Below are 57200 nucleotides of genomic sequence, written 5' to 3'. Positions count from 1 at the left end.
GTGCCGGACCGACCGTCACCGGGCGCCGCGCGGGCAGCACGCCGACCCGCTCCCCCGGCTCGAGGCGGTGCCCCGACGCGTGCTGGACGGTGACCTCCTCGCCCGTCGACAGCCGGACGGTCGAGCGCCGCACCGGCCCCAGGAAGCTCGAGGCGAGGACGACTCCGGGCAGGGAGTCGGGAGCGCCGTCGGCCACGACGGCGAGGTCCTCGGGGCGGAGGAACACCGACACGGGACCGTCGGCCGCCGCCGCGTCGACGAGCGGCAGGCGCACGCCGAGCGCGAGGACCGATCCCGACGAGACCGTCCCCGCGACCACCGTCGAGAGGCCGACGAAGCGGGCCGTGAAGGCGGTCGCCGGGCGCGCGTAGAGGTCCTCCGGTGCACCCAGCTGCTCGATCCGCCCGGCGTTCATCACCGCGACGCGGTCGGCGACGGCGAGCGCCTCCTCCTGATCGTGCGTGACGAAGAACGTGGTGATGCCGATCTCGGACTGCAGGCGCTTGATCTCGTCGCGCAGCTGGACGCGGACCTTCGCGTCCAGTGCCGACAGAGGCTCGTCCAGCAGCAGCACCCGCGGCCGCGTGACGAGGGCGCGCGCGAGCGCCACCCGCTGCTGCTGGCCGCCGGAGAGCTCGTGCGCGTAGCGGTCGCCGAGGGCGCCGAGGCCCACGACCTCCAGCGCCTCCCCCGCGGCCGCCCGGCGTTCGCGCGCCCCGACTCCCCGGGTGCGCAGCCCGAACTCGACGTTCTCGCGCGCCCGCAGGTGCGGGAAGAGCGAGTACGACTGGAAGACCATGCCCATGTCGCGCTTCGCGACGGGGACGTGGGCGACGTCCTCCTCGTCGACGAGGATCCGCCCCGCGTCGATCCGCTCGAGACCGCTGAGGGCGCGCAGGGCTGTGGTCTTGCCGCAGCCGGAGGGGCCGAGCAGCGCGATGAACTCACCCGGGGCCACGTCGAACGAGACGCCGTCGAGCGCTCGCGCGGAGCCGTAGTGCCGCTCCACGTCGACGAAGCGCACGCGGGCGCCGGGGAGGGTAAGAGCGGTCACGAGGAGCCTTTCGAGGAACGCGCCCGGCCCGTCGGCAGGCCGATCCGCGCGAGGCGGCCGATCCCGATCAGGAGGGCGAAGGCGAAGAGGAGGGAGAGCAGCGAGAAGATCACGGCGACGTAGGCGTCGGACTTCGACACCTGCACCAGGCCGGTCTGGAGGGTGGTGCGGCTGAGGAGCGAGGCGATCGTGTACTCGCCGAGAACGACTGCGACGGTGATCAGCGCGGCCGCGACCAGGCCCCGGCGCAGGTTCGGCAGGAGGACCCTCCCGAGCACCGCGAGCGGGCCCGCGCCGAGCGAGCGGGCCGCTTCCGAGAGCGTCACGGCGTCGAGACCGGCGAGGTCCGCCGCCACGGCGCGGTAGGCGTAGGGCAGGACCAGCACCCCGTAGGCGAGAGCGAGCGTCCACGGCGCGGAGCCGGCGAGCCGGGTGACCACGGAGTAGACCGGCGCGAGGCCGACGACGAGGACGATGGCGGGCACGGTCAGCGGGAGCAGGCAGACCAGCTCCAGAGCCCGGCGCAGGCGCGGGAGCCGGATCTCGACGAGCAGCATCGTCGGCACCAGCAGGACCAGGACGATGAGGGCGGTGACGACGGCGAGGACCAGCGAGTTTCCGATCCCCTGGAACAGCGAGCGGTAGGCGCGCTCGTTCTCCGGGTCGAGGATCGCCGTCCAGTGCGAGAGGTAGTGGCCGCCGGCGCCGCGGAGCGTGAACTCCGCCATCGCGACGATCGGAACGGCGAACACCAGCCCGGTGATCACGAGCACCGCCCCGGACAGGAGCCGCGCGGGCCTCATCGCTGCCACCGCCGGGCCCGGCGCTGCAGCAGCGCGTACCCGGACATCAGGACCACCATCACCGCGAGCATCCCGAGCGCGAGGGCGCCCGCGAAGTTCTCGCGGCCCAGCACCGTCTCGCTGACCAGCGCGGCGCGGATCTGCAGCGGGACGATCTGCGCGCCCTGGCTGATCAGCGCCGCCGCGGTGGCGAAGGAGGAGAACGCGTTCGCGAACAGCAGCAGCACGCAGCCGAGGAACGACGGCGCCAGCACCGGGAGGGCGACGTGCAGCCAGTAGCCGAGCCGGCCCCCGCCGAGCACCGCGTTCGCCTCGGCCCACTCCGGGCGCAGACCCTCGAGCGCGGGCAGGAACGTGAGCACCATCAGGGGCACCTGGAAGTAGAGGTAGGGCAGGACGAGCCCGGGAAGCTGGTAGAGCCACACGCCGTCGGCGTAGAGGTCGACGCCCGCTCCCGCGAGGAGGGTGGTCACCAGCCCCTGCACGCCGATCGTCGCGATGAAGGCGAACGCGAGCATCACACCGCCGAACTGCGCAAGGACGCTCGCCGCCGCATCGACGACGGTCCGGAGCGCCCCGCGCGGATCGGAGCCGAGCAGGGCCAGGCACACGACCGCGCCCAGCACCGCGCCGACGACGGCGGTGACGGCCGAGAGCCCGAGCGACGCGCCGAAGGCGGACAGCACGACGGGATCCCCGAGCGCCAGCACGTTCGCCGTGGTGAAGCGGCCGTCTCCGTCCGTGAATCCGGTCGCCACTGCGAGGACCGTGGGGACGGCCAGGAACAGCAGGACGTAGAGCGCGAAGGGGGCGACGCCCAGCACGGCCGGGGTGCCGCGCCGTCCCCGGAGCGCGGACGCCCCGGAGACGGCCTCGGCGGGAGCGGTGGTCACTGGATCGCCGCGGCCCACTTCTCGGCGAGGAGCGACGAGGCCGCCTCGGTCTGCTCCTCCGTGAACTGGACGAGGTCGGAGGGAGCGGCGCCGACGGCGTCGAGCGCGTCCTGGTCGACCGTGCCGGCCTCGGTCATCGCGGCCAGGCGCACCGGGTAGGCGCCGGCGGCGAGGTAGAGGTTCTGTGCGGCGTCGGAGTAGAGGTACTCCTGCCAGAGCCGCGCGGCCGCCGGGTGCGGAGCGTCGGCGTTGACCGCCTGGTTGTAGTAGCTGCCGACTGCGGAGCCCGGGAGGACGGTCGTCGTCCACTCGCGGGTGCCCTCGTTCGCCTTCCCGGCGGCGAGGTTGTTGTAGCTCCAGTCGAAGACGACCGGGGTCTCGCCCGAGGCGATGGTGGCGTCGGTCGGGTCCAGCGGCAGGAAGTTGCCGGCGTCGTTCAGCTTCTCGAAGAAGTCGATCCCCGCCTGGACGTCGGCGGCGGAGCCGCCGGACTGGAGACCCGCGAGCTGCACCGCGGCCGCGGCGGCTCCCGCCTGGGTCGGGTCGCCGTTGATCGCGACCGAGCCGCGGTAGTCGGCGCCGAGGAGGTCCTCGAGCGACGTGGGCGCAGGCACCGCGGCCGCGTCGAACCCGATCGACATCAGGCCGGTGTAGTCGTTCACCCAGAGGCCCGACTCCTCCTTGTTCCCCTCGGGGATGTCGTCCCAGGACTCGACCTTGTACGGCGCGAACATGTCCGTGTTCGCCAGAGCGACGGCCGGCCCGAGGTCGAACACGTCGGGAGCGGTGTCCTGCCCGGCGAGGTTCTCCGCCGTGCTGATCTCCTCCGCGGAGGAGACGTCGGGGTCGGCGGAGTTCACGGTGATGCCGTACTCGTCCTCGAAGCCGCTGATCAGCTCGCCGTAGTTCGCCCAGGTGTCGGGCAGGGCGATGACGTTGAGCTCGCCCTCGGCCTTCGCGGCCTCGACCAGGGCGTCCAGCCCGCCGAGGTCCGCGGCGGATGTGGCGGACGCCGCGTCCGCGCCGCCGCCGTCGGACGAGGCGGTGGCGCCGCCGGAGCAGGCCGAGAGCGTGAAGACGAGGGCGGTGCCGGCGGCGGCGACCGCGGCGGTGCGCGACAGGCGCTGAATGGTCAAGGGTCCTCCAGGAGTCGGGTGGGCCGCCCCGGTGGGACGGCCTCGGGAACGGTAGGAGCGCCGCGAGACGGCGAGGGAGCGCGGCGGTGAATGCCGGGCGAACGCCGGGGGCCGAATCGGGGACGGCGATGTCGGGGGCGTTCGCTAGCGTGGGCGGACCATGACCGAGCAGCTCACCCCCGCGCTGGCGCGCCGCATCGCCCTGGCGGCGCAGGGGTTCGGCGTCCCCCATCCCTCCCGGGTCGACGCGCGCCGGGTGCGCGCCGCCGTGGACCGGATCCGCCCGCTCCAGCTCGACTCGGTGAACGTCTTCGAGCGGAGCCACTACCTGCCGCTGCTCGCGCGGCTCGGCCCGTACGATCGCTCCCTCCTCGACGCCGAGGCCTTCTCCCCCGACGGCCCCTACCTCGAGTACTGGGCCCACGAGGCCGCCCTCGTCCGCCGCGAGGACCTCTTGCTCTACCGCTGGCGGATGGAGCACTACCGCCGGGTCCGCCTGCCCGAGCACGAGGGCTGGGCCCACGAGAACCGCGCCACCCTCGACTGGCTCCGCGCCGCGCTCGCCGACGGTCCCCTCCGCGCCTCCGAGATCGAGCACGAGGCCAACGTCCGCACGGGGCCCTGGTGGGGCTGGTCCGACATCAAGCGCGGCCTCGAGGTCCTGTTCCGCTGGGGCGAGGTGGTGACGGCGGGGCGCACGCGCTTCGAGCGCTCCTACGGTCTCGCCGAGCGGCTCCTCCCGAGCGCGGTGCTCGATGCCGACGTGCCCCTCCCCGACGCCGTCCGCGAGCTCGTGCGCCGGGCGGCCCGGGCCCATGGGATCGGCACCCTCGGCGACCTGGCCGATTACCACCGGCTGCTCCAGTCCCCCACGCGCGTCGCGATCGACGAGCTGGTCGAGGCGGGCGAGCTCGAGCGCGTCGAGGTGCGCGGCTGGGAGCGGGGCGGGCGACCCGTGCCGCTCTGGCGGCACGTCGATGCCCGACGCCCCCGCACGCTCCGGGCGGACGCGCTCCTCTCGCCGTTCGACCCCGTGGTCTGGCACCGGCCGAGAGCCGAGCTGTTCTTCGGCTTCCACTACCGGATCGAGATCTACACCCCGGCCGAGCAGCGGGTCCACGGCTACTACGTCCTCCCCGTGCTCCTCGACGACGTGATCGCTGCACGGGTCGACCTCAAGAGCGAGCGCAAGCGCCGGGTCCTCCTCGTGCAGGCCGCCTGGCTCGAGCCGGGGGCCCCGGCCGACACGCCGGAGCGGCTCGCCGCACTGCTGGTCGAGGCGGCGGCCTGGCAGGGCCTCGACGCCGTCGAGGTCGTCGGTCGCGGCGACCTCGCGGCCGCCCTCGCCGCAGCACTGAGGAGGATCGCGTGAGCGCGCCCGGCGGCGTCCTGGCGCTGGCGCTCTCGGAGCGCTGCGTCGCCCGTCTGCTCGAGCGCGGGAGCGTCGTCGGGGTCGGCACGGGCGAGCTCGCCCACGCAGCCGGCGTCTCCCTCCGGACCTTCCACCGGTACCTCGGCGGGAAGGAGGACTGCGTGCGCCCGGTGCTCGCCGCCGCGATCGCCGCGATGGGACGCGCCCTCCTCGAGCGACCGGCCGCCGAGCCGCTGAACGCGGCGCTCGGTCACGCCTTCGCCGCGGCGGCCTCCGGTCGCCAGCTCGACCGCACCCTCCGGCTGATCCCCCTGCTCACCGAGACCTCGGCGATGCGCGCCGTCTGGGCGCAGTCGCTGCACGACGGTGAGGAGGCGCTGACGCCGTTCCTCGCGGAGCGGATGGGACTCGGCCGCACGTCCCCGCACCGGGCGGCCGTCCTGGCCACCGTCGTCCTCGCCCTGGTCCGGCGGGCGCTGGTTGACGCGGCCGCGAGCGGCATCGACCCGGCGCCGGTCTTCGCCGAGTACCTGACGACCGTCGACGGCGGTCCGCTGGCGGCTCCGACCGGATGACGTCCCGTCCGGCGCGGTGGCGCGTGCCCCGCTGCCCGGGGTGAGATCCGGGCGGGCGGCGATCGGCGACGGGGCGGCCGCCGGATCGGCCTGCTAGAAGCGCGAACCCATCTCGGAGAGGCGGGCGACGCGATCCGCGATCGGCGGGTGGGTCGCGAAGAGGCGCGCGACCACTCCCGGCTTCGACGGGTCGTCGATCCAGAGGTGCGCCATCGAGCTGTTCTGCCGCTGCATCGGCCGGCCCGCGGACTCGAGCTTCAGCAGGGCGCGGGCGAGGGCGTCGGGGTGACGGGTCGTCAGTGCGCTGGTCGCATCGGCGAGGTACTCGCGCTGACGGGAGATCGAGAGCTGCACGACCGAGGCGACGATCGGCGCGAGGACCATCGACACCAGCCCGACCACCAGGAGTGCCGGGTTGCCCCCGCCGTTGCCGTTGCCGCCCCGCCCGAAGAAGGCCAGGCGGAGGAAGGCGTCCGAGAGGAAGCCCACCGCGACGACGAGACCGAAGACGATCATCGAGACGCGGATGTCGTAGTTGCGGACGTGGCCCAGCTCGTGGGCCATCACGCCCTCCAGCTCGGCGTCGTCCATGATCGCGAGCAGGCCCGTCGTCGCAGCCACGACGGCGTGCTCGGGGTCACGGCCGGTCGCGAACGCGTTCGGCGCCGGGTCGTCGATCAGGTACACCTTCGGCATCGGCGTGCCCGTCGCGATCGAGAGGTTCTCGACGATGCGGTAGAGCCTCGGCTCGTCCGCCTTCTCCACCGCCACGCCGCCGCTGAGCGCGACCGCCTGGCGAGCGGCGAAGAAGTACTGGAAGAACGCGTAAGCGGCGGCGATCACGAGCACAACCACGACGATCGCCGTGCTGCGGTAGACCGCTGCCGCCAGGGCGCCCAGGCCGCCGATGATCACCAGGAACAGGACGAGGATCAGGACCGTGTTGCGCTTGTTGCGGGCGATCGCGCTGTACACGGCGGCTGCCTAGAACTGGACGCGCGGGGGCTCCGAGATCGCGGCGAGATCGCCGACCTCGAAGAACTCGCGCTCCGAGAAGCCGAGCCGGCGCGAGAAGAGCGTGTTCGGGAAGACCTTCACCTTGGTGTTCATCTCGCGCACGCCGCCGTTGTAGAAGCGCCGTGCCGACTGGATCTTGTCCTCGGTGTCGACCAGCTCGCCCTGCAGGTGGAGGAAGTTCTGGCTCGCCTGCAGCTGGGGGTACGCCTCCGCGACCGCGAAGATCGACTTCAGCGCGCTCTGCATGTGGTCCTCGGCGACCGACGCCTCCGCCGGGCCCTGGGCCTGGAGCGTCTCGGCGCGAGCCTGCGTCACCGACTCGAAGACCTGGCGCTCGTGCGAGGCGTAGCCCTTCACGGAGTCGATCACATTGGGGATCAGATCCGCACGGCGCTTCAGCTGGACGGTGATGTCGCTCCACGCCTCGTCCACGCGGACGTTGAGGGTGACCAGCGAGTTGTACGTCGCCCAGAGGTAGACCCCGAGGATGACGACGAGCGCGACGACGACGATGAGCGGGACGAGCCATTCCATGCCGTCCAGTGTAGGGACGGCGCGCTCCCCGGCACCTGTCGATGAGGCGCATTCGCAGGGGCGGGTCGGCCCTACTTGAGGGTCTTCTGCAGCAGGACGGTGCTGAGCCAGCGCTCGAACTTGAAGCCGACGCGGCCCATCCGGCCGACCTCGACGAATCCGAACTGCGCGTGCATCGCCAACGACGCCTCCGCGCCCTTGTCGGCGATGACGGCCATGATCTGACGGATCCCCACGGCCTTCGCGCGCTCGAGGAGCTCGGCCATCAGCGCCCGGCCGAGGCCCTTGCCGGTGGAGGCCGCCCGCAGGTAGATCGAGTTCTCCACGGTGAAGCGGTACGCCCGCTTGGAGGACCACGGCGACACCATCGCGTAGCCGAGGATCTGGCCCGACGGCGAGACGGCCACGATGAAGGGCAGCCCGAGCTTCTGGTTGCGGGAGAACTTCGTGCGCCACTCCTTCAGCGTCGAGTCGTCCTCGTCGAAGGTCACCACCGTGTTGCGCACGTAGTGGTTGTAGATCTCGCGGATGTCCGGGAGGTCGGCGTCGCGGGCGTCGCGGATCTCGAACGAGAAGCCGGGCTCGGGAGGCGGCGCCTTCCGCAGGTGCGGCGGCAGGACGCGCCGGCTCTCGTACTCTTCCTCAAGCATCCGGCTCCCCTTCGGCTCCGCCCATCGATCCGGGCCAGCGTAGCCGCCCCGCGGGCGAGCGCCCGGTCACGCGAGAGCACTCCAGTCGACCGGCTCCGCGCCGCGCTCCTCCAGGAGGGCGTTGGCGCGGCTGAACGGCCGGGAGCCGAAGAAGCCGCGCGAGGCCGACAGCGGGCTGGGGTGCGCGCTCTCGATCACTCCGGCCTCCCCCAGCATCGGGCGGAGCGACGCGGCGTCGCGGCCCCAGAGGATCGCGACGAGAGGCGCGTCCCGAGCGGCCAGCGTGCGGATCGCGTGCTCGGTGACCGCCTCCCAGCCCTTCCCGCGGTGCGAGGCGGGAGAGCCGGGGGCGACGGTGAGGACCCGGTTGAGCAGCATCACGCCGCTCGAGGTCCAGCCGCTGAGGTCGCCGTGCTCGGGCGGCTCGACGCCGAGGTCGTCCCGGAGCTCGCGGTGGATGTTCTGCAGGCTCCTCGGCAGCGGGCGCACGTGGCGCTCGACCGCGAAGGACAGCCCGATCGGGTGCCCGGGCGTCGGGTACGGGTCCTGTCCGACGATGAGGACGCGCACGTCCGCGAGCGGTGCGGCGAAGGCGCGGAGCACGTCGCGGCCCGCGGGGAGGTAGGGCCGGCCGGCCGCGACCTCGCCGCGGAGGAAGTCGCCCATCGCGGCGATGTCCCCGGCGACGGGGGTGAGCGCCTCCGCCCAGCCCCTGTCGATCAGTCCCGAGGCCGCGAGCTCAGCGAGGTCCACCGGGTCAGCCCGCCGCGAGCGTCGCGACGACGACTCCGGCGTCGCTGCCGCTGACGCGCCACACCGAGCCGGCGCCGCCGACGCGGAGCGCGCCGGTGCCGACGATCAGCACGGTGGACTCGTCGAGCGCGACGCCGCCGTCGACCAGGCCCGCCTCGACGGCCGCGACCAGGCGGCCGAGGGTCCCCCACTGCGCCGCGTGCACGTCGACCGTCACGTCGATGAGGCCGATGCCCTCGAGCACCGTGACCTCGTCGAGCTCCTCCGCCGCGCCCTCCGGGACGACGGCGACGCCGCCGATCCGGTGGCCGCCGACGAGGGCGCGGTCGGCCGCGACGGCGGCTCCCGCCGAGTAGCCGGCGTACGGCACTCCGGAGGAGACGAGATCGCGCAGCCGCGGGAAGCAGGCCTCGAGCGCGTCGCGGTAGGCCGGGGTCAGCCCCCCGCCGACGAAGATCCCGTCGACGTCGTCGAAGACCGCGGGATCGATCCGGCCGCCCTCCGGCTTCATCACGGCGAACGCGTCGAGCGGGCCGACCGTCGCGAGCAGTGCCGCGTAGCCGGCGTAGGCCTCCGGGCCGAGCCCGTCGTGGACGACGACGATCGCGATGCGCGGGCCCTCGATCCGGCCGGCGTCGACCGCGTGGGCGCGCGCCTCCGCGAGGAACGCCCCGTACAGCTGCTGGTCGTGCTCGACGCCGCCTCCGCCGCCGATGAGGTGGACGCTCACTCGTCGTCCTCGGCGAGGGCTCCGTCCACCGGGGGCAGAGCCGACCAGGGGAAGACGATCCAGCGCGGGGTGCGGCGCCAGAAGAAATCGGGCTCGAGCACCGTGCGCGGCTTCGTGTACAGGGTCACGGTGCGCACCTCGGCACCCATCGCGCGGATGAGCTTCACCGAGAGGGCGAGGGTGTGGCCGGAGTCGGAGACGTCGTCGACCAGGAGGATGCGCTTGCCGCGCACGGACGCCTCGTCGAGCAGCGGCGGCAGCACCACCGGCTCCGCCAGGCGCGCCTCGACGCCGGTGTAGAACTCGACGTTCAGCGCGCCGCAGCTCTTGATGCCGAGCGCGTAGGCCACGGCGCCCGCGAGGAGCAGACCGCCGCGCGCGATGGCGACGACCAGCTCCGGCCGGTAGCCCGACGCGACCACGTCGTCGGCCAGGTGCCGAGCGGCGTCGCCGAACTCGAGCCAGCCGAGCACCTCCTTCTCCGTGGCGGCGAGGAGGGCGGCGGAGTCGTCGGCGTCGGAAACCATGAGGGACAGGCTAGGCCGTCGCGGGCCTCCGCGTCACATCGGTCAGGCGCGCGGGGCCAGGGGTCCCTTCGCGACCTTGTGCGGGGCCGCCTGCGCGACCGGCTTGATGGTCACCAGGTCGAGGTTGACGTGGGCGGGGAGCTCCACCGAGGAGACGATCGCAGCGGCGACGTCCTCCGCGACCAGCGGGTCGGGGACCTCGGCGTAGACCGCGTCGGCGCGCTTCCGGTCGCCGCGGAAGCGGACCAGCGAGAACTCGTCCGTGTGCACCATCCCCGGCGCGATCTCGATCACGCGGATCGGCTCGCCGGCCAGCTCGAGCCGCAGCACGGCGACCAGCGCGTGCGCGGCGTGCTTGGCGGCGTTGTACCCGCCTCCGCCCTCGTAGGCGACGTGGCCGGCGATCGAGGTGACCGTCACGATGTCCGCGGAGGTGCCGCTCCCCCGGATCCCGGCCCGCAGCAGCGGGAGCAGCGCGCTGGTCACGAGCTTCACCGAGAGCACGTTGATCTCGAACATGCGGCGCCAGTCCTCGGGGTCGGACCTCTCGACCGAGTCGAGTCCGAGCGCGCCGCCCGCGTTGTTCACGAGGGCGTGCACGGGCCCGGAGGAGGAGAGGTGGTCGCGCAGAGCGTCGACCTGGGCGGCGTCGGTGAGGTCGGCGGCGAAGTACCCGGCGCCGGTCTCGGCGGCGAGCGCCTCCAGCCGGTCGCGCCGGCGCGCGACGGCGACGACCTTCCAGCCGTGCTCGCGGAACAGGCGGACCGCGGCCGCCCCGATCCCTGAACTCGCTCCTGTCACGACAACGCGTCGATCCACGCCCGTCCCCTTCCGTCAAGCCTCGGACACCCTCGACTCCGTCGTCGCAACCCAACGCTAGTCTGGCCGCGTGCCGCCCGCCGACCCGGTTCCCGCGACCGCCGGGACAGCCGTCACCCCGAAGCGCCGCGTTCCCCTCTGGGACAACGCGCGCTTCGTCTGCGTGACCCTCGTCGTGATCGGGCACGGCGTCCAGAGGCTGACGGCCAACTCCGACACCTCGCTCATCGTCTACCTGACGATCTACGCCTTCCACATGCCGGCGTTCGCGATCATCTCGGGCTACTTCTCCAAGAGCGGCGCACCGAGCGGGCGCGCGATGCGGCGGGTGCTGACCGACATCCTCCTGCCCTACCTGATCATGGAGACGATCTGGACCCTGGTGCAGTTCCTGGTCGAGGGGAAGCAGGAGTTCAACCCGACGAAGCCGAGCTGGACGCTGTGGTTCCTGCTCGCGCTGGGCATCTTCCGCCTCGTCCTCCCCTACCTGGCGCTGCTGCGCTGGCCGCTGCTGATCAGCGTGGTGCTCGCGGTCGGGGTCAGCTACTACGACAACATCGACTCGACCTTCTCGCTCGCACGCGCGATCGGGATCCTGCCGTTCTTCGTGTTCGGCTGGCGCCTGCGCGGCTTCGCCCTCGGCGGCCGCTCCGCCGTCGACCGCTGGCTCGATCAGCCGCCGTCGCGGGTGCTCCTCGCCCGGATCCTCGCCGTCGTCCTCTTCGCGGTCACGGCGGTCGTCATGACCGTCAACATCGAGGCGTTCCGCGCGGCGGACCTGCGCTACTGGTTCTTCTACGACCGTCCCTACGACGCCCTCGGCGAGACCCAGTGGTGGGCCGGGCTGGTGCGGCTGGCCCTGATGGCCGGAGCGGTCGTGCTCTCGCTCGCGCTCTTCGCGATGGTGCCCCGCCGCCGCACCCCGCTCACCGCCTGGGGGCAGTCGACGATGTACGTCTACCTCCTCCACAGCTTCGTCCTCTATCCGCTGCGGGAGTCCGGGATCCTCTCGCAGACGGAGAGCACGCTCGCCCTCGCGCTGATGATCGTGTTCTGCGTCGCGGTCTCGGTCGCGCTCTCGCTGGGCTGGACCCGCACCGTCTTCCACCGGCTGGTCGAGCCCCGCGCGGCCTGGCTCTTCGCCCCGGTGGCCGACGAGAGGCCCCGGCGCCCGGACCGCGCCGACCCCACGGGCGCCAAGCGCGACCGGCAGCCCGAGCGGCGCTGACGGCCGTTACCCCGTGTGTCGGCGGTCCTGGCCGCCCGGCGGGCCCCCGCGTACGCTCGTCGCGACGGAGAACGGCCCCGTCCCCGACCCCGACGATCCGATGGGAAGCACCATGACCGACTCCGAGAAGTGGCAGTTCGAGACCAAGCAGATCCACTCGGGCGCCGCGCCGGACCCGGTGACCAAGGCCCGCGCGACGCCGATCTACCAGACCACCTCCTACGTCTTCGACAACGCGGAGCACGCCCAGAACCTGTTCGCGCTGGCCGAGTTCGGGAACATCTACACCCGCATCCAGAACCCGACCCAGGCGGTCGTGGAGGAGCGGCTCACCGCCCTCGAGGGCGGCTCCGGCGCCCTGCTGCTCGCCTCGGGCCAGGCCGCCGAGACCGCGGCAGTGCTGAACATCGCCCAGGCCGGCGACCACATCGTCTCGTCGTCCTCGATCTACGGCGGCACCTACAACCTCTTCAAGTACACCCTCGCCAAGCTCGGCATCGAGACGACCTTCGTCGAGAACCAGGACGACCGCGAGGAGTGGCGCCGCGCCGTCCGCCCGAACACGAAGCTGTTCTTCGCCGAGACCGTCGGCAACCCCAAGATCAACATCCTCGACATCCGCACCGTGGCCGATGTCGCGCACGACGCCGGCGTGCCCCTGATCGTCGACAACACCATCGCGACGCCCTACCTGATCCGCCCCTTCGAGCACGGCGCGGACATCATCGTGCACTCGGCGACGAAGTTCCTCGGCGGCCACGGCACGGTCATCGGCGGAGCGATCGTCGACGGCGGCCGCTTCTCGTGGACCGCGAACGCCGAGCGCTTCCCCGGCCTCACCACGCCGGACGAGTCGTACCACGGCGCCGTCTACACCGCCGCGGTCGGCGACTCCCTCGCCTACATCATCAAGGCCCGCGTGCAGCTGCTGCGCGACCTCGGCGCCTCGATCGCCCCGGCGAGCGCCTGGCAGCTCATCCAGGGCATCGAGACCCTCTCGCTCCGGATCGAGCGCCACGTGCAGAACGCGCAGGAGATCGCGGAGTACCTCGAGAACCACTCCGACATCGCCTCGGTGAACTACTCGGGCCTGCCGACCTCGCCCTGGTACGCCGCGGCCAACCGCTACGCGCCGAAGGGCGTGGGCGCGGTGCTCTCGTTCGAGCTCAAGGGCGGAGTGGACGCCGGCCGGGCCTTCGTCGACTCGCTGGAGCTGTTCTCGCACCTGGCCAACATCGGCGACGTCCGCTCGCTCGTCATCCACCCCGCGTCGACCACGCACTCGCAGCTCTCGCCCGAGCAGCAGCTGACCGCCGGCGTCACTCCGGGCCTGGTGCGCCTGTCGGTGGGACTCGAGAACGTCGACGACCTCCGCGCCGACCTCGACCAGGCCCTCCGCGCCGCGCGCGCCGTCGTCGAGGCCTCCCGCGCGAACGCCTGAGGCCCCTCGGCGCCCTGACGGGGTCCCCGTCCGCGGGGATCGCGTCGGGGCGCTCCGCGCGCGGGCGGAGGAGCGCGGGAGCAGGGCGTAACAAACGGCTCCGCCCCGCGGCGCTCTGACACGATGGACAGCGCTATGGACTGGCAGCAGACACTCGAGGACACGGTCCCGTCGGCGTTCGTCACCGAGCGCCAGCTCCTCTCGGTCATCGGCAAGCCGCCCGCCACCGGAGCCTGGCGCGACGGCGACCACCCGGGCGGACGCCGCTTCGTCGACCTCGGCCCGTTCGACTTCGAGGCGGGCGGCCGCCTCCCCCACGCCCGCATCGCCTACGAGAGCTGGGGCGCTCTGAACGAGCGCCGCGACAACGCCGTCCTCGTCCTGCACGCGCTGACCGGCGACTCCCACCTGCTCGGCCGCGGCGATCCCGGCCACGCGACGGACGGCTGGTGGTCGGGACTCGTCGGCCCCGGACTCGTGATCGACACCGACCGCTTCTTCGTGGTCGCCCCGAACATGCTCGGCGGCTGCCAGGGCTCCACCGGTCCCGCGTCCCTCGCCCCCGACGGCCACGAGTGGGGCGCACGGTTCCCGTACACGAGCATCCGCGACCAGGTGCGGGCGCAGGTGCAGTTCAGCGACCTGCTCGGCGTCGAGCGCTGGCACACCGTCATCGGCGGCTCGATGGGCGGGATGCAGGCGCTGGAGTGGGGGATCGACCACGCGGAGCGGGTCGCGCGCCTCGCGGTCCTGGCCGCTCCCCCGCGGGCCACGGCCGACCAGATCGCCCTCAACTTCGTGCAGCTCGAGGCGATCCGCAACGACGCGGCCTTCGCGGGCGGCTCCTACTACGACGCCGGCGACGGCCAGGGCCCGTACCACGGCCTCGCGCTCGCCCGCCGGATGGCACTGCTCAACTACCGCAGCCCCTCCGAGCTCAACGACCGCTTCGAGCGCAGCTGGCAGTCGGGGCTCAGCCCGCTCGGCGGCGGCGGCCGCTTCGCCGTGGAGTCGTACCTCGACTTCCACGGCAACAAGTTCACGCGCCGCTTCGACGCGAACAGCTACATCACGCTCGTCGAGGCGATGAACTCCCACGACGTCGGCCGCGGCCGGGGCGGCGAGGCGGCCGCCCTCTCCCGGATCACCAGCCCGACCCTCGTCCTCGGCATCGACAGCGACCGGCTCTTCCCGGTCGAGGGCCAGCGGATCATCGCGGCGCACGCTCCCGGCGCCCTCGACGGCGGAGAGGTCGCGGTGATCACCTCGACGTTCGGCCACGACGGGTTCCTCATCGAGGACGACGCGGTCGGCGCGCACCTCGCCCGGCTGCTGGCGCATCCCGCGACGGCCTGACCCGCCCGACCCCGGCGCGGTTCGACGCCCCGAACCGCTCCGACCGGCCCGGGCAGTGGCTATCGTGAGACGGGGGCCAGCCCCGCGCCACGACCGGAGGGGGCCAGAGCGTGCCGATGATCCGCAGCGCCCGCGAGCGTGACCGGCTGCTGCGCCACTCCGCCTGCGGGATCGGCCTGCTCACGGAAGCGGGGGCGCTCGGCATGGCCCTCATCCCCGGAACGCTCCAGCCCGCCGCCGTGCCGTTCGCCGTCGCGCTGCTCCTGGCCATGATGGCCGCCCACGTCGAGCTCGCCCGGACGGGGCGCCGCAGCCGCGTGATCGCGGTCGCCGTCGGCGGCCTGCTGCTGGGCTGGGGCCTCGCCCTGGGGCTCGCTCCGGGCGCCGACTTCGCCGGGTTCGTCCTGGTCAACACCGCGAACGCCGTGACCGCGAGCATCGCCGTGGTCGTGACGACGTCCGCGCGCCGCCTGCTCCTGCTGCTGCCGGTGCTCCTCCCGAGCCTGATCCCGTCGGTGCTCGTCTCGAGCGGCACCATGATCCCCACCGTGGTCGTCCAGAGCCTGCTGCCCTGGGGCACGCTCTGCGGATTCGCCCTCTGGATCGGCACAGCGGTCCCTCGGGTGGTGCGGCGGATCGACAGCATCGGCAACGCCCACCGTGTGGAGCGCCTCGCCAGCGAGACGGAGGCGCAGCGCCGGCAGGGTGCGCGGCTCCTGCACGACACGGTGCTGGCCACCCTCACGCTCCTCGCGCACTCGGGCCGCGGAGTGTCGGTCGACGCGCTCCGGCAGCAGGCGGCGCAGGACGCGCAGCTCCTGCGCCAGCTCCGGCTCGGCGGGACCCCCACCCCGAGCGCGTCCGGCTCCTACCAGCTGACCAGCGTCACCTCCGCCCCCGCGGCCAACACCCTCGAGACCGTCCGCAACCGCTTCGGCCGGATGGGGCTCGACGTGATCTGGCACGGCTCCGGCCAGGTGGCGCTCACCGGCGCGGCCCTCGACTCCTTCGTGCTCGCCCTGGCGGAGTGCCTCGAGAACGTGCGCCGCCACTCCGGCGTCGCCTCGGCCGACGTGACGATCACCGAGGACGAGACGACCGTCCGCGCGATGGTCACGGACGCGGGCGCGGGCTTCGACATCGCGACCGTCCCCGACACGAAGCTCGGCTTCAAGGAGTCGGTGATCGCCCGGCTCGGCGACGTCGGCGGCCGCACCAGACTGTTCAGCGCCCCCGGATCGGGGACGACCGTGGTGCTGGAGGTCCCCAAGTGAGCCCCGCGCCGGAGTCGCGGGCCCCGCTGCTGGGACGCGTGCCCGCGACGCACGGCCGCTCCTCCCGGTCCGCCCGCTCGGTCCGCCGCCAGCAGGAGGGGCTCGGCACCAACTACCTCGGCAGCGGCCTCAACGGCATCGCCGCCGCGATCCTCGCCTACGAGCTGCTGATCTTCCTCTCGACCTCCGCCCGCTACAGCGACCTCGCACCCGCGGCGATCGCCTGGGTCCTCGTCGTCCTGGCCTTCGGGTCCACCGTCCTCGCGATCCACCTCGGCGGACGCCGCCTGCCGCTCCCGGTCTACCTCTGCTTCCTCGTCGCCCTCGGAGCCGCCGTCGTGCTCGACCTGGTGGCCGTGACCGACTCCGGCGCGGCCCGCACCGTCCCCACCGCCGCGGTCGCGGGCGCCGTCGCGCACGCCGCGCTGATCGTCCACCGGCGCGGGATCGAGATCCTCGCGGTGAGCGCCCTCATCGCGATCGCCGAGGTGATCGCGTTCCTCTCGATGGAGTCGGGCGGCGCGGGCGCGCTCTCGGTGCGCATCAGCGCCCTCGTGGTGACGATCGCGCCGGCCGTCGTCGTGGTCGTGATGATGCGCGGGTTCCGCCGGATGGTCCAGCTCGAGATCGACCGCGCCCTCGTGCAGAGCACCACGCTCGGCCCGCGCTACGCGGTCGGGATGCTCGCCTCGGAGGAGCTCGCACGGCTCGACCTCGCCGCCGAGCGCCTCCTCGCCGAGGTGGGCGACGGCTCGGTCCGCCTGCCCCTCGACGCCCAGCGCGCCGCGCACGCGACCTCGCTCGCCACCCAGCTCCGCCTCCACCTCATCGAGGGGCGGCGCGAGACCTGGCTGCACCACGCCGTGCTCGAGTCCGAGCTGCTCGCGCCGCTCGTCGAGCTCGACGACCCGGACGGCACCGCCGGGCTCCTCGGGCACCAGCAGCGCGACGGGCTCCTCTCGGCGATCTGGCTGATCGCCGACAGCGCGACCGGGCTCGCCGTGGTCCTCCACGTCGAGTCGGGCAGCCCCCGCGATCCCGGAGCCGGGACGGCCGCCCGAGGACTGCTCGTGCCGATCACGCTCCGCTCCTCAGGCGCGCCCTTGCGCGGCGTCGATCCTGCGACGTGGGAGGCTATCGCTCAGGTCGGCGTCTTCCGCGACACCTCGCGCGACGGGGAGCTCCGGATCGAGATCGACTGCCTGGTCGAGAATCCCGCCGACCGGTGAGCAGCCGCCGAGAGACCGCCGACGACCGCCGACCGAAGGACACCGATGACACCCACCGCTGACGCGAAGATCACTCTCGCGGTCGTGGACGACCACAAGATGCTCCTCGGAGCGCTCACGGAGTGGATCCGCGGAGCCGCCTCCGACATCCAGCTGGTGGCCGCGGTCGCCTCCTGGCCCGAGCTGCTCACGCACCCCGAGTTCCCCGTCGACGTCGTCCTCCTCGACCTCGACCTCAAGGACAACATCCCGATCTCGGTGAAGCTCTCGACCCTCAAGACCACCGGGGTGAAGACCGTGCTGATGAGCACCTACTCCGAGCCCGCCGTGGTCCGCGAGGCGCTCGCCTCCGGAGCCCTCGGCTACCTGGTGAAGACCGAGGACGCGGACATGATCGTCGAGGCGATCCGCGCGGCCAAGGACGGCCACTCCTACATCTCGCACGAGCTCGACATGGCGCTCTCCACCGGCGACTCCGACGGAGCGCCGAAGCTCAGCGCGCAGGAGCGCCGAGTGATGGCCCTCTACGGCGGCGGCGAGCCGGTGAAGTCGGTCGCGTTCGAGCTGGGCATCTCGGAGGAGACCGCGAAGTCGTACCTCAAGCGGATCCGCGAGAAGTACCGCGTCGTCGGCATCGACGTCGGCACGAAGGTGGCGCTCCGCAAGCGCGCCATCCACGACGGGATCCTCATCGAGACGGACTGAGTCCTCTTCCGTGGCGGTCCCTGCCCGCCACGGCGCGGTCGGCTTCACGACGTGGCGCGTTCCGCAGAGCGAGGTACGTCGCCCGGCATCGATCCGCTGGCACGCGGATCGCTGTCGGCGGGCTCCACCTCGTCGAGCGGCGGCCACCTGCTCCTGCGGTCGAGCAGGGCGGGCGTGCCTGAGTCGTGCCGGTCGAGTCGCCGCGGGACGCGGCGTATCGAGACCCGCCAGGCACGGGCAACGGGTCGATGCTGGTCGAGATGCCGCGGGACGCTTGGCATCGAGACCCACCGGACCGGGACTGCGAGTGCTCCTGCGGGCCCGCGTCAGGGGGCCAGGACGGCGACCGTCATGCCGGGCGTCGCGGCGGGGGCGTCCATCGCGGCGAGAGCGGCGGGCAGGTCCTCGAAGGCGATGGTGCGGCCGACGGAGTCGGCGGGGCGCAGACGGCCGGCGACGACGTCGTCGAGGAGGGCCGTGTAGCCGCTCCGGGCGATGCCGTGGCTGCCCAGCAGCTCCAGCTCCTGGGCGATGACCCGGCCGAGCGGCATCGCCGGTGCGGCGTCGGGCCCGAGGAGCAGACCCACCTGCACGTGCCGGCCGCGCGGACGCAGGGCGGCGATCGACGCCTCCGCCGTGACGCTGCTTCCGACGGCGTCGACCGCCAGATGGGCACCTCCTCCGGTCGCCGCCCGGATCGCCTCGGCGGCACCCTCGCCTCCGGGGACGGTCACCGCCCCGAGCGCGGCCGCGGCCTCCCGCGCCGGGGCGGAGACGTCCGACGCCACCACGCGGGCCCCGGCCGCGAGCGCGACGATCACCGCGGAGAGGCCGACTCCGCCGCAGCCCAGCACCGCGACCCACTCCCCCGGGGCGACCCGGCCGCGCTCGTGCAGGGCGTGGTACGCGGTCCCGAAGCGGCAGCCGAGACCGGCCGCCTCGACGAAGCCGACGGAGTCGGGCAGGCGCACCAGGTTCAGGTCCGCACCCGTCACGGCCACCGCCTCGGCGAACGACCCGTCGAGGGTGAATCCTGGCTGCTGCTGCCGGAGGCACACCTGCGTCGCCCCCTCCCGGCACTGCTCGCAGTCGCCGCAGGCGAACACGAACGGCGCCGTGACCCGGTCACCGACCGCGAAGAGCGACACCTGGGCTCCCGTCGCGATCACCGTCCCGGCGAACTCGTGCCCGGGGATCTGCGGCAGGACGACCGAGTCGTCGTGCCCCTTCCACGCGTGCCAGTCGCTCCGGCACACCCCGGTCGCCGCGACGCGGACGACGACGCCGTCGACGGGGCAGACGGGCTCCGGGACCTCGACGATCGCGGGGAGGGCGGAGAAGGACGAGTAGCTCACGGCGCGCATGCCGAGAGTCTTCCAGAGGCCCTGGCCGCGCTCTGCTTACAGCGCGTCGACCGGGATGCCGCCGGTGCCCGGCTGGGCGGGCTCGCGGTGGACCGGGTAGACCGTGCCCCGGGCGCGGTCGATCGCGATGCTGCCGAAGGCGAGCACGATTCCGGCCGCGGTCAGGCCCACGCCGACCCAGATGGGCGACAGGTAGCCCAGTCCGGCGGCGATCGTCAGGCCGCCGAGCGCGGCACCCACCGAGTTGCCGATGTTCAGGGCGGAGTGGTTGAGCGCGGCCGCGATCGTCTGGCTGTCGCGCGCCACGTCCATCAGCCGGGTCTGGATCGCGGGCGACGCGGCCGCCGAGAAGCCCGCCGAGAGGAACGCGAACACCACCAGGCCGACGACCGACGAGGCCGACAGCGCGAGTCCGATCAGCGAGACGCCGACGCCGGCGAAGAACACCACCAGCGCCCGCCGCACGTCGCGGTCGGCGGCCCAGCCGCCGACGAGGTTGCCGACGGTCATCCCGAGGCCGATGACGACCAGGATCCACGGGACCGCGCCGAGCGGCAGGCCCGTCACCTCGGTCGCGAGCGGCGAGATGTAGCTGTACATCGCGAAGAGTCCGCCGAAGCCGATGGCGCCGACGAGGAGGGTCATCCAGACCTGCAGGCGCCCGAACGCCCGCAGCTCGTTGCGGACGGTCGCCGCCGGATTCCCGGGCTGCGCGGGCACCAGCAGCTGGACGGCCACGACGGTCAGCGCGAAGAGCACCGCGACCACGAGGTAGGCGCTGCGCCAGCCGGCCACCTGCCCGACCCAGGTGATCGCGGGCACGCCGACGACGTTCGCGATCGTGAGCCCGGAGAGGACGAACGCGACTCCCTTGCCGCGCTTGCCGGGACCCATCAGGTCGGCGGCGACCAGGGAGGCGATGCCGAAGTAGGCGCCGTGCGGGAGCGCGGCGACGAAGCGCGCGGCGAGGACGAGCGGGAAGCTCGGGAGCAGCGCCGAGCCGATCGTCCCGACGGTGAAGGCGACGAGGAGGGTCAGGAGGAGCCTCTTGCGCGGCCAGCGCGCCGCTGCGGCGGCGATGGTGGGGGCGCCGACCACGACACCGAGCGCGTAGGCCGAGATCAGCATCCCCGCCTGCGAGACGGCCTGCTCCTGGCTCGCGGCCCAGACTCCGGGGAGGAGGTCGGCGGCGAGCTGCGGGAGGAGCCCCATCGCGACGAACTCGGTCGAGCCGATGCCGAAGCCCCCCATCGCGAGGGCGAGCAGGGCGAGGCGGGTCCGAGCGGGCGAGAGCGTCACCGCTCAAGGCTACTCAGGATCGGACGGATGTCGAATCGATTCGAGCACACCCGCACGCGAGAGGTCGCGGCGGGGACCCGCTACTCCCCCAGCGCGTCGTTCAGCCGGGCGATCTTGCCGTCGATCTCGCCCGAGTAGCCGGGGCGGATGTCCGCCTTCAGGACGAGCGACACGCGCGTCCCGAACGCTCCGACGGCCTCCGTCGCGCGCTTGACGACGTCGAAGACCTCGTCCCACTCCCCCTCGATCTCGGTGAACATCGAGGTCGTCCGCGACGGCAGGCCGCTCTCGCGGACGATGCGGACGGCGGCGGCGACGGCGTCGTGGACGGACGCGTCGGGCGCCTCGCCCCCGGACGGTGCGACCGAGAATGCGACGAGCATGGGAGCCTCCTTGACTGCGCGCACCGCGTGCCGGCCCCGCGCCCTCCGAGCCTACGAGCCCTGGGGCGCCAGGCGGGTCTCGCCGGTCAGCGACGACGCGGAAGTCGTGGCGCCGGGTGCGACGACCCGCGCCGTCCCCATCCTCCACAGCTCGCGCAGCAGCCAGCCGAGCAGCACCACGAGGAGGATGTTCCGCACGGTCAGCACGAGCACCATCCACCAGTGCGACCAGAGGAGGAAGAGGTAGAGGTACGGGTAAACCACCTGGGTCAGAGCCGCAGTGACGAGGGTCAGCTTCGCGGGCCGGTCGAACGCGCCGTCGCGGCACGCGATCAGCCCGGCGATCACCGGCGGCGCGAGCCAGACGATGTACTGCGGCGAGAGCACCTTGTTGGTGTCGATGAACACGACCACGAAGGTCAGCGCGAGCAGCGGGAACAGCCTGGCGGGGTCCGCCCGGCGGGCGAGAGCACGGGCACCCAGCAGGGCCACGCCGAGCATGGCCAGAGCGAGCAGCGGGGTCATCAGGCTCGCCGCGAACTCGGTGCCGGGCCCGTGCATCTCGAAGGTGTTGATGTCGGCGGCGTAGTAGACGTAGCTCCCCGATCCCGGGAGGACCGACAGCCACATCCAGGGAGTGCTCACGACGGCCTCGATCTGGAGGCCCCGATCGGTCTGATCGGTGACGAAGCTGAAGACCTGGTCCCCGCCGCCGACGAGGACGACCGCGAGCACGATGATCACGGAGGCGACCGCGGGGACGAGGATCATCCGCAGCCGTCCGCGCAGGACCAGCACGGCAGCGGCGAGGATCGCGGCCGGCCACACCTTGATCCAGGTGGCCACGGTCAGCAGCAGCGCCGCGACGCCCGGACGGGTCGCCGCCCAGAGCATCCCGGCGATGGCCGGCGGCGCGGTGAAGGCGTCGATGCGGCCGATCGCGATCGGCCCGAGGAGGACGAGGAACAGCAGCCACCAGCGCGCCGCGGCGAGGCGAGGCGCCGACCGGCCGCGCAGCAGCAGGGCGAAGGCGGCGGCGTCGGCGAGCGCGACGAGGACGAGCCACATCAGGTCGTAGCCCGCCGAGCCGAAGAGCCAGGAGGCGGCGATCGGGCCCCAGGCGAGGATCGGGTAGACCCAGCCCGTGTCGATCCCGGCGATGCCGCCGCCCTCGACGGCGGTCCTCATCCACTCCTTGTAGACGATGCTGACGTCGCCCATCGGCAGACCCGGAGCGAACAGCGCCAGGAGGGAGAGCACCACGTGCACCAGCGCGAAGGCGCCCCAGAGCACGGCGACGGAGTCGCGGTTCTCGCGCAGCCGGGCGAGGGGGCGGGAGGACGCTCGAGGAGGGGAGGACGGCACCGCGTCATTGTAGAGGGGCCGCTGAACGGGACCCTGGCAGCACCTGAGCCCGCCTGGGAGCGCCGCTCCCGCCGGGCATCGGTCCCCCCGGCGGCGTCGGTCGCCGCCGGGCGTCAGCGGCCGGCGGGCGTCAGCAGCCCGCAGGCGTCAGCAGCCCGCAGGCGTCAGCAGCCCGCAGGCGTCACGACCCGATGAACTCAGTAGCCGGCGAACGCGTCGGTGCGGATCCGCTTCGCCCCGGCACCGCGCAGGGCGCCGCGGACCGAGTCGACGAACGACGGCGACCCGGAGACGTAGCCCACGCGGCGGCCGGCGTCCGGCACCGCGTCCGCGAGCAGCTCGGCGGTCAGTCGGCCTGTGACGTGCGACCACCGTGCGGGCAGATCGGTCGGCGCCTCCTTCGAGCAGAGCACGACCCGGGCCCCCGACTCCTGCAGCAGGTCGCGGTACGCGACCTCGGCGAGGCTCGGCGCGGCGACCACGACGACGACGTCGCGCCGCGGACCGTCCGCGAGCGAGCACAGCTGACTGGCGAACGGGGTGATCCCGATACCGCCCGCCACCAGCAGCAGCGGCACGGCGGGATCGGCCGGCAGGACGAAGTCACCGCCGACGCTCGTCGCCCGGAGCGAGTCGCCGGGCTCCAGCGCGGCGAGGGCGCGCTTGAAGCTGCTCGCCTTCTCCGGCATCCGCAGGGCGATCGCGATCTCGCCGTCGGACGGAGCGGACGAGACCGAGAAGGTGCGCCGGCTGCCCCGGCTGTCGGCGCGGTGCGGCAGGTCGAGCTCGAGCCATTGGCCCGGCTCGAAGGTCAGCGGCGAGCGGGAGCGGAAGCGGTACTCCGCGATGCCCGGCGCCAGCACGCGGGTCGAGGCGAGCTCGAGCCTGTGCCGCCGACGCTGGCGGAACGCGAAGGCGAACGCGAGGGCGTTGCCGACCACGAGGCCCAGCTCCGGAGTGGCGGAGACGACGCCGATGTGGAAGGGGACGCTCGCCACGAGCGCTGCGACGACCGCGACGATCAGCTGCTGCGAGCGGCGCGGCGCGAGCGTGAGCGGCTCCGTCAGCATGAAGGCGCCGGCGAAGACGAAGGGGTAGGCCGTGAGGACCAGTGCCGCCGCGGCGCCGAGGTCCTGGCCGTTCTGCACCGCCTGCTGCACGGACACCCCGCCGGCGACGACGACGAAGACGGCGAAGACGGCCCAGCGGCGGACCCGCGCGACGATCAGGAGGGAGCCCACGACGACGAACGGCCAGATCGCGCCACTGGCGATCCACCAGGCTCCGGCGTTGAGCCCGGTGAAGCCGATGATCAGCACGGCGACCGCGGCCGGGTTGAAGAGGTGGCGGCCCCGCCAGGCCAGGACGTACTTGGACGCGGCGGCGATCGCGCCGACGAGCGCGATCACGGCGAGCCCGCGGGGATCGGCCGTCGGGAAGAGCAGGCAGGCGATCAGCAGACCGGTGACGAGCGAGGACTCCAGGTGCGCGCGGCTGCGGAACAGCCGCGCGAGGACCGCGCTGACCAGGGCCGTCGAGGCGACGGCGACGAGCGTCGTGCCGAGGATCTCGAGCGGCGTCGAGAAGATCAGGCCGGCTGCGGCGTAGCCGACGGCGACGAGCAGGAGCGCGGCGAGCGTCATCCAGACCAGCCGGTAGGTGGTGACGCGGCCGAGGGCGCGGTCGAAGGTGCCGATCATCGGAAGACCTCTCCGGGGAAGGAAGGCGAGTAGTGGAGGGTGCCGTCGCTGCGGACGCGGACGAACTCGAAGTCGAAGCGCTCGGCGAGGGCCTCGGGCGGACAGACGAACAGCGCGGTCGCGAGCCCGTCGGCGACGAGGGCCGTGTCGGCCACCGCCCAGGCGGCGACGATGCTCTCGACCGGAGCTCCGGTCCGCCCGTCGAGGACGTGGTGGAGGCCGCTGCCCCAGGCGCGGCGATTGCTCGCCGAGCCGCAGAGCGCGCGGTCGCCGGGCACCGCCACTCCCAGTGCGCTGCTCGGGTCCCACGGGTGCTCGAGGCCGACCCGGACGGGTCCGGCTCCGATGCCCCGGAGGTCGCCGCTCGCGTCGACGACGGCGGGCCCGACTCCGTCGAGCTCCTCGAGGACGAGGTCGACGAGCTGGCCCTTGCCCGCGGCGCCGACGTCGACGACGGTCCCGGGCTCGACCCGCAGTCCCGCCGCCCCGCGTCGGGCGGCGGCCCAGGAGGGAGCGGGGACGGCGGGTCCGCGCGGGACGAGGGTGTACGTGGAGTCGTAGCCGAGCTGCTCGAGAGAGCCGCCGACGAAGGGGGTGACCGCCCCGCCGGTCAGCTCGTCGAGCACGTCGTACAGTGCGAAGAGGTCGGCCGCCTCGTCGGGGAAGACGTGCTCGCCTCCGACCCGCAGCTGCGAGACGGCGGAGTCGTCACGGAACCGCGACCAGGTGCGGTCGTACTCCGCGATGCGCGCCTCGACCCGCGAGCGGTGGGAGGGCTCGAGCGGCTCGGCGGTGTCGATCTGCCAGCCGGTGCCGATCGCGTCGAACCGCCACGCGTGGCCGAGGACCGTCGGGGCGTCAGGCCGTGGCATCGGCCTTGATGGTCTCGACGGCGTCGTTGAAGCCGCCGGAGGTGAGGGAGGACCCCGACACCTTGGAGACCTTCAGCTCGTCGAGCTGCTTGCCGACGACCTCGCCCGCGATGCCACCCGCGAAGCGCGACTGGTACTGCTGGCCGGTGGGGTTCTCCGACTCCGGGGTCACGGTCACGTCGGTGACGACGCCGTCGGCGAGGGTCAGCGAGACGCCCACCTTCTCGTTCCCTCCGGGCGAGGTGTAGGCGCCCTCGGCCTCGTAGGTGCCGTCGGCGTAGCTGCTGCCGCTCGCGGCGGAGGACGCGGCGCCGGTCGCCTCGGGGGCGGAGCTGGTGGCGGTGCTCGGAGCGGTGGTGGTCGCCGCGTCGGCGGCGTCGCTCCCGGTCGTGGTGGTGCTGGAGCAGGCGGCGAGCGCGGCGAGGGTGCCGGCGCCGGCGAGGAGGGTCAGGGCGTAGCGGGCGGGAGTCGTGGTCTTCGCGGTCATGTCTGTTCTCCTGGTCAAGGCGGACGCGGCGGATCCGACGGTAGAGGTGCTCGCTTCGAGCACCCGATGAGGCGGCGGTGCGGAGCCGGTGAGCCGGGCCGCGGGCGTCGCTTCCTCCAGGACAACGGCGGCGGTCCCGGTTCGGTTCAGCGCTCGTCCAACGGGCGTGTCAGCGCAGGAGTGCGGCGACCACTCCGGGCAGGTGCTCCGCGATGTCGAGCGCGGCGATCGGGCCGCCGGCGGAGGCGCTCCGTCCGGCCTCCGCGTGCAGGACGGCGGCCGCGGCGGCCACGGGGGCGAGGTCCTCCGCGGTCAGAGTCGCCCCGGCCGCCTCGGCGTCCGCGGCCCGACCGGCGAGGAGTGCGCCGAGCACGCCGCCGAGGACGTCGCCGCTGCCCGCGGTCGCCAGCCAGGGCGTGGATCCGGAGACCTCGAGCTCGACGCCGCCCGCGACGACGTGGGTGGTGCCGCCCTTGAGGAGCACGCAGACTCCGAGGCCGTCCGCCGCCCGGCGCGCCCACTCCCCCGGGGCCTCGGCGATCGTCGCGGCGTCCGCGTCCAGACCCGCTCGGCCGAGCACTCCGGCGAGCTCGCGGTAGTGCGGCGTGATGACGACCGGGCCTGCGGCCTCGTCGATCAGGTCGAGCGCGCCCGCGTCGAGCACCACCGGGACTCCCGAGTGCAGCTGCTCGATCAGGGTGCGCCGCTCCTCGTCGCTGCGGTCCTCGGCGCTGGTGCCGGAGCCGACGAGCCAGGCCTGCACGCGCCCCACCGCGGTCACGACCTCCGGCCGCCGGGCGAGCACCAGTCCCGCGGGCCGCTCCGGTCCGAGGTACCGGACCATGCCGACTCCCGTCCGCACCGCCGCCTCGACGCCGAGCACCGCCGCTCCCGGGTACCGCTCCGACCCGGTCGCGATCCCCAGCACCCCGCGCGTGTACTTGTCGTCGTCCTCCCGAGGCACCCTGATGCTCCGCGCCGCCTCCGCCGTCCCGACCCGCTCACCCATCCCGCCACCCTACGTCGCCCTGCGACGGATCCGCCCGGTGCCGCCGCTGCCGCACTGGTGCCGGCGTAGCGCACTGGTGCCGGCGCAGCGCACTGGTGCCGGCGCAGCGCACTGGTGCCGGCGCAGCCGCACCCCTCTCCCCTTGCTCCAGAGGGGCGCGGGTGCTGGAGGGGGCAGTCGCAAGGCGGAGGAGGAAGCGATACCGGCGGTATCGCGCCCGACGACAACGCCGCCTCCAGCACCCGCGGACGCGGGCCGCGGAGGGGTCGGATGCAAGGCGGAGGAGGAAGCGATACCGGCGGTATCGCGCCCGACGACAACGCCGCAGACGGCCCCTCCGCGGCCCGCGCCTAGCGGCGGGTGGCGTCGTCGACTTCGCCGACGAGCTCCTCGATGATGTCCTCGAGGAACAGCACTCCGGTGGCGCGGCCCTGCTCGTCGAACGCGCGGGCGAGGTGGGCGCCGGTGCGCCGCATGATCGCGAGGGCGTCCTCGAGGTCGGTGGCCTCGAAGATCGAGGCGAGCTGGCGGATGCGCTTGGCGGGGACGGGGAGGCGGAACTTGGCGCCCTCCGTGTCGCCGTCGAGGTCGAGGACGTCCTTGAGGTGGATGTAGCCCTCGGGGGTGCCGTCCTCGCCGAGGATCACGTAGCGCGAGAAGCCGTGCTTGGCGACGGCGCGCTCGACGTCGGCGGGGGTCGCTCCGCTGGGGAGGCTGACGATCCCGTCGAGGGGCAGGGCGACGTCGTGGACCTTCTTCTCGGTGAACTCGAACGCGGCGAGGAGGGTCCCGGTCGAGTCGCGGAGCGTGCCCTCGCGGGTGGACTGGTCGACGATCGTCTGCACCTCCTCGAGCGTGAAGGTGCTGTTCGCCTCGTCCTTGGGCTCCACCTTGAAGAGGCGGAGCACTCCGTTCGAGACCGCGTTGAGGGCGACGATGATCGGGCGGAGGACCCGGGCGATGGCGACGAGCGGCGGCGCCAGGAGGAGCACGGCGCGGTCGGGCATCGAGAACGAGATGTTCTTGGGGACCATCTCGCCGAGCACCACGTGCAGGAACGACACGATCAGCAGCGTGATGACGAAGGCGACGGTGCCGGAGAGCTCGTCGGGGATGCCGACGGCGTGCAGCGGCACCTCGAGCAGGTGGTGGATCGCCGGCTCGCTCACGTTGAGGATCAGCAGCGAGCAGACGGTGATGCCCAGCTGCGTGGTCGCTAGCATCAGTGTGGCGTGCTCCATCGCGGCGAGCGCGGTGATCGCGCTGCGGCGTCCGCTCTCCGCGAGGGGCTCGATCTGGGAGCGGCGCGCGGAGATGACCGCGAACTCCGCTCCGACGAAGAAGGCGTTCGCGGCGAGGAGCACCACGAGCCAGGCGATTCCGGCCCAGTCACTCATCGTCGGACTCCTTCCGTCCGCGGTGTCCGCGGGCGACGTCGGCGAGCGGATCGGGGATCCCGTCCGGATCCGCGTCGGGGTCGGGCGTGAAGCGGAGGCGGTCGATGCGGCGGCCGTCCAGGCGCTCGACGCGCAGCGAGCCGCCCTCGACGTCGACCCGGTCGCCGACGGCGGGGAGGCGGCCGAGCTCGCTCATCACGAATCCGGCGACCGTCTCGTAGGGCCCCTCCTCGGGGATGTGCACGCCGGCGCGGTCGAGGACCTCGTCGGGGCGGAGCATGCCGGGGAAGGTGGTGGAGCCGGGGAGCTTGACCACGTCGGCCCGGGAGCGGTCGTGCTCGTCGGCGACCTCGCCGACCAGCTCCTCGACCAGGTCCTCGAGCGTGGCGACGCCCGCCGTGCCGCCGTACTCGTCGACGACGACCGCGAGCTGGAAGCCGCGTCCGCGCAGCTCGGTGAGCAGCACGTCGAGCTTCATGGTCTCGGGGACGCGGAGCGGCTCGGAGCGCAGCGCCGTGACCGGGACGTCGGACCTCTTGCCGCGGGGCACGGCGACGGCCTGCTTGACGTGCACGACTCCGACGATGTCGTCGATGTCGTCGTCCGTGATCGGGAAGCGCGAGAACCCGGTGGTTCGGGCGAGGTCGAGCACGTCCTGCGCGGTGCTCGCGCGCTCGACCGTCGACAGGCGCAGGCGCGGCGTCATCACGTCGCCCGCGGTGAGGGCGGAGAAGCGGAGGGTGCGCCCGAGCAGGTCGGCCGTGTCCTCCTCGAGCAGTCCGGCGCTGGCGGAGTGGCGCACGAGGCTCGAGAGCTCCTCGGCGCTGCGGGCGCCCGAGAGCTCCTCCTTCGGCTCGATGCCGACCAGGCGCAGCAGGGCGTTCGCACTGCCGTTCAGCAGGGCGACGGCCGGGCGGAACACCGTCGTGAACGCGGTCTGCAGCGGCACGACGAGCTTCGCGGTCGCCCGCGGCAGAGCGAGGGCGAAGTTCTTGGGGACCAGCTCGCCGAGGATCATCGACAGCAGGGTCGCGATGACGATGGCGACCACCGTCATGACCGGCGCGAGCGCCTCCTCCGGGATGCCGAATCCGCTGAACGGCTCCTGGAGCAGCGTCGAGAGGGCGGGCTCCATCGTGTAGCCGGTGAGCAGCGTCGTGAGGGTGATGCCCAGCTGCGCGCTCGAGAGGTGCGTGGAGGTGACGCGCAGGGCCGCGATGGTCATGCCCAGGCGCGTCTCGCCGCGGTCGCGACGGGCTTCGAGATCGGCCCGGTCGAGGTTCACCAGCGCGAACTCGCTGGCGACGAAGACGCCGGTGCCCAGGGTCAGCAGCAGGCCGACGCCGAGGAGGAGCCACTCAGTTCCCACGGTGGTCGCCCCCGGTCACGAGAGGGAGGTGCGAGGAGGGCCGGACGGGGCGGGCCGGCGGAGCGGCGGACCGTGAGCGGCGAGCGGGAGTCCGAGGAGCACTGCAGTGAGCGGAACAGGCCGGATGCGCAGAGGGAGGGTCGTCCATTGTGGCGCCGAGTCTACCCGCCGCGGAGCGCCGCCGGGCGTGCTCCGATGCCGCGGCTCAGAGCCACTTCTTCCGCTTGAACACCGCGTAGAGCGCGAAGCCGAACAGCACCATCAGGCCCAGCGCCCAGGGGTAGCCGAGGCGCCAGTGCAGCTCCGGCATGTCGTCGAAGTTCATCCCGTAGATGCCGGCCACGAGCGTCGGGGCGAAGAGGATCGCCGCCCACGAGGAGATCTTGCGGACCACGTCGTTCTGGGCGAGCCCGGTCTCGGTCTGCCGGCGCGAGACGAGCGTCGAGTGCACCGTGAGCGCCTTGTCGAGGATCGCGCGCAGGGAGTCGACCGCCTCCGTCACGCGGATGGTGTGGTCGAGCACGTCGCGGAGGGAGCGGCGCAGCTCGATCCGCTCCGGCGAGGGCGAGGGCTCCCCCTCCACGGGCGCCGACTCCTGCAACAGCTCGTGCAGCAGGGCGGTCAGCGGCTGCACCGAGCGCTGGAAGTGGATGACCTCGCGCGAGAGCCGGTAGATGCGCTCGGAGAGCCCGTCGTCCGAGTCGTCGCCGAAGAGCTGGTCCTCGATCTCGTCCACATCGCCCTGGACGCCGAACACCACCGGCGCGTACTCGTCGACGACCTGGTCGAGGATCGCGTAGAGCACCGCTTCGGGCCCGCGGGCGAGGAGGGCCGGATCCTCCTCCAGGCGGCGGCGCACGCGGGCGAGGTCCGGGGAATCGGCGTGCCGGATGGTGACCACGAAGTCGGGGCCGACGAAGACGTGCAGCTCGCCGAAGACGACCGTCTCGGCGGCGTCCGCGTAGCGCGCCGGCCGCAGCACGACGAAGAGCCCGTCGTCGTAGCGCTCGAGCTTGGCCCGCTGGTGCCCGCTCAGCGCGTCCTCGACGGCGAGCGGGTGCAGCCCGAACTCCTCGGCGACCGCCTCGACCTCCTCGCGCGTCGGGCGGTAGAGGCCGATCCAGGCCATGCCGTGCTCGTCGCGCATCAGCTCGAAGGTGTCCTCGAGCGAGTCGGGGTTCCGGATGCGGCGGCCGTCGACGTACACGGCGTTGTCGACGATGGTCATGGGCTCGGTTCTAGCACGCGGCGCCCGCTCACCAGCTGACCGGCAGCGCCTTGCCCTCCTCGTAGCCCGCGGCCGACTGCAGGCCCACGTGCGCCCGCTCGTGGAAGTCGGCCACGCTCCGGGCTCCGGCGTAGGTGAAGGACGAGCGGACCCCCGACGTGATCATGTCGAGCAGGTCCTCGACCGAGGGCCGCAGCGGATCGAGGTAGATGGTGGAGGAGGAGATGCCCTCGGCGAAGAGGCGCTTGCGGGCGAGCTCGTACGCGTCGAGGCGGTCGAAGCGCTCCTGCACCGCCTTGGCCGAGGCCATGCCCCAGCTCTCCTTGTAGACCCGGCCGGCCGCGTCGCTGCGCAGCTCCCCCGGAGCCTCGATCGTGCCGGCGAACCAGGAGCCGATCATCACGGAGGCGGCGCCCGCGGCCAGCGCGAGGGCGACGTCGCGCGGGTAGCGCACCCCGCCGTCCGCCCAGACGTGGGCGCCCAGCTCGTGCGCGCGCTCGGCCGTCTCGAGGACGGCCGAGAACTGCGGGCGGCCGACCGCGGTCATCATCCGGGTGGTGCACATCGCGCCGGGGCCGACGCCGATCTTGAGGATGTCCGCTCCCGCGTCGACGAGGTCGTGCACCGCGTCGGCCGTGACGACGTTGCCCGCCGCGATAGGCACTCCGAGATCGAGCGCGGAGACCGTCCGGAGCGCCCGGAGCATCCCCTCCTGGTGGCCGTGCGCGGTGTCGAGGACGAGGACGTCGACGCCCGCGGAGACGAGCGCGCGCGCCTTCGCCTCGACGTCGCCGTTGATGCCGATCGCCGCCGCGACGCGCAGACGCCCGTCCGCATCGAGCGCCGGGTCGTAGACGGTGGAGCGGAGGGCGCCGGTGCGCGACAGCGTGCCGACCAGGGCGCCGTGGTGCAGCACCGGGGCGAAGTCGAGGTCGGCGGCCACCATGAGGTCGAAGGCGGCCCGCGCGGTGGGCACGTCGTCGGCGTCGATCGAGGGCGTGGCGGAGTGGACCAGGTCGCCCAGGCGCGCGTCCGCCAGCGCGGTCGCCAGGCGCGAGGCCGGGACGCAGCCGAGGATCGCGCCGTCCTCCTCCTGCACCACGAAGCCGTGGCCGGCGACGGCCGGCAGGATGCGCAGCGCCTCCTCCACGGTCGTCGCCGGCGAGGCGGTGAGGGCGCCGGAGAAGGCGACCGGCTGGCGCTTCACCCAGCGGATCGCGGCGTCCAGCGCCTGCAGGGGCATGTCCTGCGGGAGGACGCCGAGCCCGCCCCGGCGCGCGAGCGTCGCTGCGAGGCGCTGACCGGTGACCGAGTTCATGTTGGAGGAGACGACGGGGATCGTCGCCCCGGTGCCGTCGCCCGGGGCGAGCGAGACGTCGAGGCGGCTCGTCACCGACGAGCGGCCGGGGACGAGGAAGACGTCCGAGTAGGTGAGGTCGCCTGAGGGTGTTCCGCCGGAGAAACGCATGGGGGAAACGCTACTCCGGCGCGGCCCCGGGTCGGCCGTGCAGGGAACGGGGCTAGGCTGGGCGACCGGGACGGGACCAGGCGACGGCACCGGTTCCCGCTGGTGCGAGGACGACCTCCTCCGCCGCGGTGGCAGGCGCCGAGGGATGCGACGGGCCCGTCCGGATGATCGAGGACGAATCAACGGAGAGAGTGGGCGATCGGCTGTGTCGAGCCAGTTGACCGGAGCAGGAACAGAGCAGGGCGCGGAGGACTTCGGAGCCAACGAGTGGCTCGTGGAGGAGCTGTACGAGCAGTACAGCGCCGACCGCGCCTCGGTGGACGAGTCCTGGTGGCCCATCCTGGAGCGCTACGGCGCCCAGCTCGCGAACTCCGGCAAGGACGCTCCGGCTCCGGCTCCCGCCGCGGCCCCCGCGCCCGCCGCCTCGAAGCCCGCCGCTGCCGCCGAGCGCGTCTCGTCGAGCGGCGGAGGCGCCGTGACCCATCCCGCCGCGGCCTCCTCCACCGAGTCGACCCCCGCCTCCCGCACCACGTCGAAGCAGCCGAAGGCGCAGCCGATCCCGGCCGACGCTCCGGTGAGCAAGCCCTCCGCCGAGGACTCGACGCCGGACGAGGACGTCGTCACCCCGCTCCGCGGCATGGCGAAGAGCCTCGCGACCAACATGGACGCCAGCCTCAGCATCCCCACCGCGACGAGCGTCCGCACGATCCCGGCGAAGCTGATGATCGACAACCGCATCGTCATCAACAACCACCTGCGCCGCACCCGCGGCGGCAAGGTCTCGTTCACGCACCTGATCGGCTGGGCGCTCATCCGCGCGCTCAAGGACTTCCCGAGCCAGAACGTGTTCTACGACGAGGTCGACGGCAAGCCCGCGGTCGTCGCCCCGGCGCACGTCAACCTCGGCATCGCGATCGACATGCCGAAGCCCGACGGCACGCGCGCCCTGCTCGTGCCGAGCATCAAGCGCGCCGACACGCTGAGCTTCACCGCCTACCTCTCGGCCTACGAGGACCTGGTCAAGCGCGCGCGCGGCAACAAGCTCGTCGCCGGCGACTTCGCGGGCACCACGCTCTCGCTGACGAACCCCGGCGGCATCGGCACGGTCCACTCCGTCCCCCGCCTGATGAAGGGCCAGGGGTGCATCATCGGCGCCGGCGCCCTCGAGTACCCGGCGGAGTTCCAGGGCGCGTCCGAGAAGACGCTGGTCGAGCTGGGCATCGGCAAGACCATCACCCTGACCTCGACCTACGACCACCGCGTCATCCAGGGTGCCGGCTCGGGCGAGTTCCTCAAGATCGTGCACGAGCTCCTGCTCGGCGGCCGCGGGTTCTACGAGGACATCTTCGCCGCGCTGCGCATCCCCTACGACCCGATCCACTGGTCCACGGACATCGCCGTCGACCTCGCCGAGCGCGTCTCCAAGACCGCCCGCGTGCAGGAGCTCATCAACTCGTTCCGCGTCCGCGGGCATCTGATGGCCGACGTCGACCCGCTGGAGTACGTGCAGCGCTCGCACCCCGACCTCGCCATCGAGAGCCACGGCCTCACCTTCTGGGACCTCGATCGCGAGTTCGTCACGGACGGCTTCGGCGGCAAGCGCCAGCTCAAGCTGCGCGACATCCTCGGGATCCTCCGAGACTCGTACTGCCGCACCGTCGGCGTCGAGTACATGCACATCCAGGACCCGGAGCAGCGCGCCTGGATGCAGCAGAAGCTCGAGCGCGGCTACGAGAAGCCGGGCCACGACGAGCAGCTGCGCATCCTGGGCAAGCTCAACGAGGCCGAGGCCTTCGAGACCTTCCTGCAGACCAAGTACGTGGGCCAGAAGCGCTTCTCGCTCGAGGGCGGGGAGTCGCTCATCGCGCTGCTCGACGCCGTCCTGCAGGGCGCGGCCGACGAGCACCTCGACGAGGTGGCGATCGGCATGGCCCACCGCGGCCGCCTGAACGTGCTGACCAACATCGCCGGCAAGACCTACGGCCAGATCTTCCGCGAGTTCGAGGGCACCCAGGACCCGCGCACGGTCCAGGGCTCCGGTGACGTGAAGTACCACCTCGGCACCGAGGGCACCTTCCGCGGCGCGGCGGGCGAGGAGATCCCGGTCTACCTGGCGGCGAACCCCTCGCACCTCGAGGCCGTGAACGGCGTGCTCGAGGGCATCGTCCGCGCCAAGCAGGACCGCAAGCCCATCGGCACCTTCACCACGCTGCCGATCCTCGTGCACGGCGACGCCGCGATGGCGGGCCAGGGCGTGGTGGTCGAGACCCTGCAGATGTCGCAGCTGCGCGCGTACCGCACTGGCGGCACGATCCACATCAACATCAACAACCAGGTCGGGTTCACGACTCCCCCTCACGAGGCCCGCACCTCGATCTACTCGACCGACGGCGCGAAGACGATCCAGGCGCCGATCTTCCACGTGAACGGCGACGACCCCGAGGCGGTCGTCCATGTCGGGCAGCTCGCGTTCGAGTACCGCCAGCGGTTCCACCGCGACGTGGTCATCGACCTGATCTGCTACCGCCGGCGCGGGCACAACGAGGGCGACGACCCCTCGATGACCCAGCCGCTGATGTACAGCCTGATCGAGGCCAAGCGCTCGGTCCGCAAGCTGTACACCGAGGCGCTCGTCGGCCGCGGCGACATCACCGAGGAGGAGTACGACCGCGCCCACCAGGACTTCCAGGACCGCCTGGAGCGCGCGTTCGCCGAGACCCACGCCGCGCAGACCGGCGCGATCCCCGTGATCACCGCCGACGGCGACTCCGTGGCCGACCTCGAGCTGCCCGACGCGCAGCAGGGCGAGGACTACCCGGGCGAGCCCGAGGTGACCGGCGTGAAGACCGAGGTCGTCACCCGCATCGGCGACGCGTTCACGACGCCGCCCGAGGGCTTCACCGTGCACCCCAAGCTCCAGCAGCTGCTGGCGAAGCGCCAGGAGATGAGCCGCTCCGGCTCCATCGACTGGGCCTTCGGCGAGCTGCTCGCGCTCGGCTCGCTGCTGCTCGAGGACACCCCGGTGCGCCTCGTCGGCCAGGACACGCGCCGCGGGACCTTCGTCCAGCGCCACGCTGTCCTCCACGACCGCGAGAACGGCCAGGAGTGGCTGCCGCTGATGAACCTGTCCGAGCAGCAGGCCCGGCTCTGGATCTACGACTCCCTGCTCTCGGAGTACGCGGCGATGGCGTTCGAGTACGGCTACTCGGTGGAGCGGCCCGACTCGCTCGTGCTGTGGGAGGCGCAGTTCGGCGACTTCGCGAACGGCGCCCAGATCGTGATCGACGAGTTCATCTCCTCCGCCGAGCAGAAGTGGGGGCAGCGCTCGTCGCTCGTGCTCCTGCTCCCGCACGGCTACGAGGGCCAGGGCCCCGACCACTCGTCGGCCCGGATCGAGCGCTACCTGCAGATGTGCGCGGAGCGGAACATGACTGTCGCGCGCCCGTCGACGCCGGCGTCCTACTTCCACCTGCTGCGCCGCCAGGCCTACTCCCGGCCCCGCCGACCGCTGATCGTCTTCACCCCGAAGGCGATGCTGCGTCTACGCGGAGCCTCGAGCCCGGTCGAGGACTTCACCTCGGGCCGCTTCCAGCCGGTGATCGACGACGCGCGGATCCAGGACGCCTCGGCCGTGAAGCGCGTCCTGCTCCACGCCGGCAAGGTCCACTACGACCTCAAGGCGGAGCTCGAGAAGAAGCCCGACGACGGCATCGCGCTGGTCCGGGTCGAGCAGTACTACCCGGCGCCGATCGAGGAGCTGCGCGGCATCGCCGAGCGCTACCCGGACGCGGAGCTCGTCTGGGTGCAGGACGAGCCCGAGAACCAGGGCGCCTGGCCGTTCATGGCCCTCGAGGTCGCTCCGAAGCTGGGCCGGTCCATGCGCGTGGTCTCGCGGCCGTCCGCGGCCTCCCCCGCGGCCGGCTCGGCCAAGCGGCACGCCTCCGAGCAGGCCGACCTGCTGTCGCGGGCGCTCACCCGCTGACCCGCGGTCCGCACGACGCGGTCGGGCCCGTCGGAACCTCGTGTTCCGGCGGGCCCGTCGCGTTGCGGGCGGACCGTGCCTGACCGCAGGCCCGCAGAGACCGGCAGGAGCGCGCGCGACGTGCGGGTGCCGCGGCGCCCGGAGGCCGCCGGACACGACGGAGCCCCGGCCCCTCGAGGGCCCGCGGTGCGCGGGAGGTCTCGAACGGCCGGGGCTCCCCGGGTCGTGCGGCGCCTAGAGGCGGGCGGACGCCTGCGAGTGCGCGGCGTGCTCGTCGCGGAGCATGCCGAGCACCTGGGCGCGGAGGTCCTCCGGCGCCGTCTCCTTGCACGCCCGCTGCACGGCGACCGTCAGCACCACGCCGACCTTCGCCTCATCGGCGCAGTCGACGCATCCCGCCATGTGCTCGCGGATGTCGGCGGCGTCCTCCTTGCACAGCTCGTTGTGGAGGTACTCCTCGAGCTCGGCCTTCGCCTTCGTGCAGCCGCTGTCGGTCATTTCGTGCTCCCGGAAGTGAATGCGGCGCGGAATCCGCGCTCGCGTGCGTAGTCGGTGAGTCGTTCGCGCAGCATGCGCCGGCCGCGGTGCAGCCGGCTCATGACGGTCCCGACGGGGGTCTTCATGATGTCCGCGATCTCCTGGTAGGAGAAGCCTTCGACATCGGCGAAGTAGACGGCGAGCCGGAAGTCCTCCGGGATCGCCTGGAGCGCCTCCTTCACCGCGGTGTCGGGGAGGTGGTCGATCGCCTCCGCCTCGGCCGAGCGGCTGGAGGTGGCCGTGGTCGACTCGGCGCCGCCCAGCTGCCAGTCCTCGAGCTCGTCGATCGCGCTCTGGTAGGGCTCGCGCTGCTTCTTGCGGTACGAGTTGATGAACGTGTTCGTGAGGATGCGGTAGAGCCAGGCCTTCAGGTTGGTGCCCTGCTCGAACTGGCGGAACGCGCCGAACGCCTTCGCGAACGTCTCCTGCACGAGGTCCTGCGCGTCGGAGGGATTCTTCGTCATCCGCAGACCGGCCGCGTAGAGCTGGTCGATGAAGGGCAGCGCCTGCTGCTCGAAGAGGGAGCGGAGATCGACGGGAGCCTCGACCGGGGCGTCGTCCAGCGACTCCTCGACGGTCTCCACGATCGTCTGCTCCGCGTCGGCGGGCTCGGGAGCCTCGTCGGCGGGGGTGGTGCGGGGTTCGTCGTCGCGAGTCATCACGAGCGATTCTAGAGCGGCGGCGCGGCGGACGACCGGGGTTGCGGCACGAGGGCGCCTCCGGGCGACGGGCCTGCTGCTCCGGAGGACCGGGGGTGCTGCCGTCATGCTCCGCCTCCGTCACGCTCCTGACGACGCCCTGCGCGCCGACTATCCTGACAACCGATGGTCTTCTCGCGTTATTCCGCCCCCGAGTTCGATCCGTACGGCGACGCCCGTGCGCTCCCCGGCGACGACGCCTGGCCCGCACCCCTCGCGGCCGGCGCTCTCGACGCCGAGGTCGGCCTGCCCGGCTCCAAGTCGCTGACCAACCGGGAGCTGGTGCTCGCCGCTCTGGCGGACGGACCCTCCACGCTGCGGGCGCCGCTGCACTCCCGCGACAGCGCCCTGATGATCGAGGCGCTGCGCTCGCTCGGCACCACGATCCGGGAGTCCGGCTCGACCGGCGGCTTCGGCGCCGACCTGGTCGTGGAGCCCGCGGAGGAGCTGCTCGGCTCGACGACGATCGACTGCGGGCTCGCGGGCACCGTGATGCGCTTCGTCCCGCCGCTGGCCGGCCTCGCGCTCGGCCCCACCACCTTCGACGGCGACGCGTACGCGGCGAAGCGGCCGATGGGGGCGACGATCGCCTCCCTCCGCGCGCTCGGCGTCGACGTCGCCGACGACGGCCGCGGCGCGCTCCCCTTCACCGTCCACGGCTCCGGGGCCGTCCGGGGCGGCGACGTCGTCGTCGACGCCTCGCGGTCGAGCCAGTTCGTCTCGGCGCTCCTGCTGGCCGGCGCCCGCTTCGAGGAGGGACTGCACCTGCGCCATGAGGGCAGCGCCGTCCCCTCCCGGCCTCACATCGACATGACCGTCGCCGCACTGGCGGCACGGGGCGTCGAGGTCGGCACGCCCGCCGACGGCGAGTGGACCGTCGCGCCGCAGCCCATCGCCGGCGCCGACGTGCTGATCGAGCCCGACCTCTCGAACGCCGCGCCGTTCCTCGCTGCGGCCCTCGTCACGGGCGGCCGCGTCCGGCTTCGCCACTGGCCGGCCGTCACCACGCAGGTCGGGGCGCACCTCGAGCGGATCCTGCCGCTGTTCGGCGCCCGCGTCGAGCGCGACGGCGAGGACCTCGTGGTCACGGGCGGCGACGAGATCCTGGGCGTGGACCTCGACCTGTCGGAGGGAGGCGAGCTCGCCCCCGCCCTCGCCGCCCTCGCCGCGCTGGCCTCCACTCCCAGCACCCTGACCGGGATCGGCCACATCCGTCACCACGAGACGGACCGCCTCGCCGCCCTCGCCGCCGAGATCACCGGCCTCGGCGGCCGGGTCACGGAGCTCGAGGACGGTCTGCGCATCGAGCCCGCCGAGCTCCACGGCGGCCGCTGGCGCACCTACTCGGACCACCGCATGGCCCACGCCGGCGCCCTGATCGGCCTCGTGGTCCCCGGCGTGGTGATCGAGGACGTCGCGACGACAGCGAAGACCCTCCCCCAGTTCCCGGAACTGTGGACGACCCTCGCCGGATCGGTCTGACCCGTGTCGTGGTGGACGGACAGCGGCCTCGACGCCGACGGTGCTCTCGACGACTTCGACGGGTACGACGAGTCGGACGCGCGGGTGCGCCCGAACCCGAAGGGCACGAAGCCCCGGACCAAGAACCGGCCCGCCTACGAGGACGCAGAGATCGCGATGGTGCTCGGCGTCGACCGGGGTCGCTACACGGTGATGATCGGCGACGGGACGCCCGAGGAGCACGAGTTCACGGCGGCCCGGGCCCGCGAGCTGCGGCGCCAGGCGATCGTGGCCGGCGACCGCGTCGACGTGGTCGGGGACTCCAGCGGCGACGAGGGGACGCTCGCCCGCATCGTCCGCATCCGCGAGCGGTCGACCCTCCTCCGCCGCAGCGCCGACGACACCGACGCGATCGAGCGCGTGATCGTCGCCAACGCCGACCAGATGCTCTGCGTGGTGGCCGCCGCCGACCCCGAGCCCCGGACCCGGCTGGTCGACCGCTACCTGGTCGCCGCCTTCGACGCCGGGATCACTCCGATGCTCTGCATCACCAAGACCGACCTCGCGGACCCGGCCCCGTTCCTCCGCAACTTCGAGGGGCTCGACCTCCGCGTGTTCCTCTCGAGCCAGGACGAGCCGCCGGTCGACGAGATCGCCGACGCCCTCCTCGGCCACGAGACCGTGGTCGTCGGGCACTCCGGAGTCGGCAAGTCCACCCTCGTGAACAAGCTCGTCCCGGACGCGCACCGGGCCATCGGGCGCGTGAACACCGTGACGGGCCGCGGTCGGCACACCTCGTCCTCCACCGTCTCGCTCCGCGTGGAGCGCGGCGACCGGCACGGCTGGGTCATCGACACCCCCGGCGTCCGCTCGTTCGGACTCGGCCACGTGAACACCGACAACATCCTCGGCGCGTTCACGACCCTCGCCGTGATCGCCCGGGACTGCCCGCGCGGCTGCACGCACCTGCCCGACTCCCCCGACTGCGCCATCATCGAGGCTGTCGAGGGCGGACTGCTGGGCGCCAGCGGACCGGAGCGCCTCGACTCGCTCCAGCGCCTCCTGACCACCTTCGCCACGACCGACGGAAGCAGACGATGACCGACCTCTCCCCCCTCCCCGCCGAGGCGCGCCTCGCCGTCGGCGACTCCGCTCCGGAGTTCACGCTGCCGAACCAGGACGGCGAGCCCGTCTCGCTCACGGAATACCGCGGACGGCGCGTCATCCTGTTCTTCTACCCCGAGGCCGACACCCCCGGCTGCACCACGGAGGCCTGCGACTTCCGCGACAACGCGGCGTCCCTCCGCGACTCCGGCTACGAGGTCCTCGGGATCTCGCGGGACGCCCCGGAGGCGCTGCGCCGCTGGGCCGACGCCCAGGGCATCGCGTACCCGCTGCTGAGCGACCCTGACATGACCGTGCACCGCGCGTACGCGGTGTGGGGCGAGAAGAGCCTCTACGGCAAGACCGTCGTCGGCGTGCTGCGCTCGACGTTCGTCGTCGGAGCCGAGGGAGCGCTCGAGTTCGCGCAGTACGGCGTCCGGGCGACCGGGCACGTGCAGGCGCTCCGCAAGAAGCTGAAGCTCGTCTGACCCCGGGGCGCGCGGTGCAGGTCATCGCGCGCCACCGGCTCTCGGGGTTCCGCTCATCTGCGAGCATCTCTCATGTCGACGTGAGCGGCACCGCCCGGTGCCCCGTCGGGACGAGGGGTGGTCAGGGTGCGCTCGAATGCTCGCAGGACGAAGGCCGGAGCGGCGATCGCGGTCGTGGCCGCTGTACTGGCGGGCTGCACGCCACCGGAGCCGGCGCTCACCACCGCCAGGGTGCTGCAGGCGGTGTCCGTCGCCGTCTCGTCCGACGGGGGTGTCCGTGCGATCGAGGGGACGGCCCTCGCCGTCGGCGACGACCCGTCCGACACCTCGGCGACCACCACCGTCTACGATCCCCCCGAGGTCGCCGCCGACCTGCCGGTCCGTGTCCGGCCCTCGTGGCGCACCGCCGACGCCTCGGGCACCGATCCGGCCGACCTCGCCGGGCGCTCGGGTCGGATCGAGATCTCGCTCGCGGTGGAGAACCTGACGGTCCGGCCCGAGGAGGTCGCGTTCGACGCGGCCGGTCGTGCAGCCCGCCGCAGTGCACTCGTCGGCGCTCCGCTGACGATCGCAGCCTCCGCGGTCCTGCCGGGCGTCTCGCCGAGTCGCGTCGTCACCGAGAGCGAGTCGGGTGCCGTCACCAACGGCGTGCTCAGCCGTGACGAGCACGGAGACGCCGTCGTGCAGTGGGCCGCTCTCCTCGCTCCCCCGGGCGGTGGCGCGACGGCGAGGCTTACCCTCGTCGCCGACGTCGCCGACTTCGCCGTCCCCGCCTTCGACCTGGCGGTCCAGCCCGGCCTGAGCACCGACCCGACCACCGAGGGGGCGCTGGGCGCCGCGTTCGACTCCTCCGACGCCTCGCCGCTCGCCCTCGAGCGCCGCACGATCGAGGTCGTCACCGCGGTGGACGACCTGCTGACGCAGGCCGGCACCACCGTCGCCGAGGTGCGGGCCTCGCTCGACGCGACCTCCGAGACTCTCGGTGTCCGCACGGCCGAGGGGCTGCGGGCCGGCGCCGCCTCGACGGCGGCCTCGATGCAGAGCCTCTCCGGGCAGCTCGGCGCGCTCCGGGCGCAGCTGTCGTCGACGGTCTCGGGCACCGAGTCCGGCCTGCTGGCGCAGCTGTCCGAGGCGATCGACGCGGTGGACGCCCTGCTGGGCGATACATCGGCCGCGGTGCCGCCGCCGACGGTCTCGGGCAGCGGATGCGGAGTCGCCGTCGACGGCGGCCGCTCCGGCTCGATCCACTCCGAGCTGCTGCGGCTCACGGCCGAGCTCGACGCGTACGGAGCGGCGGCCGAGTCCTGCCGCGACGAGGTCGTCGCGGCTGTCCGTGCTGCCGCGGGGCCGGCACATCCCTCCGCCGAGACCTGCACGGCACCCTCGACCACCTGCTCCCTCGCCGCCTCCGGAGCCGCCGTCGACACCGTGCTGCTCGGGATGCTCGATCGCGGGCAGGACCTCGTCGACTCCCTGCAGCCGGAGCTGATGGACGGCGTGCAGGCCGGGTTCGCCGCCCTCGCGAGCAGGGTGGACGCCGCGTCGGCCTCGGTGGACACCCTGGCCGACCCGGAGGGATCCGTCACCCGGGCACTCGCCGCCCTGTCGGCGACGCTGGACGAGCTCGACGCGGACACCGCGGGCCTGGAGACGACGGTCGCCTCGGTCGGCACCGCCGCCACGACCGCCCTGGACGAGCTCGGCACGCCGACCAGCACGGGGTCGCTGTCGGCGCAGAACCAGGAGCTGGCCGATCGGCTCTGCGAGCTGTCGCCGGCGACACAGTCCCCTGCTGCCGCACCCACGCCGACCAGGCGCCCGACGCGCGCACCCGTGGAGGTGACCCGGGGCTCCGTCGAGGAGCTCCGCGCCTACCTGACCGCGACGCCCTGCTCCGGCACGGGCCGCCTCGACGCTCCCGACGGCTATCCGGCCCCCCTGGCCGACCGGCTGAGCGACCAGGTCCACGCGTGGACCGCCGTCGCCTCCACCGTCGGCAGCACCGGCGCTAGCGCCGACCTCGCCGCCCTGCGCGCCGCGCTCGCCACGGTCCGCGGAGGCGTGGCCGAGGCCGGCGCGACGGCCGGCTCGGACGACACGCGCCTCACCGGCCTGCTCGCCTCCCTCCGCACCGGCGTCGACGCGCTGACCGCTCAGCGCGACGCACTCGGCACCCGCATCGACGCTCTCGGTGCCCAGCAGGACGCTCTCGCACCGGCGATCCAGAATGCGTTCGCCGAGGCGGACACGGCAGCCGCATCCGCGGTCACCGCACTCCTCGACGAGCAGGTGCGGCGGATCTCGACGCGCTCCGGCGCCGACGCCGACGCGGTCGTCGCGATGTTCGACCGGTCGGTCTCGAGCCTGCGCACGGCCTCCTCCGGCATCCACTCCGACGGTGCAGCGACGGTGGACGCCGGGCACCGGGCTCTCCGCACCGCGGAGGCCCGGATCGGCGGGGCCGTCTCTGAGCGGACGCGCGCCTCCCTGGCCGGCATCGCGACGACGATCGACGCCTCGACCCGCGACACCGACGCGGCCGCCGCGCTCCTCGCAGCCGATCTGCACAAGGTGCTCCTGGACCTCGGCGACCGGACGGTCGGCGGCTCCGGCCTGCTCGGATCGATGACCACGAGTGCCGCGAAGGTCGGCACCGCCGACGTGCAGCTCGCCCTCGCCTCGCAGAGCGCACGGGGCTACGCCGCGGTGCGGTCCGAGGACGTCTCGGGCATCCTGCTGGTGCAGGCCCAGGAGCGGGCCTCCCTCCGGGCCGGGGATGCGCTTCCCGCGTTCCACCTCGACCTGCCCGAGGGCGCGCGGACCCGAACGGTCTACTCCTTCCGGATCGGGGACGAGCGATGACCCGCCTGGGCAGGCGCGCGGCGCAGCACCCCCGCACCGCTCGACGGACCACGATGCTGGTCGGCGGCGCGGTCGCCCTCCTCGGCGTCAGCGGTGCCCTCGTCTCCCTCCTGCCGCCGCAGTCGGCTCCGATGACGGAGGTCGCCGCTCTGCCTGTCGGCTTCTCGTGCGCCCGGGTGCCCGAGCGGATGACGCTCGGGGTGGTGGTCTCGCTCAGCTCGGCTCCGGGCGAGGGCGCGGAATGGAAGGACGCGGCGAACGGCGCCGTCGTCGCCGCGCACCGGTCAGCGATGGGCGGCTGCGAGATCGGTCTCGTCGCCGTCGACGACCACGGGACGCCCGAGGGTGCCCGCGCCGCCGTCGAGGAGCTGACGGGGCAGGGCGTGTCCGGCCTCGTCCTCGCGGCCCACGGCACCCACACCGCTGCAGCCGTGGACGCCGCTCGGGCCGCGGGGACAGCGGCCGTCCTCCCCTACGGAGGCGGCCCCGACCTGCCCGGCGACGGCGTCTGGTCCCTCGGACCCGACACCGCCTCGGCCGACGCGGCACTCGTGGAGGAGGCCGGCGGAGGCGCCCGGGTACTCCTCGTCGACACCGGTGGAGGCACCCCGACCGGTCTCTCGCCCGCCGCGACGGTGACCGCCGATCCGGGCGCTGCCGCGGACGTGATCGTCAGCGCCGCCCGCCCGCACCTCGAGGGCGAGCTGGCGGTCGAGCGCGTCGTCGTGTCCGGCCCCGCCGCGGCGCAGGCGACGGCGGTCGCCGCTCTGCAGGCGGCGGGGGCGTCCGTCCCGATCCTGCTCACGCCCGACGCGCTGAGCCCCGCCTTCGCTCCCGCCCTGGCCGCGGCCGGAGGCACCCTCTCGGGAGATCTGACGACGATCGGCACGGATTCCGGCGACGCGGTCGCTCTCCGCGGCGACGAGCGCGGGCGCGCGGCCTCCGCGTTCCTGGGGGCTGTGCGGATGACCGCCGACGATGCCGCGCGGACGACCCTCCTCGGCGACCGCGCGTTCCGCGATCTCGCCGCGGTCGCAGACGCCCCCAGCCACGACGCCGTCGTGGCGCTGGTGCGAGCCGCGGCCGTCGCAGGCAGCAGGGAACCCGCGGCGGTCGCCGCCGCACTCCGGGGATCCACGATCGGACCGGCGGACGGGCTCGCCGGTCCGCCGCTCGACTTCGGCGCCGCGCACGCTCTGGACGCCCCGGCACTCCCCCTCCACTCCTCGCCGCAGCGCCTCGGCCTGCGGCCCGCCGACCCGCCGCTGCTCTGGTTCGCCGGACAGCCCCGACCGTGAGCCCCCGGTGCGACTCCTCCTCGACCTCGACGGCACCCGCTCCGACATCGACCTCGGCCGCCACAACGACTCCGCGACACTCGGCGAGCTGATCGCCACCGCCACCGGGCACCGCCTCCCGCCCGGGACGGCCCTCGCCGTCGACACCGTCCTGCACCCTGTGGAGACCCGGCTGGCCGATCTGCTGCTGCTCGAGGGAACGCGGATCGCCCGCTCCCCCCTGCCCCGACCTGCCGCGGCCCGCGGGTGGACGGCCGTGCTGTCGGGCGGTCTCGGCGCGGGAGCCGTGGTCGAGATCCCGCGGGCCCGCGCGCTGATCGTGGGCCGCTCCCCGCACGCCGACGTCGTCCTCGACACGGCGAGCGCCTCCTGGGAGCACTTCTCGGTGACCCGCGAGGGCGACGGCCTGCGGGTGCACGACGCCGACAGCACCAACGGCACCCTGGTCGACGGCGTCTCCGCGACCGGGGACGGGGTCCTCGTCTCCGACGCCGTGGTCGTGATCGCCGGTGGGGCGGCTCTCCGATTGCGCCCCGCGCCTCCCGAGCTCCTCGCGCCCGAGCCGGGGAGCACGGACAACGTCACCGCGACGGCGACCGTTCCCTTCAACCGGCCGCCGCGACCGGGACGTCCGGCGGCCGGCGAGGCGGTCGTCCCGCCGGCCCGCCTCGAGATCGCCTCCGCCACGACCTTCAGCGTGATCACCGTCGCCGCGCCGCTCGTCCTCGCCTTCGCGATGGTCCTCATCATGGGCGATGCGCGCTACGCCCTCTTCGCCGCGCTCAGCCCCGTGGCCGGGGTGGGCATGTGGTTCGAGCAGCGGCACCGGCACGCCCGAGCGACCCGGTCCGAGGAGCAGCGCTACGGCGAGGCGCTGCAGACGCTCCGCGACGACATCGCCCGTTCCGCGCGTGTCGAACGGGCCCGCCTCGAGGAGGACGCGCCCGACCCGGCGACGACGATCCGCCGGGCGGCGCTGCCCGCCACGTCGCTGTGGCAGCGGCGCGCGACCTCCGCCGATGTGCTCCGCCTGCACATCGGCGTCGGCGACGTCCCGTGGTCTCCCCCGCTCGATCAGCGCGGAGTGCCGCGGCTCGAGGAGGAGGTGCGCGCGATCCTCGCGGTGAGCGTCGTCCCGAGCGCGCCGGTGTCCATCGATCTCGCGGACTCGGGCGTCGTCGGGATCGTCGGCGACCGCGAGGGCGGCCTCGCTCTGGCGAGGAGCCTGCTCTGCCAGGCGGCGGTCCACTGCGGTCCGGCCGACCTGGCGATAGGGGTGTTCTGCGACCGGCGACGCGACTTCGACTGGAGCTGGGCCTCCTGGCTCCCCCACACGCGTCTGGCCGGGGGCGGACGCCGCCTCTCCGACCGGCGCGACCGCAGCTCCGAGCTCCTCCGCGCCCTCCGCGACGAGGACTCGCCGCGCGTGCTCCTGGTGCTCGACTCCGACGTGCTGACCGAGGGACGCGCCGCTCCGGCGCGCGAACTCCTCGGACTCGGCCGCGGCGAGCGCGAGGCGGCGACCCGGATCTCCGGCCTCGTCCTCGCGGCGTCGGAGGAGCAGCTCCCCGCCTCCTGCACGGTCGTCGTCCGGGTCGGAGCGGACGCCTCGGCGCTCCTCTCCCGGCCCGACGAGCGGATCACCGTCGAGGACGTGGTGCTCGCCGGTCTCGCCTCCTCCACGGCCGAGCGCTGTGCGCGCGACCTGGCGCGCTTCGAGGACCCGGAGCTCGTCACCGCGGGGGCGGCCCTCTCCGCGCTCGTGCGGCTGCCGCCGCTCCTGGGCGCCGATCGTCCGACCGCCGCGGACGTCCGGGGGTGGTGGTCGAGCGCCCGGGGCGTGCGCGCGCCCGTCGGCTCGTCCGAGCACGGTCCGCTCGTGCTCGATCTCGTCGCCGACGGCCCGCACGGCCTGGTCGGCGGCACCACTGGCTCGGGCAAGAGCGAGTTCCTGCGCTCCTTCGTGGCCGGCCTCGCGGCCTGGAACGATCCGACGCGCCTCACCTTCGTGCTCATCGACTTCAAGGGGGGTGCAGCGTTCGCGTCCTGCGAGCGGCTCCCGCACACGATCGGCACCATCAGCAACCTCGACGCCCAGCTCGCCGACCGCGCGCTGCGCTCGCTCCAGGCCGAGATGCGGCGTCGTCAGCGGCTCTTCGCCGCCGCCGGCGAGGGTGTCGACGACCTCGACGCGTACTGGGCCACCTCGCCGCCGGAGCCGATGCCGCGGCTCCTGCTCGTCGTCGACGAGTTCGCCGTTCTCGCGAAGGAGCATCCCGACGTCCTGACGTCCCTCGTGAGCGTCGCCGCGGTCGGCAGGACGCTCGGCGTGCACATGATCCTCGCCACCCAGCGTCCTGCCGGAGTGGTGAACGACGACATCCTCGCCAACACCAACCTCCGCGTCGCCCTCCGGGTGCAGAGCCGGGACGACTCCGCCGACGTGATCGGAGTCGCGAGCGCGGCCGGGATCTCCCGCTCCCAGACCGGCCGAGCGTACGTGAAGCGGGGCCAGAACGACATCTCGCCCGTCCAGACGGCGCTGGTCACCGGTCGCGCGGAGGCGCCGGCCGTCGAGGCGATCGAGGTCCGCCCGGTCGGACCCACGGGCGTCCCCGTCGAGGGCCCCTCCCCGGTCGCCGCCGACGAGACGGCCCCGACCGATCTCGACCTCCTGATTGACGCGGTGGTCGAGGCGGACGCCGCTTCGGGCTTCGGCCCTCCCCGCCCGATCTGGCCGGAGCCGCTCGAGGACACCGTGGCCCTCAGCGGGTTCGGTGCGGAGGAGTCCGACCTCGGTCGCGTCGTCGGCGACGTCCTGCACGTCGCACTCTCGGACGACCCCGACCGGCAGCGCCGGACGCCGACCGGCTGGGATCTGGGCGAGGGGAACCTGCTCCTCATCGGCATCCCCGGCAGCGGCACCAGCACGGCGCTCGCGTCGATCGCACTGACGGCCGCCCGCCACTTCCCCCCGGACGAGCTCGACCTCTACGTCCTCGATGCCGGTTCCCGCGACTCCGCCCCGCTCGCGCGACTCCCGCACACCGTCTCCTACGTCGGCGCAGGTGGCGGATCCCACGAGAAGCAGACCCGGTTCCTCCGTCACCTGCGCGACGAGGTGCGTCGGCGCCGAGCATCGCCCGGGAGCCACCGTCGTGCGCTGGTGCTCGTCGACGGTCTCGCGACTCTGAAGGACGAGTTCCAGGACTGGGAGGGCCTGGCTCTGATGGAGGCGTTCACCCGCGCCTACGCCGACGGACCGGAGCTCGGCCTGCACTTCGCGGTGACGAGCACCCGGGCGAGGGCGATCCCCTCGGTGATGGAGGAGGTCACGACGCAGAAGTGGCTGTTCCGCCTCGCCGACCCGCAGGACTACGCCGCCGCCGGGGTGAAGCCGGTGCAGGCGCCGGCAGCGGTGCCGGGGCGCTGCGTTCTCACCTCGTCGCTCCTGCAGACGCAGGTCGCGACTCCGAGGGCCGGTCTCGACGACGCGATCGCCGAGCTCGCGGCCGCCTGGCCGGACGCGCGCGGCAGGACGAGCACGGTCGGCACGCTTCCCGACAGGGTCGCCGTGAGCGCACTCGGGATCGAGGCCTGCTTCGATCGCGAGCCGTGGCTGCTCCCGATCGGCCTCGGCGAGTCGGACCTCGCCCCGCTGGCGTTCCAGGTCTTCGAGGGCGAGCACGTCGTCATCGCCGGACCCGCCCGATCGGGCAAGTCGACCGTGCTGCTCGCCCTGGCCGAGGCGGCGCGGGCCGCCGGCTCGGTCGCCGTCTGGGGAGTGTGCGATCGACGCTCCCCGCTGAGGGGCGCCGACCTCGACCGACTCGCTGTGGGCGCGGAGGAGCTCCGCACCCTCCTCGCGTCGCTGTCGACGGAGGAGGGCCCCGTGCTGCTCCTCCTTGACGACGCCGAGCGCTGGGACGACGCCGACCAGGCGCTGATGAGGCTGGTCTCGTCGGGTCGCCCGGGACTCTGCGTCGTGCTGGCCGGCCGGTCGAGCGAGCTCCGCAGCCATTTCGGGAACTGGACGAAGAAGGCGGCGGCCTCCCGCTCCGTGCTGCTGCTCCAGCCCGACGTCGACAACGACGGCACTCTCCTCGGCGCGCAGATCCCGCGGCGCTTCCCCGTCCCGCCCACGGTGGGCCGGGGCTTCGTCAGCCTCGACGGCGAGATCCACTTCGTGCAGTCGGTCTCGCCGACGCCGGCGGACGGCGGCTGATCAGCGCCCTCGGGCGGGTGATCGCGCCTCCGCCACCGAGTCGATCGGCGCGTCCTCCTCGAGAGCGCTCCGATCACTCCGAGACGCACCGATGGAGGTGCGCGGAGGAAGGAGCGCGGAGACGACGAGCACGTCCCGCCCCCGCTCGCCGGAGCACGCAGGGGCGGGACGGCCGGTCAGCTCCCTCCGCCGGCGGCGAAGATGTTCTGCGAGATCGTCGCCAGCTGGCTGCGCAGCTCCTCGAGCTCCTGCTTGGCCTTCTCGAGGGCCGACTTCGTCTCCGGCCAGGTCGACGAGCGGAACTGCGAGGCCAGCGGACCGTCCCAGACGTTCGGATCGGACAGTGTCCGCCCCTGTGCGTCGAGCCGGCTGATCTGATCGGCGAGGCCGCCGTTGACGATCGACTGGATCTGCTGGATCGCGGACTTCGCCTCGTCGGTCGAGAGAACACGTGACATGGATCACACCTTTCTACCCCTGCGGACGGGACCGTCCCGCCCGCTCCCCCCTCCACCGTCGTTTCATGAGGATATCTCGTCATGGTAGAAGGCAAGACAGCACAGACGGCTCGCGTGGCGTCGACGGCTCGACACTGGCGCGGGAGGTCGACTCACTCGCGAGTGGTGATCGCGAAGGGACTGCTCGAGAGGTCCGAGAACGCGCCCACTCGGGCGCGCAGCTCGCAGGACGGAGTCACCGTGAGGGCGGTCACCGTCAGCCCGTCGGACGACACGGCGACCGCGCCGCTGCAGCCGTCGCTGAACCGCACGCCCTCCACTCCGCCCGCGATCGCGTCGAGCATGCTGCTCGCCGGCGCGGACGACGGCGTCGCCAGCAGGGGATTCACGGGGTCGGCCCCGCTCGGCCAGACCGGCACCAGCGTCACCGGCAGCGGGGTCCGGCCGACCGTCCGCGCGGGAGTCTCGATCCGCACATCCCGCAGCCGCTGCACGGGATACGCCGTCCCGGTGACCGCAGGGTCGGCCACGGCCTGTGCCGTCGCAGACGCTGCCGCCGCCAGCCACCCGTCCAGGGCGCTCTGCTCGGCCACCGCGATCGGCACGGTCGCCGTGACGTCGACGATCCCCTGCGCCGGGACGTGCAGGTCCGTCAGGCTCCAACCGCAGCCGACCCCGACTCCGGTGACGCTCGGCCGGTTGCGCACCGCCGTCACTCCGGACCAGCTGGCCGCGGGGCACGCCGCCGCGGCGTCCGGGCCCGGCAGCACCTCGAGGAAGGACCCCGAGAGGGGCGCGCTCTGGGCGGAGTAGGAGATCTCGACGACCACGGCCCGTCGCTCCGCGTCCCAGGTGGCCGATCGCGTCACTCCGAGGCCCGTCGGCAGCGGCCGGTCCTGCTGCCGGGCCGACAGGTCGGCATCCGGCGCCGAGGCCCGTGCTCCGCCGCCGCGCGGCTGGACGGCGAGGAGCACCGCCCCGATGAGCAGGACGCCGGCGCCGAGGGCGGCGAGGATCATCCGCAGACGTCCGCCGCGCCCCCGCCGAGCTGGAGCCTCGAACGGCCGTTCCACCAGGCGCAGCTCGCGGCGCGGCACCGGGCGGAGCACGGTCGCCTGCGACGACGGGCCGAGCTCGGGAGCGGGCCCCTCCTCCACCGGCTCCGACGACATCTCCACCGCCATCCCGCGGAGGACCGTGCCCGGGCGCTCGGCCTCCTCGAACTCCGCCGCGCCCGCCGCGAGCGGCAGCGCCGGCAGCCCGGCCAGCGCCGGGGAGAGGCGTCGCAGGATCCCCGCCGCCTCCGCAGCCGTCGGCCGCGACGCCGGATCCTTCGCGAGCATCCGGTCCAGGAGCGACGCGAGCCGCGGCGGCAGATCCAGCGGCGGCGGGAGCATCGCGACGTGCCGGTAGGCGACCGCGACGTCGGCGCCGGGGCCGGCGAACGGGGTCCGGCCGCACAGCAGCTCGTAGAGCAGGATCCCCGTCGAGTAGACGTCGCTCGGCGGGCCGGCTGCTCCGGTGGCGAGCATCTCGGGCGAAAGGTACTCCGGCGTCCCGATGACACCCGTCGTCGCGCGCGGCCCCTCGGCGACCACGTGAGCGATGCCGAAGTCGGAGACGCGGACGGCGGAGCCCGCATCGTCCGCACCCTCCGCGAGCAGGACGTTGTCGGGCTTCACGTCCCGGTGGACCGTGCCGATCGCATGCGCGGCGGCGAGAGCGTCGAGGATCGAGGCCGCCACGGGCAGCGCATCGACCGCCGGGAGGGTGCCCTCGTCCCGCAGCAGCTCCCGCAGCGATCCGCCGCCGACGAGCTCCATCACGATCCCGAGCGTCTCCCCCTCCACGACGAGGTCGAGCACCTCCACGACGTGCGGGTGCCGCAGACGGGTGAGCACCGACCTCTCACGGACGAACCGCTCGACCAGGCCCGCGTCGTGCACGTGCTCACCGCGGAGGAGCTTCGCCGCGCGGTCCGGCCCCTGCGCGTCGGCGACGCGCCACACCTCGCCCGCGGCACCCGAGCCGATCCGCTCGAGCAGGCGGTAGCGCGCCCCCAACGGATCCCCGGCACTCCTCGCCATGCCGCCTCCCGATTCGAGCTTCCGTCATCTTCGAGAGGAAGCGTAGCGGAGACCGCTCGGGCGGATCAGCGGTGGCGCATCGGCCGGATCAGAACCCCTCGTTGGCGCGCGGTGCGTAGTCAGCGCCCAGCGCCTCCAGCTCGTCGGCGGTCAGCTCCACGTCCAGCGACGCGACCGCGTCGTCGAGGTGGTGGAGCTTCGTGGCTCCGACGATCGGAGCGGTGACCGCCTCCTGCTGCCGGACCCAGGCGAGCGCCACCTGCGCACGGGGCACGCCGCGCTGCTCGGCGATGCGTGCGACGGTCGCGACGGTCCGCCGGTCGGCCTCCTCCTGCTGGCGGTAGAGGGTGCCGCCGAAGACGTCGGTCTCGGTGCGCGCCGTGGTCTCGTCCCAGTCGCGGGTGAGCCGGCCCCGGGCGAGCGGCGACCACGGGATCACGCCGACTCCCTGGTCGACGCAGAAGGGGTGCAGCTCGCGCTCGTCCTCGCGCTGGATCAGGTTGTACTGGTCCTGCATCGAGACGAACCGCGTCCAGCCGCCCAGATCCGCGGTGTACTGCGCCTTCGCGAACTGCCACGCCCACATGCTCGAGGCGCCGATGTAGCGCGCCCTGCCCGAGCGGACGACGTCGTGGAGCGTCTCCATCGTCTCCTCGATCGGCGTCTCGGGGTCCCAGCGGTGGATCTGGTAGAGGTCGACGTAGTCCGTGCCGAGACGCCGGAGGCTGTCGTCGATCGCGCTGAGGATGTGCCGCCGCGAGAGGCCGCCGCCGTTGGGGCCGGGGCGCATCCGCCCGTGGACCTTCGTGGCGATCACGACCTCCTCGCGGACCGCGAAGTCCGCGAGCGCCCGGCCGACGAACTCCTCGCTCGTGCCGTCGGAGTAGACGTCCGCCGTGTCGAACGTGGTGACGCCGAGCTCCAGCGCCCGCCGGAGGAAGGTCCGCGACTCCTCCTCGCCCATGCTCCAGCCGTGGGCACCGCGGTCGGGAGCGCCGAAGCTCATGCAGCCGAGGACGATCGAGGAGATCTGCAGGCCGCTGGAGCCGAGTCGGGTGGAGTCCATGCGCGTCGCTTCCGTGTCGAGGAGGGGGTCCCTCCAGCGTCGCACCCGCGAGCGGCGGCGCGCCAGCCGTCCGGCTACACGGCCGGATCGCGACGAGTGGCGGCGACCACGCTCGGGAGGAACAGCGCGACGACGGCCACCGCGGCCGGCGCCAGCAGCGCCCAGCCGATGTCGGGCACGGCGTACTGGCCCTGGAAGGCGCCGAGCGCCACGGCCATCATCACCAGCTGGATCGTCAGCGCCGACGCGCGCATCCAGCCGCGCCGTCGCACGGCGCCGAGCGTCGTCGCGGCGGCCCAGCACACGGCGATCAGCGCGAGGACGACGATGGCGATCCCTCCGCCGACCGTGTCGGCCCGGGTCGTCAGCAGCTCGAGCACGAGCCACGCCGCGACCCCGGCGACGGCGAGCGTCTCGAGGGCCAGGACCGCGATCAGCACCATCAGACCGAGCGGCCGGGAGGCGGTCGGGCGGGGTCCGCGGGACCCGTTCGCGTCAGCGGTCACAGGCACATCCCATCCAGGACTCTTGATTCGGGCTCATCCCCGTGACAGGCTAGTCCAGTTCGTTTCACCGCTCACAGGGTCGTGGGTTTCCGCCGATGTGAACATCCGATCCCGCCGCGCCGTCAGGCAAGGGGGCGAGCCGGATGACCAGCACTGGAGCCGGGTGGCCGACGCAGTGCTCACGCATCGCGTCGAGTGCACCGGCAAGAACCGAGCGTTCTCCCGTCCACCACCCCGATCCACCCCGCGCTCCAGCACGGGGCCTCGTGGCGTGCGCCGGTGAGGGCGCGGAGGTCGAGTACTGGTCGGGATCGTCGGCGTGGATCGATCATCCCACCCGAACACTGCGTGGTTCCTCCACGCACGCCTTCACACAAGGAGCACCCGCATGGACTGGCGCGACAAGGCCGCTTGCCTCACCGCAGACCCCGAGCTTTTCTTCCCGGTCGGCAACACCGGCCCGGCCGTGGACCAGATCGAGAAGGCGAAGTCGGTGTGCGCACGCTGCACCGTCACCGAGGTCTGCCTCCAGTACGCCCTCGAGACCGGCCAGGACTCGGGCGTGTGGGGCGGCCTCAGCGAGGACGAGCGTCGCGCCCTGAAGCGCCGCGCCGCCCGCGCACGCCGCGCCTCCTAGGCGCACGAGCCGCTCGGCGGCACGAACGATCCCGACCCCCGTCGCCTCTCGGCAGCGGGGGTCGCGTCGTTTCCGGGCTCAGGAGCGGGCGCGCTCCAGCCACCGCAGCGGCACCTCGATGGTGACCTCGGTGCCGCGCCCGACCAGCGTGTGCCAGTCGATGGTGCCGCCGAGCTCGCCCTGGATGAGCGTGCGCACGATCTGCGTGCCCAGGCCCGATCCGACCTTGCCCTCCGGCAGCCCGACGCCCGTGTCGCGCACCTTCACCGTGAGCTCGTCGTCGCTGCGCGAGGCGACGATCTCCACGTCGCCCTCCCGTCCGGCCAGGCCGTGCTCGACGGCGTTGGTGACCAGCTCGGTCAGGGCGAGCGCGAGCGGAGTCGCGTACTCGCTGGGCAGGTTGCCGAAGCTCCCCGTCAGCTTCGGGTGCACCGTGGTGTTGTGGGTCGAGGCGACCTCGGCGATCAGCAGCAGCACCCGGTCGAAGACCGCGTCGAAGTCGACGTTCTGGTTCAGCCCTTCCGAGAGCGTGTCGTGCACGACCGCGATGGCGGCGACGCGGCGCATCGCCTGCGTGAGCGCCTCCCGGGCGAGGTCGGAGTGGGTGCGCCTGGCCTGGATCCGCAGCAGCGAGGCCACGGTCTGCAGGTTGTTCTTCACGCGGTGGTGGATCTCGCGGATCGTCGCGTCCTTGGTGATGAGCTCCCGCTCCTGGTGGCGCAGCTCCGTCACGTCGCGGCACAGGACGACGGCGCCGACCCGCTCGCCGCGGTCGCGGATCGGGATCGCGCGCAGCGACACCGTCACTCCGCGGGCCTCGATGTCGGTGCGCCACGGCGCCCGGCCGGTCACGACCAGCGGGAGCGACTCGTCGATGACGACCTTCCCCGCGATCAGCTTCGTGGTGACGTCGGCGAGCGACTCCCCCTCGAGCTCGTCGGCGAAGCCGATGCGGTTGAACGCCGAGAGGGCGTTGGGGCTCGCGAACGTGGTGACGCCGTCGACGTCCAGGCGGATCAGTCCGTCGGACGCGCGCGGCGCCCCGCGACGAGGACCGGTCGGCGCGCCGAGGTCCGGGAAGTCGCCCGAGGCGATCATCGAGAAGAGGTCGTTCGCGCAGTCGTTGAACGTCAGCTCCTGCCGGCTCGGCGTGCGCGTCTCGCTGAGGTTGGTGTGGCGCGTGACGACCGCGATGGGGCGGTCCGTCGTGCCGCCGTCGGAGGCCCCCAGGCGGCGCAGGACGGGCACCGCGCGCACGCGGGTGGGCGTCTCCTCGAACCAGTCCGGGGCGGAGGTGTCGACGATCCGCGCGGTCTCGAACGCCTCGACGACCTGGGCGCGCCACTCCGACTTGATCCTCTGCCCGACGAAGTCGCGGTAGAAGAGCGTCGCCGCGCTGCTGGGGCGCGCGTGGGCGACGGCGACGAAGCTGTCGTCGGCCGTGGGCACCCAGAGCACGATGTCGGCGAAGGCCAGGTCGGCGAGCAGCTGCAGGTCGCCGACGAGCAGGTGCAGCCATTCGACGTCCGCTTCGTCGGATCGGCCGTGGGAGAGGACGAGGTCACTGAGGGTCGACACCCGACAAGCCTAGGGCGCGGCCGGGCGGTGCACGCCGGGCTCGCTGTCCACAGCTCGGGACGGCCGACGATTATCCACAGTCTGCGCCTCTGCACTCCATGAGCATCCCTCGACTGCTTCGATGAGGTCGTCCTCGCGTGCCGACCCAGCGCGCCCAGCCCGTCGAGCAGAGAGGTGACCCGGACCCGTGAACAGCTCGTCCTGCCCCAGGAGATCGCCGCATGAGCCTTCCCCTCCACGCCTTCGACTACCGCACCCTCCCCCTCGACCCCGAGGCGGCCGTGGAGCGGCTCACCATCGCGGAGTTCTTCGCCCCGCAGCCTGCGACCCGCGCGGAGCTGCCCGACCCGGAGCCCCTGCTCGCCCGGCTCACGCACCTCGTGATCGAGATCCTGGAGGGCTCGCGCGAGATCGACCAGATCGCGCGGTGGCTGAGCGACGAGGTCTACCACCACCTGCAGAAGCGGGTCGTGCTCGCGGCCCGCGCCCGCAGCCTGCGGAAGCGGACGGCGCAGCGCGTCCCGTTCACGGTCGGACGGGTGATCGTCACGGAGCCGCGGGACGGCGTCGTCGAGGGAGTGGTTCTGGTGCATCACCGCGCACGGAGCCGGGCCGTCGCGATCCGGCTCGAGGGCACGGACGCGCGCTGGCGTGCCACCGCGATCAACGTGCTGTGAGGAGCGGGTCAGCGCTCCCGGGCGGCCGCACCGGCCGGGAGCACGATCTCCACTCCCCTGTCGCGCAGGGCCTCCTCGAGCTCCGGGGGCGGCGGTGACGAGATGATCCGCGCGACCGAGCTCCGCGACCTCCTCGGGGACGGCTTCACCGCCGCCGACTACGACCACATCGGCGGACTCCCTCCCCAGCCCGGCTCGCAAGCGGTGTGCGCAGCGGTGGAGTCGGCGCTCGAGGCCTGCTGCGTCCCCGGGCTCGTCCTCGAGACGGACCGGCCGACGACGATCGGCCTCGGCGACACCTTCGCCGGCGGCTTCGTCTCGGCTCTCGCGCGCGGCGAGTCCTGACGGCGGGCGAGGCCGGGCTCCGAGCCTCCGCAGGAACGCCGACGGCCCCGGACACCCGCTGCTGCGGGACCGGGGCCGAGGGCGTCGTCCGGGGAGGACTCAGCGGCGCTTGGACTGCGCGCGTCGCTCCTCGCGGTTGGCGGGGGCGTCCGAGCCGCCCGGCTTCTGGCCGAAGGCGCCGGTCGTCGGAGTCTCCTCCGCCTCGCCCTCGGGGAGCGCCTTGCGGGCCTCCTCGGCGCGGGCCTTCGCGGTGGCCGCCTGCTGCACCTGTCCGCGCTGGTCGCGGACCTCGACGCCGCCGGTGTCGCTCGGAGCCGAGTAGCTGAGCTTCTCGGCCGGAGCGACCGGCTGAGCGAGGCCCTTGGCCGCGACTCCGGCGACCTCGCCCTGCTTCTGGGTCACCTCGACCTCGAGGTTGAAGAGGAAGCCGACGGTCTCCTCGCGGATCTGCCCCATCATCTGCTGGAACAGGGCGAAGCCCTCGCGCTGGTACTCGACCAGCGGGTCGCGCTGGGCCATCGCGCGCAGGCCGATGCCGTCCTTGAGGTAGTCCATCTCGTAGAGGTGGTCGCGCCAGCGGCGGTCGATCACCGAGAGCACGACGCGGCGCTCGAGCTCGCGCATGGCGGGAGAGCCCAGCTGCTCCTCGCGGTGCTGGTAGGCGAGCTGCGCGTCCGAGAGGATCTCGCGGCGCATGAACTCCTTGTTGATGCGGCCGCGGCTGCCCGCCTCCTGCACCACCTCGTCGATGGTGAGGCTGATCGGGTACAGCGTCTTCAGCTCGGTCCAGAGGGCGTCGAAGTCCCAGTCGTCGCCGTTGCCGTCGCCGGTGTGCACCTCGAGGATCTCGTCGATCACGTCGACGAGGAACTTCTGGGTGCGCTCGTGCAGGTCGTCGCCCTCGAGGATGTGGCGGCGGTCCGAGTAGATCGCCTCGCGCTGGCGGTTGAGGACGTCGTCGTACTTGAGGACGTTCTTGCGGATCTCGGCGTTGCGGGCCTCGACCTGCGACTGGGCGCTGCGGATGGCGCGCGAGACGACCTTCGACTCGATGGCGATGTCGTCCGGGACGTTGCCCCGGCCCATGAGCGCCTCGGCGGCGCCGGAGTTGAACAGGCGCATGAGGTCGTCGGTGAGCGAGAGGTAGAAGCGGC

At 73.2% G+C, this 57200-nt stretch carries 49 protein-coding genes (2 of these 49 only partly in view); 18 read left to right on the top strand and 31 right to left on the bottom strand.

The window, feature by feature from the left end; genetic code table 11:
* The 4 genes in view from C5D09_RS01340 to C5D09_RS01325 are tightly spaced (each overlapping or abutting the next) and all read right to left on the bottom strand, a layout consistent with a single transcriptional unit that may run on beyond the window.
* Nucleotides 1-1054, bottom strand: partial view of an ABC transporter ATP-binding protein gene (locus tag C5D09_RS01340; protein ID WP_104268441.1) — the 5' portion only. It extends 32 nt beyond the left edge of the window; 1054 of the gene's 1086 nt are visible here — the first part of the coding sequence; its start codon is at nucleotides 1052-1054; the stop codon falls past the left edge of the window.
* A complete protein-coding gene (locus tag C5D09_RS01335) occupies nucleotides 1051-1857 on the bottom strand; it encodes an ABC transporter permease (protein ID WP_104268440.1) in 807 nt (268 codons plus the stop codon). The genes C5D09_RS01340 and C5D09_RS01335 overlap by 4 nt, the downstream gene beginning before the upstream one ends.
* Entirely contained in the window at nucleotides 1854-2750 is an 897-nt protein-coding gene (locus tag C5D09_RS01330) for an ABC transporter permease subunit (RefSeq protein ID WP_104268526.1), read from the bottom strand. The genes C5D09_RS01335 and C5D09_RS01330 overlap by 4 nt, the downstream gene beginning before the upstream one ends.
* Nucleotides 2747-3886, bottom strand: a complete 1140-nt coding sequence (locus C5D09_RS01325; protein ID WP_104268439.1) for an ABC transporter substrate-binding protein — start codon at nucleotides 3884-3886, stop codon at nucleotides 2747-2749. The genes C5D09_RS01330 and C5D09_RS01325 overlap by 4 nt, the downstream gene beginning before the upstream one ends.
* Before the next feature lie 160 nt (nucleotides 3887-4046).
* Here C5D09_RS01325 and C5D09_RS01320 point away from each other — a divergent pair, with 160 nt between their 5' ends.
* Together C5D09_RS01320 and C5D09_RS01315 are read left to right on the top strand one after the other, a co-directional pair.
* Complete coding sequence (locus C5D09_RS01320) at nucleotides 4047-5258, top strand: winged helix-turn-helix domain-containing protein (RefSeq protein ID WP_104268438.1); 1212 nt, start codon at nucleotides 4047-4049, stop codon at nucleotides 5256-5258.
* A complete protein-coding gene (locus C5D09_RS01315) occupies nucleotides 5255-5833 on the top strand; it encodes a TetR/AcrR family transcriptional regulator (protein ID WP_104268437.1) in 579 nt (192 codons plus the stop codon). The genes C5D09_RS01320 and C5D09_RS01315 overlap by 4 nt, the downstream gene beginning before the upstream one ends.
* Before the next feature lie 93 nt (nucleotides 5834-5926).
* Here C5D09_RS01315 and C5D09_RS01310 read toward each other — a convergent pair whose 3' ends face one another.
* The 7 genes from C5D09_RS01310 to C5D09_RS01280 form a co-directional block, all read right to left on the bottom strand.
* The gene (locus C5D09_RS01310; protein WP_104268436.1) at nucleotides 5927-6808 is read right to left on the bottom strand and encodes a M48 family metallopeptidase; all 882 of its coding nucleotides are present in this window, start codon (nucleotides 6806-6808) and stop codon (nucleotides 5927-5929) included.
* 9 nt (nucleotides 6809-6817) lie between these two features.
* Nucleotides 6818-7384, bottom strand: a complete 567-nt coding sequence (locus tag C5D09_RS01305) for a LemA family protein (RefSeq protein WP_104268435.1) — start codon at nucleotides 7382-7384, stop codon at nucleotides 6818-6820.
* A 71-nt stretch (nucleotides 7385-7455) separates the two neighbouring features.
* The gene (locus C5D09_RS01300; RefSeq protein ID WP_104224438.1) at nucleotides 7456-8034 is read right to left on the bottom strand and encodes a GNAT family N-acetyltransferase; all 579 of its coding nucleotides are present in this window, start codon (nucleotides 8032-8034) and stop codon (nucleotides 7456-7458) included.
* A 66-nt stretch (nucleotides 8035-8100) separates the two neighbouring features.
* Nucleotides 8101-8787 (bottom strand): uracil-DNA glycosylase, encoded by a 687-nt coding sequence (locus tag C5D09_RS01295; RefSeq protein ID WP_104225510.1) that lies wholly within the window; start codon nucleotides 8785-8787, stop codon nucleotides 8101-8103.
* A gap of 4 nt (nucleotides 8788-8791) precedes the next feature.
* Nucleotides 8792-9517, bottom strand: a complete 726-nt coding sequence (locus C5D09_RS17055) for a peptidase S51 (RefSeq protein WP_104224440.1) — start codon at nucleotides 9515-9517, stop codon at nucleotides 8792-8794.
* Nucleotides 9514-10044, bottom strand: coding sequence for a phosphoribosyltransferase (locus C5D09_RS01285; protein WP_104224441.1), 531 nt, complete (start codon nucleotides 10042-10044; stop codon nucleotides 9514-9516). The genes C5D09_RS17055 and C5D09_RS01285 overlap by 4 nt, the downstream gene beginning before the upstream one ends.
* A gap of 42 nt (nucleotides 10045-10086) precedes the next feature.
* A complete protein-coding gene (locus C5D09_RS01280) occupies nucleotides 10087-10863 on the bottom strand; it encodes an SDR family oxidoreductase (RefSeq protein WP_258066874.1) in 777 nt (258 codons plus the stop codon).
* A 70-nt stretch (nucleotides 10864-10933) separates the two neighbouring features.
* Here C5D09_RS01280 and C5D09_RS01275 point away from each other — a divergent pair, with 70 nt between their 5' ends.
* The 6 genes from C5D09_RS01275 to C5D09_RS01250 all read left to right on the top strand — a co-directional run bounded on the left by C5D09_RS01275 (nucleotide 10934) and on the right by C5D09_RS01250 (nucleotide 18096).
* Nucleotides 10934-12091, top strand: a complete 1158-nt coding sequence (locus tag C5D09_RS01275; RefSeq protein ID WP_104268433.1) for an acyltransferase family protein — start codon at nucleotides 10934-10936, stop codon at nucleotides 12089-12091.
* Nucleotides 12092-12203: 112 nt separating this feature from the next.
* A complete protein-coding gene (locus C5D09_RS01270; protein ID WP_104225507.1) occupies nucleotides 12204-13532 on the top strand; it encodes a bifunctional o-acetylhomoserine/o-acetylserine sulfhydrylase in 1329 nt (442 codons plus the stop codon).
* Nucleotides 13533-13667: 135 nt separating this feature from the next.
* Nucleotides 13668-14888, top strand: coding sequence for a homoserine O-acetyltransferase (locus C5D09_RS01265; RefSeq protein ID WP_104224444.1), 1221 nt, complete (start codon nucleotides 13668-13670; stop codon nucleotides 14886-14888).
* 116 nt (nucleotides 14889-15004) lie between these two features.
* Nucleotides 15005-16162: a sensor histidine kinase gene (locus C5D09_RS01260; protein ID WP_104268525.1), complete on the top strand. Its 1158-nt coding sequence runs from the start codon at nucleotides 15005-15007 to the stop codon at nucleotides 16160-16162.
* Between the two features lie 38 nt (nucleotides 16163-16200).
* Nucleotides 16201-17391 carry a hypothetical protein gene (locus C5D09_RS01255; protein WP_146084554.1) on the top strand — a complete coding sequence of 397 codons (1191 nt, stop codon included), beginning with the start codon at nucleotides 16201-16203 and terminating at the stop codon, nucleotides 17389-17391.
* 45 nt (nucleotides 17392-17436) lie between these two features.
* Nucleotides 17437-18096 carry a response regulator gene (locus tag C5D09_RS01250; protein ID WP_104224447.1) on the top strand — a complete coding sequence of 220 codons (660 nt, stop codon included), beginning with the start codon at nucleotides 17437-17439 and terminating at the stop codon, nucleotides 18094-18096.
* A 326-nt stretch (nucleotides 18097-18422) separates the two neighbouring features.
* Here C5D09_RS01250 and C5D09_RS01245 read toward each other — a convergent pair whose 3' ends face one another.
* The 12 genes from C5D09_RS01245 to C5D09_RS01190 form a co-directional block, all read right to left on the bottom strand.
* Nucleotides 18423-19460 carry an alcohol dehydrogenase catalytic domain-containing protein gene (locus tag C5D09_RS01245; RefSeq protein ID WP_104268432.1) on the bottom strand — a complete coding sequence of 346 codons (1038 nt, stop codon included), beginning with the start codon at nucleotides 19458-19460 and terminating at the stop codon, nucleotides 18423-18425.
* A gap of 36 nt (nucleotides 19461-19496) precedes the next feature.
* Nucleotides 19497-20711, bottom strand: coding sequence for an MFS transporter (locus C5D09_RS01240; RefSeq protein ID WP_104246745.1), 1215 nt, complete (start codon nucleotides 20709-20711; stop codon nucleotides 19497-19499).
* Nucleotides 20712-20839: 128 nt separating this feature from the next.
* Nucleotides 20840-21142, bottom strand: a complete 303-nt coding sequence (locus tag C5D09_RS01235) for a thiamine-binding protein (protein WP_104224449.1) — start codon at nucleotides 21140-21142, stop codon at nucleotides 20840-20842.
* 51 nt (nucleotides 21143-21193) lie between these two features.
* On the bottom strand, nucleotides 21194-22507 hold the full coding sequence (locus C5D09_RS01230; protein WP_104225503.1) for a glycosyltransferase 87 family protein: 1314 nt from the start codon (nucleotides 22505-22507) through the stop codon (nucleotides 21194-21196).
* Nucleotides 22508-22704: 197 nt separating this feature from the next.
* Nucleotides 22705-24207, bottom strand: a complete 1503-nt coding sequence (locus C5D09_RS01225) for an oxidoreductase (protein WP_104268431.1) — start codon at nucleotides 24205-24207, stop codon at nucleotides 22705-22707.
* Entirely contained in the window at nucleotides 24204-25079 is an 876-nt protein-coding gene (locus tag C5D09_RS01220) for an FAD:protein FMN transferase (RefSeq protein ID WP_104268430.1), read from the bottom strand. The genes C5D09_RS01225 and C5D09_RS01220 overlap by 4 nt, the downstream gene beginning before the upstream one ends.
* The gene (locus tag C5D09_RS01215) at nucleotides 25066-25566 is read right to left on the bottom strand and encodes an FMN-binding protein (RefSeq protein WP_104224453.1); all 501 of its coding nucleotides are present in this window, start codon (nucleotides 25564-25566) and stop codon (nucleotides 25066-25068) included. The genes C5D09_RS01220 and C5D09_RS01215 overlap by 14 nt, the downstream gene beginning before the upstream one ends.
* A 169-nt stretch (nucleotides 25567-25735) precedes the next feature.
* Entirely contained in the window at nucleotides 25736-26575 is an 840-nt protein-coding gene (locus tag C5D09_RS01210) for an ADP/ATP-dependent (S)-NAD(P)H-hydrate dehydratase (protein WP_104262452.1), read from the bottom strand.
* 350 nt (nucleotides 26576-26925) lie between these two features.
* Nucleotides 26926-27972, bottom strand: a complete 1047-nt coding sequence (locus tag C5D09_RS01205; RefSeq protein ID WP_104224111.1) for a hemolysin family protein — start codon at nucleotides 27970-27972, stop codon at nucleotides 26926-26928.
* A complete protein-coding gene (locus C5D09_RS01200) occupies nucleotides 27965-29341 on the bottom strand; it encodes a hemolysin family protein (protein WP_104224112.1) in 1377 nt (458 codons plus the stop codon). The genes C5D09_RS01205 and C5D09_RS01200 overlap by 8 nt, the downstream gene beginning before the upstream one ends.
* Before the next feature lie 205 nt (nucleotides 29342-29546).
* Nucleotides 29547-30569: a magnesium/cobalt transporter CorA gene (gene corA, locus C5D09_RS01195; protein WP_104268429.1), complete on the bottom strand. Its 1023-nt coding sequence runs from the start codon at nucleotides 30567-30569 to the stop codon at nucleotides 29547-29549.
* 28 nt (nucleotides 30570-30597) lie between these two features.
* Nucleotides 30598-32037 carry a GuaB1 family IMP dehydrogenase-related protein gene (locus C5D09_RS01190; RefSeq protein WP_104268428.1) on the bottom strand — a complete coding sequence of 480 codons (1440 nt, stop codon included), beginning with the start codon at nucleotides 32035-32037 and terminating at the stop codon, nucleotides 30598-30600.
* Nucleotides 32038-32242: 205 nt separating this feature from the next.
* On the opposite strand from C5D09_RS01190, the gene C5D09_RS01185 reads away from it, so the two are divergent.
* Nucleotides 32243-36019 (top strand): multifunctional oxoglutarate decarboxylase/oxoglutarate dehydrogenase thiamine pyrophosphate-binding subunit/dihydrolipoyllysine-residue succinyltransferase subunit, encoded by a 3777-nt coding sequence (locus C5D09_RS01185; protein WP_181134993.1) that lies wholly within the window; start codon nucleotides 32243-32245, stop codon nucleotides 36017-36019.
* Nucleotides 36020-36253: 234 nt separating this feature from the next.
* Here C5D09_RS01185 and C5D09_RS01180 read toward each other — a convergent pair whose 3' ends face one another.
* Nucleotides 36254-36517 (bottom strand): zf-HC2 domain-containing protein, encoded by a 264-nt coding sequence (locus C5D09_RS01180; RefSeq protein ID WP_104260478.1) that lies wholly within the window; start codon nucleotides 36515-36517, stop codon nucleotides 36254-36256.
* On the bottom strand, nucleotides 36514-37215 hold the full coding sequence (locus C5D09_RS01175; RefSeq protein WP_104224117.1) for a sigma-70 family RNA polymerase sigma factor: 702 nt from the start codon (nucleotides 37213-37215) through the stop codon (nucleotides 36514-36516). The genes C5D09_RS01180 and C5D09_RS01175 overlap by 4 nt, the downstream gene beginning before the upstream one ends.
* 165 nt (nucleotides 37216-37380) lie before the next feature.
* On the opposite strand from C5D09_RS01175, the gene aroA reads away from it, so the two are divergent.
* The 6 genes from aroA to C5D09_RS01145 all read left to right on the top strand — a co-directional run bounded on the left by aroA (nucleotide 37381) and on the right by C5D09_RS01145 (nucleotide 48692).
* Nucleotides 37381-38736, top strand: a complete 1356-nt coding sequence (gene aroA, locus C5D09_RS01170; protein WP_104225496.1) for a 3-phosphoshikimate 1-carboxyvinyltransferase — start codon at nucleotides 37381-37383, stop codon at nucleotides 38734-38736.
* Nucleotides 38737-38739: 3 nt separating this feature from the next.
* Complete coding sequence (rsgA, locus tag C5D09_RS01165) at nucleotides 38740-39816, top strand: ribosome small subunit-dependent GTPase A (RefSeq protein WP_104224119.1); 1077 nt, start codon at nucleotides 38740-38742, stop codon at nucleotides 39814-39816.
* A complete protein-coding gene (bcp, locus tag C5D09_RS01160) occupies nucleotides 39813-40307 on the top strand; it encodes a thioredoxin-dependent thiol peroxidase (RefSeq protein ID WP_104225495.1) in 495 nt (164 codons plus the stop codon). The genes rsgA and bcp overlap by 4 nt, the downstream gene beginning before the upstream one ends.
* Nucleotides 40308-40433: 126 nt before the next feature.
* Entirely contained in the window at nucleotides 40434-43169 is a 2736-nt protein-coding gene (locus C5D09_RS01155) for a hypothetical protein (RefSeq protein WP_146085593.1), read from the top strand.
* Nucleotides 43166-44467 carry an ABC transporter substrate-binding protein gene (locus tag C5D09_RS01150; RefSeq protein ID WP_104268425.1) on the top strand — a complete coding sequence of 434 codons (1302 nt, stop codon included), beginning with the start codon at nucleotides 43166-43168 and terminating at the stop codon, nucleotides 44465-44467. Before C5D09_RS01155 ends, C5D09_RS01150 begins: the two co-directional genes overlap by 4 nt.
* Nucleotides 44468-44474: 7 nt before the next feature.
* On the top strand, nucleotides 44475-48692 hold the full coding sequence (locus tag C5D09_RS01145; RefSeq protein WP_104268424.1) for an FtsK/SpoIIIE domain-containing protein: 4218 nt from the start codon (nucleotides 44475-44477) through the stop codon (nucleotides 48690-48692).
* 176 nt (nucleotides 48693-48868) lie between these two features.
* On the opposite strand, the gene C5D09_RS01140 is transcribed toward C5D09_RS01145, so the two are convergent.
* From C5D09_RS01140 to C5D09_RS01125, 4 genes are all read right to left on the bottom strand, one after another.
* Entirely contained in the window at nucleotides 48869-49150 is a 282-nt protein-coding gene (locus C5D09_RS01140) for a pyrophosphorylase (protein WP_104224124.1), read from the bottom strand.
* A gap of 152 nt (nucleotides 49151-49302) precedes the next feature.
* The gene (locus C5D09_RS01135) at nucleotides 49303-51237 is read right to left on the bottom strand and encodes a serine/threonine-protein kinase (RefSeq protein WP_104268423.1); all 1935 of its coding nucleotides are present in this window, start codon (nucleotides 51235-51237) and stop codon (nucleotides 49303-49305) included.
* A gap of 88 nt (nucleotides 51238-51325) precedes the next feature.
* Nucleotides 51326-52303 carry an aldo/keto reductase gene (locus C5D09_RS01130; protein WP_104257096.1) on the bottom strand — a complete coding sequence of 326 codons (978 nt, stop codon included), beginning with the start codon at nucleotides 52301-52303 and terminating at the stop codon, nucleotides 51326-51328.
* A 74-nt stretch (nucleotides 52304-52377) separates the two neighbouring features.
* Complete coding sequence (locus C5D09_RS01125; RefSeq protein ID WP_104224127.1) at nucleotides 52378-52809, bottom strand: hypothetical protein; 432 nt, start codon at nucleotides 52807-52809, stop codon at nucleotides 52378-52380.
* Nucleotides 52810-53197: 388 nt separating this feature from the next.
* Between C5D09_RS01125 and C5D09_RS01120 the strand changes: the two genes are divergently transcribed.
* A complete protein-coding gene (locus C5D09_RS01120; protein WP_055788231.1) occupies nucleotides 53198-53446 on the top strand; it encodes a WhiB family transcriptional regulator in 249 nt (82 codons plus the stop codon).
* 78 nt (nucleotides 53447-53524) lie between these two features.
* Here the strand turns inward: C5D09_RS01120 and C5D09_RS01115 are convergent, their stop codons facing one another.
* A complete protein-coding gene (locus tag C5D09_RS01115; protein WP_104268422.1) occupies nucleotides 53525-55024 on the bottom strand; it encodes a sensor histidine kinase in 1500 nt (499 codons plus the stop codon).
* Between the two features lie 221 nt (nucleotides 55025-55245).
* Here C5D09_RS01115 and C5D09_RS01110 point away from each other — a divergent pair, with 221 nt between their 5' ends.
* Together C5D09_RS01110 and C5D09_RS01105 are read left to right on the top strand one after the other, a co-directional pair.
* Nucleotides 55246-55701, top strand: a complete 456-nt coding sequence (locus tag C5D09_RS01110; protein WP_219812134.1) for an Rv3235 family protein — start codon at nucleotides 55246-55248, stop codon at nucleotides 55699-55701.
* Between the two features lie 102 nt (nucleotides 55702-55803).
* Entirely contained in the window at nucleotides 55804-56046 is a 243-nt protein-coding gene (locus tag C5D09_RS01105) for a hypothetical protein (RefSeq protein ID WP_104224129.1), read from the top strand.
* A 99-nt stretch (nucleotides 56047-56145) separates the two neighbouring features.
* On the opposite strand, the gene secA is transcribed toward C5D09_RS01105, so the two are convergent.
* Nucleotides 56146-57200, bottom strand: the final stretch of a protein-coding gene (secA, locus tag C5D09_RS01100) for a preprotein translocase subunit SecA (protein WP_104268421.1). It continues 1741 nt past the right edge of the window; the window shows 1055 of its 2796 coding nt (coding positions 1742-2796); the start codon falls outside the window, past its right edge; its stop codon occupies nucleotides 56146-56148.

It is taken from the genome of Rathayibacter sp. AY1C9, assembly GCF_002932315.1.
In the GTDB taxonomy this organism is placed as follows: Bacteria; Actinomycetota; Actinomycetes; order Actinomycetales; family Microbacteriaceae; genus Rathayibacter.
This window is presented reverse-complemented; position numbering and strand designations above follow the sequence as displayed.

Excerpts from the sequence above, each read along its gene's own strand:
- C5D09_RS01260 (WP_104268525.1), top strand. The coding sequence starts at position 15,005 with ATGATCCGCAGCGCCCGCGAGCGTGACCGGCTGCTGCGCCACTCCGCC.
- corA (WP_104268429.1), bottom strand. The coding sequence starts at position 30,569 with ATGACCATCGTCGACAACGCCGTGTACGTCGACGGCCGCCGCATCCGG.
- C5D09_RS01105 (WP_104224129.1), top strand. The coding sequence starts at position 55,804 with ATGATCCGCGCGACCGAGCTCCGCGACCTCCTCGGGGACGGCTTCACC.
- C5D09_RS01320 (WP_104268438.1), top strand. The coding sequence starts at position 4,047 with ATGACCGAGCAGCTCACCCCCGCGCTGGCGCGCCGCATCGCCCTGGCG.
- C5D09_RS01135 (WP_104268423.1), bottom strand. The coding sequence starts at position 51,237 with ATGGCGAGGAGTGCCGGGGATCCGTTGGGGGCGCGCTACCGCCTGCTC.
- C5D09_RS01300 (WP_104224438.1), bottom strand. The coding sequence starts at position 8,034 with ATGCTTGAGGAAGAGTACGAGAGCCGGCGCGTCCTGCCGCCGCACCTG.
- C5D09_RS01205 (WP_104224111.1), bottom strand. The coding sequence starts at position 27,972 with ATGAGTGACTGGGCCGGAATCGCCTGGCTCGTGGTGCTCCTCGCCGCG.
- C5D09_RS01220 (WP_104268430.1), bottom strand. The coding sequence starts at position 25,079 with ATGCCACGGCCTGACGCCCCGACGGTCCTCGGCCACGCGTGGCGGTTC.
- C5D09_RS01235 (WP_104224449.1), bottom strand. The coding sequence starts at position 21,142 with ATGCTCGTCGCATTCTCGGTCGCACCGTCCGGGGGCGAGGCGCCCGAC.
- C5D09_RS01130 (WP_104257096.1), bottom strand. The coding sequence starts at position 52,303 with ATGGACTCCACCCGACTCGGCTCCAGCGGCCTGCAGATCTCCTCGATC.
- C5D09_RS01150 (WP_104268425.1), top strand. The coding sequence starts at position 43,166 with ATGACCCGCCTGGGCAGGCGCGCGGCGCAGCACCCCCGCACCGCTCGA.
- C5D09_RS01215 (WP_104224453.1), bottom strand. The coding sequence starts at position 25,566 with ATGACCGCGAAGACCACGACTCCCGCCCGCTACGCCCTGACCCTCCTC.
- C5D09_RS01175 (WP_104224117.1), bottom strand. The coding sequence starts at position 37,215 with ATGACTCGCGACGACGAACCCCGCACCACCCCCGCCGACGAGGCTCCC.
- C5D09_RS01120 (WP_055788231.1), top strand. The coding sequence starts at position 53,198 with ATGGACTGGCGCGACAAGGCCGCTTGCCTCACCGCAGACCCCGAGCTT.
- C5D09_RS01270 (WP_104225507.1), top strand. The coding sequence starts at position 12,204 with ATGACCGACTCCGAGAAGTGGCAGTTCGAGACCAAGCAGATCCACTCG.
- C5D09_RS01190 (WP_104268428.1), bottom strand. The coding sequence starts at position 32,037 with ATGCGTTTCTCCGGCGGAACACCCTCAGGCGACCTCACCTACTCGGAC.
- C5D09_RS01285 (WP_104224441.1), bottom strand. The coding sequence starts at position 10,044 with ATGGTTTCCGACGCCGACGACTCCGCCGCCCTCCTCGCCGCCACGGAG.
- C5D09_RS01225 (WP_104268431.1), bottom strand. The coding sequence starts at position 24,207 with ATGATCGGCACCTTCGACCGCGCCCTCGGCCGCGTCACCACCTACCGG.
- C5D09_RS01250 (WP_104224447.1), top strand. The coding sequence starts at position 17,437 with ATGACACCCACCGCTGACGCGAAGATCACTCTCGCGGTCGTGGACGAC.
- C5D09_RS01210 (WP_104262452.1), bottom strand. The coding sequence starts at position 26,575 with ATGGGTGAGCGGGTCGGGACGGCGGAGGCGGCGCGGAGCATCAGGGTG.
- C5D09_RS01265 (WP_104224444.1), top strand. The coding sequence starts at position 13,668 with ATGGACTGGCAGCAGACACTCGAGGACACGGTCCCGTCGGCGTTCGTC.
- C5D09_RS01240 (WP_104246745.1), bottom strand. The coding sequence starts at position 20,711 with ATGGGGGGCTTCGGCATCGGCTCGACCGAGTTCGTCGCGATGGGGCTC.
- C5D09_RS01245 (WP_104268432.1), bottom strand. The coding sequence starts at position 19,460 with ATGCGCGCCGTGAGCTACTCGTCCTTCTCCGCCCTCCCCGCGATCGTC.
- C5D09_RS01305 (WP_104268435.1), bottom strand. The coding sequence starts at position 7,384 with ATGGAATGGCTCGTCCCGCTCATCGTCGTCGTCGCGCTCGTCGTCATC.
- bcp (WP_104225495.1), top strand. The coding sequence starts at position 39,813 with ATGACCGACCTCTCCCCCCTCCCCGCCGAGGCGCGCCTCGCCGTCGGC.
- C5D09_RS01180 (WP_104260478.1), bottom strand. The coding sequence starts at position 36,517 with ATGACCGACAGCGGCTGCACGAAGGCGAAGGCCGAGCTCGAGGAGTAC.
- C5D09_RS01110 (WP_219812134.1), top strand. The coding sequence starts at position 55,246 with ATGAGCCTTCCCCTCCACGCCTTCGACTACCGCACCCTCCCCCTCGAC.
- C5D09_RS01335 (WP_104268440.1), bottom strand. The coding sequence starts at position 1,857 with ATGAGGCCCGCGCGGCTCCTGTCCGGGGCGGTGCTCGTGATCACCGGG.
- aroA (WP_104225496.1), top strand. The coding sequence starts at position 37,381 with ATGGTCTTCTCGCGTTATTCCGCCCCCGAGTTCGATCCGTACGGCGAC.
- C5D09_RS01140 (WP_104224124.1), bottom strand. The coding sequence starts at position 49,150 with ATGTCACGTGTTCTCTCGACCGACGAGGCGAAGTCCGCGATCCAGCAG.